The following is a 41755-nucleotide window of genomic DNA, read 5'->3' on the forward strand; positions in this document are numbered from 1 at the left end:
ATCGAAGGCAAGTGTGGTAACTCACCTGCAACGCGGCCAGCGCTTTCCCAAGCGGCGAGGGCAATTTCGTCAACCTTCTCGCCGGTCCAGTCCGGGAAGGCGAGTTGCAAATTTCGCTTTACCGTTTTGTGCTGAGACAGGCGTGGTCCGATTTTCTTCATCAACCAACCGCCGAAGTTCGATGCGCGCTCAGGTCCGAGCAACTTCATCGGCTCCCAATAGATGAAGTCCCACGCAATAGTTTCGAGGCGCCACTGCACCCGCTGCCAAAAGGTTGCGCGATTATCGATGTCCTTTGGACGGATGTATTTGGGAGCGTCCTGGGTCATGACTCTTCCACGTTCAGGATGGGGGCGAGCAAGGCGTCCAGCTGACTGAGGTCTTCGAATTCTGCATGAACCGGGAATTGCAGAATGCCGCCGCGCTCATTCGGATAGATACGCACATGGTCCTTGCTGGTCGTAATCAGCTGTGCGCCATGTGTTTTGGCCAGTTTATGAAGGAAGGCGAGTTCCTTCTTTGAATAATCGTGGTGATCCGGATAGCCGACAGCTTCCCGAATGTCGCCGCCTTCGGCTTTCAGGCTGTCAAAGAATTTCTGTGGACGGCCGATGCCAGCGAAGGCAACGAGTGGGCCAGCCGGTGCCGGTCCTGATGGGACGATGCGGGCGCGCAGGACAGGGAGGCCACTATCGATCACTTGCTGTGGGACGTCGCCTTCGCCCATAAGAATAACGGCATCTGCACGCGCCAGGCCATCTTCCACAGGTTCGCGCAATGGCCCTTTCGGCAGGACATGACCATTTCCGAATGGAGCGGCCGCATCGATGACGATGATGGACAGATCCTTGGCGAGGCTGGGGTTCTGGTGCCCATCATCCATGATGGCGACTTTGGTGCCATAAAAGGCCATCATCTGCACGCCGGCAAAGCGGTCCTTTCCGATCCAGCTTTCGCCCGTCTGCGACAGCAGCAGCGGTTCGTCACCACACATGTCTGCGGTGTGCCAGGTTGGGTATATTTTCTGTGGGCTGATTTCTGACCCGCCATAGCCACGCGACAGGCTGGATGCGTGAATGCCCTTTGACTCGATATGCTTGCGAATGGCCTGGACGATCGGGGTCTTTCCGACGCCGCCGGTTGTGAGGTTTCCAACGCATATGACGGGGATGGACGCCTTGGCCGGAATAGCGCGGGCAAGCTTGCGCCGGATTCCATAAGTGTAAAGTGCGGCGAGGGGCGTCAGCAGGGCGCGTGTGACAGGGGCCGCTTCGCGGGATTTCGGATCAAGCCCCGCAGACCAGAAGTGCGGAGCCTTCATTGCAACAGTCCCGGCTCTGGCAGGAGGGGGACAAGAGCTGCCAGCGTTAGCGCCATTGGCGCGTCAGCCGCATCGTTCAATTCCTGAAGGGCTTCTTGCGAGGGAGGGGGCATGGACTGCAAGGCCTTGCCGATGGCCTTGGCCGTCTTCAGTTTACGGATGAGTTTTCTGGCCTCAAGGTCGTCCATCATGGTGGCGAAGTTGAACACGTCGGGTCCGGTGACTACGGGTAGGCCGAGGCGGACAGGCTCCAATGGATTGTGCCCGCCAACCCCCGGCGTATGTCCACCCCCGAGAAAAACAGAATTGGCAAGCCGGTACCAAAGCCCCATTTCGCCCATTGTGTCAGCTAGCAGGATGCGGGTGCGCGGTGTCGGGACCTCGCCACGGGAGCGGCGCGCAAACGTCAGGCCCCGCTCTTTGAGAAGCAATTCAACCGCGTTGCCCCGGTCCGGATGGCGCGGGGCGATGATGAGGGCGGATGTGTCGTCACCTTTCAGCGCATCAAGGAAGATCGCTTCCTCTCCATCATGCGTAGAGGCTGCAAGTATGCAGCGACGGTCAGCCAGGAAGTTTTCGCGCAAGCGGCGGATCTCGATTTCGCTGGCTGAAGGCGGTGGCAGAGCCGATTTCATGTTGCCGGTAGATTGTACGGGTTCGCCAAGAAGGGTTTCTAGGCGCCGCGCCGTATCAGTATCGGCCGCGAGCACCACATCGAAGCGCCCGACGAGACGTTTGAACGCGCCGCTCAGCTTGTTCCAGCCATCTGCCGAGGAATCTGTCATGCGGCCATTCACAAGCGCACGCTTTGCGCCAGCACGCTCGGCTTCAAGGATCAGGTTCGGCCAGATCTCGCCTTCGCCAAAGATGCAGAGGTCCGGCTGCCAATGGCGGATGAACCGCCGGGCGATGCCGGGCGTGTCCAGTGGCGCCATCAGGTGAATGGCACGCTCTGGCAAGACGGGGCCAAGCAGGCGGGCAGATGTCTGCGTCTGGCTGGTGAAGAGGAGCATCAGATCCGGGCGCAATTCCAGCAGGCGTTGACCGAGTTCGAGCAGAAGCTGGCTTTCGCCGACGCTGGCCCCGTGCAGCCAGACCAGCGAACCGCCGGGCATGCGTCTCGGCAGATTGCGGGCCAGACGCTCATTGATGCGACTATAGTCTTCTTTGCCTGCACGGGCGCGCCGCTTCAGCACGCCCCCTAAAAATGGAGACGCCGCGCGGGTAGCCGTTCGATATAATTGAATGCCGGCTGTCATGGCGTCTGGGAACCCGCTTCTTCTGAGTTTTTGTAACCAGCCAGCATGTCGGCCCTGCGGGTCGCCTCATCAAGACGTTTTTGCAATTCAGCCTGAATCTCGTCTGGCGCGCGTGCGCGGTCAGTGTCCACTGGTGCGCCGAAAACAATGGCGCCTCGGGCGAAGGGGAGGGGAAGGATCAGCCGGTCCCAGGTGGAGAGGCGTTTGGCGGGGCGAATGGAGAGCGCATAGGGGAGAATCGGGACGCCGGCTCGCTGTGCAATCATGATGGCGCCGGGGCTGACCTTTTCTGCCGGGCCGCGCGGGCCATCTGGCGTGATACAGACCGCCTTGCCAGATTTTAGCAACTTCACAGCCTCTGCAATGGCGCGCACACCGCCCTTGTCTTTTCGGGCTTTCTTCTTGTTTCCAGCCGATCCGCGGATCGGGTGGATGCCCAGATGGCTGATGGCGCGGGTCACGGCTTCGCCATCCGGCGACAGCGAAACGAGCATTGCTGCACCATCGATTTGTCCGGGCCAATGCTTCATGCGACGTATCCAGCCGCTTGGGAGCACCATGATGCGGGAATGCCATGCAGCAACCACTATCCCGTTTTGCCTTGCCCAGACCTTCTGCGCGACGGGTTCGCCTTCAACCGTCCATCTGACGGTACGCGCGATCAGCATCATCCACGCCCAGATAAGTGCGCCGAGCAGGCTGGTCATGAACTTGGAGCGGAACAGGGATTTCATCGCACCGACTTATACTGTGCTTCGTCGCGTGGACCACGAATTAGATGCTGCGGATGTGCTGAATGCAGATTGCCTGCAGGTGGGGACGCGGCAATGGTGGGCGATAGTGGGTTCGAACCACTGACCCCTGCCGTGTGAAGGCAGTGCTCTACCACTGAGCTAATCACCCGATTCTGCGAAGCGACTGGCGTAATCCGGGGGTCGATTGAGGTCAATAGCGGATGTCTGCTGGCACTGATTCTCGTTAAAAGCGGAAAAATCGCCATGCAAATTCGCATTCCTAGTATTCAATACAATCGTTTGCGCATGCATCCTTGAGGGGAAAAATCTGCAATTTTTCCTCTTCGGGGGGCACATGTCCCCAGATTCGGGGACAAGTATTTGTCGGTTTCTAGCATTTTTTGAGACGAAACGGACATTTTTGTTCACGCTAACATCAATATGAACAAATATTCAGTATGAACAGATGTTCATCGCAAAACCTTACACTAGTTTCATTCGAAATTAGCCTTGAGAAAAACACAAAAGGTCGTCATGTTCCGGTCACACAAGGACGGCCCGGGTAACGGGCTGCGTGGTAAAACATAAGAAGGACAGGCGGGGGCCAAAGGCCTCAATAACAGTACAGCCTGGAGAGAGAGAAAAATGAAAGACTGGTGTGACGAAGAAGGCGCAAAGCGCCTGCGCGAGAAAATTAGTGCCTATTGGGCAGAGCGTGGCTACGAGGTTGATGTCGATCTGATCGATGCTGGCTTTGTGCCTGCCATGCGCTCCGCTCGCACTGATGTTCGCAGCAACATGGTGAACGGTATGCCGCGTCGCCGTATTGCAAATGAATCGGGCTCTGCCCGTCCAAGCTACCGTCCGCGCGAGCAGCGCGAAGCTACGGCCTAGCTGATCCAATTCTCCAAAACAGAGACGAGATCGGAATAGTGCTCCAGCACTATGTCGGGCCTCAATTGTTCTGGAGTTTCCTGTTCGTAGCCGAATGGCACGAAAATGAAGGGCAGTCCGGCATCCCGGGCTGCCCTTTCGTCTGTCCGGGAATCGCCGACCATGACTGCCTTGCCTGATACGCCGCCTGCCGCGGTGACGGTGCGCAGGATATGGTCTCCATCCGGTTTGCGGCTTGGCACGCTGTCAGATCCCACAATGGCGGCGAAATGCTCCGTCAGGCCTAGTTCGTTCAATAGTTGGTCTGACAGATCCTGCTTCTTGTTGGTGCAGACCGCGAGCGTTGCGCCACGGTCCGCCAAGGTGTTCAGCGCTTCAGCAACCCCTTCGAAGGGATGTGAGTGATCCGCGATATTTCCTGCATAATAGTCGAGGAATTGCGTCAGGAACGCGTCGAGGTCTTCTTCTGAGGGCGCGATGCCGTGCGATTGAAGACCCTTTGTGATCATTGCGCGCGCGCCTTGACCGATCATGGTTTCAATCGAATCCAGCGGTACGGGGGCCAGATCGGCATTGGTCAGAACGTGATTAAGCGCTTCCAACAGGTCTGGCGCGGTATTCACGAGCGTGCCGTCAAGATCGAAGACAATGGTCCATCCGTCGAAGGGTTTTGTCATGACGGTGGTATTTCCTTTTTGGTTTCGCCTTGAATCGGCCTTTGGTCTAGGCGAAAGGACTTGGGAAATCGAGAGGTCAAATCCTGTGGAAACTCCGTCCAGACAACGCGCTGCCGTCATTCTAGCCGCTGGCAAGGGAACGCGGATGAAGTCCGATCTCCCGAAGGTAATGCACAAGGTGGCCGGGCGCCCGATGGTCGATTGGTCGATCGCGCTTGCCCGGCAGGTGGGCTGCGAACGCATCGTGGTGATTGCCCATCCCTCTCAGAAGGTGCTGATTGATCACGTTGGCCCACAGCTTGGCGAGCAGAGCATCGCATTTCAGGATCCGCCAATGGGAACCGGTCACGCCGTGCGGTGTGCCGAGGACGCGCTCGCCGGCTTTGAGGGCGACCTGGTGGTTCTATATGGAGACAGCCCTCTTGTGCCGGCAACGGCCATCGAAAGCCTGTTCGACAGTCTCGCCAACAACGCTGCAATCGGCGTGCTGGGCTTCGATGCCGCGGAGCCGGGTCTGTACGGTCGTCTGATTACGTCTGGCGATGGTGATCTGGAGGCGATCGTTGAAGCGCGTGAGGCGACACCGGAGCAGCTTGATGTGACGCTTTGCAACTCCGGTGTCATGGCAGGCGACGCCGATACCATGTTCCGCCTTCTGCAAAGCGTGACGAACGACAACGCCAAGGGTGAATACTATCTCACGGACCTTGTAGCCCTGGCGCGCGCAGACGGGAAAACCTGCAAGGCTGTGCGTTGCGAGGAGGAAGACCTGATCGGTTGCGATTCAAAGGTCGATCTTGCGCAAGCAGAGGCGATTTTCCAATCGAGACGACGCATTGAGGCAATGACAAGCGGCGTTTCACTGATCGCGCCGGACACGGTTTGGTTCTCTCATGATACGGTTCTTGAGCCAGATGTCATTGTCGAGCCGAACGTCGTCTTCGGGCCAGGTGTCAAGGTACAGTCAGGCGCCACCATCCGGGCATTCAGCCATCTGGAGGGCGCCGAGGTCGGGCCAGGATGTTCTGTTGGGCCATATGCGCGTCTTCGCCCCGGCGCGATCCTGTCGAAAGATGCGTTCGTTGGTAATTTCGTCGAAGTGAAAAACACGACGATGGGCGAGGGCGCGAAGGCCAGTCATTTGTCTTATCTGGGCGATGGCGAAGTCGGAGCGAACGTGAACATCGGCGCGGGCACGATCTTCTGCAATTATGATGGCTATCTGAAATACAAGACGACAATCGGCGACAACGCCTTCATTGGTTCCAACAGCGCGCTGGTCGCGCCGGTGAGCATTGGTCGCGGTGCCATTGTTGGTTCCGGCAGTGTAGTCACCGACGACGTGATGCCAGATGCTCTTGCATTAGGCCGCGCACGGCAGACGCAAAAAGAACACTGGGCAGGTGAGTTTCGCGCGCGAAAAGCGGCGGAAAAAGCAGAGAAGAAGAAGGGCTGAGGCTGATGGCGAACGAAAAGGAAAAGGAGAACGCCGCGCTCGCAGCGATGGAGTTCGTTGAAGACGGCATGACCATCGGGCTGGGCACGGGCTCCACTGCAAAGTTCTTTGTTGAGCTGCTGGCCGAAGAAGTGGCCGATGGCCTTGTTGTGCGGTGTATCGAAACCAGCGAACAGACGCGGCGACTGGCCAGCAGCCTGGGTGTGCCGCTGATCCCGTTCGAACAGGTTGAGCGCATTCATCTGACCGTCGACGGCGCAGATGAGGTCGACGAGCAGGGGCAGTTGATCAAGGGGGGCGGCGCGGCCTTGCTGCGCGAGAAAATCATTGCAAATGCCAGCGATCACATGGTGGTGATCGCGGACCCATCAAAGCAGGTCGAGCGTCTCGGAAAGTTTCCCTTGCCGGTAGAGGTCACACCGTTTGGTTATACGATCACGGCAAAGCTGGTTTATGATGTGCTTGCCGCGTCGGGAATTGATCGTCCNCGCGTCGAGTTGCGCTCACTTTCCAACGGTGANCTGGTGGTAACGGATGGNGGCAATCACATTCTCGATTGCCATTGCGGCCGCATTCCTGACGCCGAAGCGCTCGCTGCGCGCTTGTCCAATGTGCCGGGTGTCGTGGAGCACGGTTTGTTCATCGGGCTGGCTCGCACAGTGATCATCGGCAATGAGAATGGTGCGACGGTGTTTGAATTCTCCTGATGGCGCCTCATATGGGGTGCGAAACCAGTAAAGATTCAAGGACACCTCCATGACTGACGCGACCTATGACTTCGACCTGTTCGTAATTGGTGGAGGATCAGGCGGCGTNCGCGCAGGCAGGCTGGCCGCGTTGAGCGGCGCCAAGGTGGGNCTCGCGGAAGAATATCGCATGGGCGGAACCTGCGTCATCCGCGGCTGTGTGCCAAAGAAGTTCATGGTCTATGCCAGCAAGTACGGCAAAGACATCAAGAAGGCTGAAGGCTATGGCTGGTCGACCGGTGAGGTCTCCTATGATCACACAAAATTNGCCACGGCCATGCACGCTGAGGTCGANCGCCTGTCTGGCATCTATTTCCGCAATCTGAAGAATTCCGGTGTCGAGATCTTCGAGGATCGCGCGGAGTTTGTCGACAAGCACACGCTGCGGCTGAAGAACAGCGGCAAGACCGTAACGGCAAAAAAGATCCTTGTTGCTGTTGGTGGCCGTCCGTGGCGTCCTTCCGAGGATGAGTTGCCGGGTGTTGAGCATACGATCACATCNGACGAGATNTTCCATCTGGATGAACTGCCAAAGCATCTGGTGATCGCAGGTGGCGGTTATATCGCAGTCGAGTTTGCCCACGTCTTTGCCGGTCTTGGTGTGCCAACCTGCCTGGTCTATCGCGGCGAAGAAGTGCTGCGCGGGTTTGATGCCGATGTNCGTACNGAAGTTCACGAGGGCCTCAAAGAGGCGGGCGTCCAGGTGATAACTGGTACCGTGTTCGAGGTGATTGAGAAGCGCGAGGGGGCGGACCTGCCGCTGCACCTGACCCTGAAAAATGGGCATAGCATCGACTGCGACGTGATCATGATGGGAGTTGGTCGCCGTCCGAACACGGAAGGACTTGGCTGTGAGAATGCTGGTGTGGACGTGAACGAAAAAGGCGCGATCCCGGTTGATGAATGGTCAAAGACAAATGTCGACAATATCTGGGCAGTTGGCGACGTTACGGATCGTGTTGCCCTGACGCCCGTAGCCATTCGCGAAGGGCACGCTTTCGCTGAGACGGAGTTCTATGACAAGCCCTGGCACTTCGACCACACGGACATTCCGACGGCTGTGTTCACTCAGCCAGAGGTCGGTACAGTCGGCATGACTGAAGCCGATGCCCGCAAGGAGTTTGGCGAGATCGACATCTACAAGACCAAGTTCAAGCCGATGAAGAATGCGCTGAATGGGGACCAAACGCGAACCCTTATGAAGCTGGTGGTGCGTGCATCCGATGAGAAGGTGCTTGGCGTTCACATCGTGGGCGAGGATGCGGCGGAGATGATCCAGATCGCGGGCATTGCGGTGAAAATGGGGGCAACCAAGCCTGACTTCGACCGGACCTGTGCGCTGCACCCATCCTCGGCAGAGGAGCTTGTCACGATGCGCCAGAAATGGGTACCGGATGTTCAGGAGGTCTAGGCGTCCATGATCGCGCCTGACGCCTAATCTTCAAGTAGGATATAGGCGTCGGACTTCGCATCGAACGCGTGCACCTGATCTGAATCACAGACCAGCATGGAGAGCCCGTTGCGGCGGGCATCCAGTACGCCAAGGCGCTTGCAGGATGTTTCAACCGGGATCGGCTCATCGTCTCCGGCGAGTTTTACCTCGCAGGCAGTCAGCCGCCCCCAGCGGGACCAGAAGCCGCATGTGAGCGTATCTNCGGTGCCGTCATCGTCAAAATCGAACTGAAGCGATTGCATCTCNGATGCGTCATCANTGTCCTCGAACATGCTGGACCGTAGTTCGGAGACGGCGGCGGCCTCGCGTTTGAACGTTTTCAGTACNAGCTCAGGTTTGTCGCCTTTCAGNGTGTATAAGTGGATGTCCTGCTTGAAGTCTTCCGTATTCTGGCTTTCGTTGAGTGAGACGAAGCGCGCCACCCAGCGCCCTTCATGGAGCTCAGCCGTTGGCGGATCCCACGCGTAGATGTCTTCAATCTCGCTCACGAGGAAGTGCCCGCTGCCCATGTCCGCCACAAAGTAGTATTTTGCCGGGCAGCAATTGCCGCCATCATGCACCGAAATCACGGCATCCAACGTGCCGTCAGCGTTAAAGTCTTTGAGTAACTCCACTTNTGGCGCGCCATAACCGAATTCGTGGATGGTGTATTCGAGTCCGTTCACAGTTGCCTTGAGAACTGCATTCTCCTGGAACAAAGAATACTCAGTGTCTTCCNTAAACCAGTAATCGGCCTTTCGAGTTGGTTCGTTGGGTTCGCCGCTGTGCGCAGGGGACGAGGTGCAACCCGCAAAGCAAAGCCCTCGCGGCAGCTTGCCGGGTGCCATGAACGGGCGGCTCGAAGACTTGCGTTTGTCGGAGACTTCGGCGAGCGCCTGATAGAATGCCACGACGGCGTCNTGTCCCGGTCTTCGAATTTCTTCCGCCAACGTATTTGCAAAGAGGCCGTCATCGGGTGTGGTTTCGCCCGCTGCTGTGGCGAAGGCTACAAGCATGCCCGGACGCTGCGATACGCGGGTCATGCCCTTGTCTGCAATGGATTTGGAGAAAGCGAACTTCAATTCATTGCGGCAGGCATCCGACACAACAAAGACAGCCTTCGCCTGCGTGGATTGGAGACTGGAAAGNACATCTTCCAATTCGACGCCTTTGCGGAAAATATGGCTCGCCGCCGTGATGCTNTCTCTGGCAGGGATCAGGTAATTGCGNGCNTCACGATCTTCATAGGCCGCCGCGCCGTGGCCCGAATAGTAGAAGAATGCGATCACTTCGTGCCCAGCGTCAGCTTCTTCGGAGATGCGAGCTTCGAACGCATCGAAGGCGTCTTCCATTCCGTCTTCATCCAGATCAAAGCCGGGCATGGTCTCGAAGCCGACATCGATGAGTGCCGCTTCCATCGTACGGACGTCTTGGTGCGTGTTGGTCAGCGCGCCGACTTCCGGGGGATAATCCTGATTTCCGATCAGGAGCGCGATGCGTTTCTCATCCGCCAGCGCCTGACAAGCGAGTNCCGCACAGAAGAGCAGGGCGAAACAGTATCTGANCATGGACATTGTGCGTGTCCCCTATATCCACCTGCCGAGATATTAGGNGGACACCGCCAAGGTGTCACGCNTCAAGCGTCTTCGAGGAGTAGTTTCAGCTCAAGCGCGACCGCCTTCAGGCTCTCGCGGATGGGTTTTAGTCCGCCGCCACGTCCGGAATGGATGGTCAGCTGTTTCCAGGCCGGTTGGCCTTCCTGAGGCGCCTTGACCTGGAGGTGTCCGGATCGNGGCAGGGCGGCCCGCATCAGGGCCCTCGCAAGATCGAACCCTGCCTTCGCATTGTATGTGCCATTGCGCGCGTCCGCCTCGAAGGAGGATTGCTCAGAGCGGCCTACTGCGTTGAACAATACAGATAAGTCGGGTCGTTTATCCGCCGGAATTTGCTCCTTGATGACCTGATTGAGCAGGCGCACGCCGCGCAGGGANTAGATGTCGGCATGCATGGGCGCCAGAACGCGGTCTGCGGCTTCAAGCGCGCACCGCGTCAGGAAGGTTGCGTTCGGGTTCGTATCGAAGACGATCAAATCATAGTCGCTGCGATAGCGTTCGATCGATTGAAGGAAATGTTCCTTGATCATTTCCAGCGCGGTTGGGTCTGAAGCAAATGCGTATTTCGAAATCTCAAACTGTCCTGAGACGAGATCCAGCCGCCCGCCGGGNCTGCCTTCCCCCATGAGTTCATGCACGATTTTCTCTCGCCGGGTAGGGGCGAACGGATCGGTCGACAGAGTAAGCCAGGAATCTGCGGGACTGGAGGCGTCCCGGGCGTGGAGCCGGGACTTTTCAAACAAGGANATGACCGAACGATCTTCGGCGGCGCTGGAGTCNGCAACGTCCATTTCGAAAAANGTNTGGGTGAGATTATATTGCGGGTCGAGATCAATCAGCAGGATACGGCCGCCTAGCGCGCCCTGCCATGCGCCAAAGACCTGGCTGGTGACAGTGGTTTTGCCCACGCCGCCCTTCAGATTCATCACGGCAACGACAGGGCATTTCTTCTTGTAGGCCTGCTTGGTTTCGGCAACGAGTTGTTTCAACCCGTCCGGCGTCGTTGAAGACAGGCGCAGATGGGGGAGGACTTCGTGCTTGAAAAATCCGTTGAGACGCGCCTTGTCGATCTGGTACGGAATGAGCTTGAGGCCNCGCGCCTTTGCCCGCTCAACATCCTGCTTTACCGCCTTGGACCGCACCGACGACGCGGACACCAGAACGATCATGGCGAAAGCGTCGTCAATGGATTGATTGGCGGTTTCGCGTGANCCGCCATCATTCGGCACNTACCAATCGGGGATGGAGGCAGCGCGCAGNGCTTCGTGCAGCTCGAGCAGCGCGTCGAAGTCTTTCGCGGAGTGGCTGATGAAGACGTGCGACATGATGGGGCGGGTGATCCTATGGTGACGACGAGCCTGCAGAATTACTAAAGGGCCAAATCATGATTCCGCCAGCAATCTGCTGTGAAATTATGGTGAAACTTGAGCGACTGCCTGCCATGTGATTAATGCGGCTCACGATTGGAGTATTTAAGATGACCTGGACCCCCTCAGACTGGCGCCAACTGCCAGCAAAGCATATTCCGGAAGACTATCCGGATTCTGCTGCGCTCGCTGCAGTAGAGGAAAAGCTGAAAAGCTTTCCGCCGCTGGTCTTCGCAGGCGAGGCCCGTCGTCTGAAACAACGCCTTGGTGAAGTCGCTGCCGGTGAGGCCTTCCTGCTGCAAGGCGGCGATTGTGCCGAAAGCTTCAAGGAGTTNCATCCGGACAATATCCGCGACACTTTCCGCGTGATCCTGCAAATGGCGGTNGTCCTGACTTTCGCGGCGTCAAAGCCGGTGGTGAAAGTCGGCCGTATTGCTGGTCAGTTCGGTAAGCCTCGTTCTTCTCCCGTTGAGACGATTGACGGTGTGACGCTGCCTTCCTATCGCGGTGACAATATCAACGGCATGGATTTCACGCCGGAAAGCCGTTTGCCGGACCCGGAGCGCCTTACGCAGGCTTATTCTCAGTCCGCAGCGACGCTGAACCTGCTGCGTGCATTCAGTCAGGGCGGCTATGCGAACCTCGCGAACGTGCACCGCTGGATGCTTGGCTTCGTAGACCGTAGCCCACAAGGCGCGCGCTATGAGCAACTGGCTGATCAGATTTCCAAGTCGCTNGACTTCATGAAGGCCTGTGGCGTNACGCCGGACAGCGTGCCNCAAATGGCGCAGGTNGAGTTCTATACAAGCCATGAAGCGCTTCTGCTGGGCTATGAAGAGGCTCTCACCCGCATCGATTCCACCTCAGGCGAGTGGTATGACACGTCGGCACACATGCTGTGGATTGGTCACCGCACCCGTCAGGTCGACCATGCGCATGTCAATTTCTGCAAAGGCGTTCGCAATCCGATCGGCATCAAATGCGGACCAGGGCTTGAGACGGATGAATTGCTACGCCTGATCGATACGCTCAATCCGAATGACGAGGCAGGCCGGATCACGCTGATCTCCCGTTTCGGATCGGATGGTGTGGCGCAGGGCCTGCCGCCGCTGGCACGCGCTGTGAAGCAGAGTGGCCGAACAGTCGTCTGGTCTTGTGATCCGATGCACGGCAACACGCTGAAGACGGATAGCGGCTTCAAGACCCGTCCAGTTGACCGCATTCTNTCGGAAGTGCGCCAGTTCGTGGACGTGCTGTCGGCCGAAGGCTGCTATCCNGGCGGCGTGCATTTCGAAATGACCGGCCAGAACGTAACCGAATGTATCGGCGGCGCTCAGGCCATTTCGGAAGAGGACCTGTCATCTCGTTACCACACTCACTGCGATCCTCGCCTGAATGGCGAGCAGGCTCTTGAACTGGCCTTCATGATCGCAGAGAAGCTGCAGTCCGTGGGCGCAAGTGGCACCCCGGCGCTGAAAGCGGGATAAAGAGACAGTTCCATGCGTACGCATCGCCTGGGCTGGCCCGCCTGGGCGCGGCCTGCCGACATTACTGACCTGTTGCGGCTNTCGATACCGATTGCGTTTACGCGCATGTCGCAGATGTTGATGGCCGTCACGGACGCCATCGTGCTCGGCCAATACGCGCCGGGGCAGTTGCCCTATATTCTGAACTCCTGGCTGCCGATGGGNGTGTCGNTGGGGCTTGGGCTTGGTGTTTTGCTCGGCGTGCAGGTTCTTACATCAGAGTTGCTTGGAATCGGTCGCGAGAAAGAAAGCGGGCGCATTTTCAGGCGGGGCCTTTGGACCAGCGTCTGGCTTGGCTTCCTGCTGATGGGGCTGGTCTATTTCTCGGCGGATGCGTTGTTCACGTGGCTGTTCGTCGATATCGCGCCCCCAACCGATATCGAGGAGATCGTCGACCCGCATACCGTCGCCGGGTCTGTCGCATCTGTCACGCGCATCCTGTCCTATGGCATGGTCGGGTTCATGATCTCGACGGTTTGCGGGTACTATCTTGAAGCGTTGCGGCGACCGTTGCTCGTGTCCGGCGTCATGTATTTCGGTGTGTTCGTGAATGCGATCATCGACCTGGCATTGGTCGCCGGTTTCTGGGGCTTTGAACCGATGGGGGCAGAAGGCGTTGCGTGGGCAACCACAGGGTCACGCCTGTTCATAACAGTGTTGCTGCTTGTCGCCGTTGTTCTCCTGACGCCGGCTCTGCGAAAGTCCCCCAAGGCTCCGGCGAACGAAGCGCGTCGCCAATTGTCTGTCGGCACGGGCACCGCAATCAGCAATGTTGCCGAATGGGGCGGCTTCAATCTGACCTTCGTTATTGCGACCTGGATCAGTCTCGCTGCCAATTCGGTCTATGGGTACGCCATCCAGATCATGGGGCTTTGCTTCATGTTTTATCTGGGTATTGCGACAGCGACGAGCGTGCGCGTGGCGGAGGCCTATGGACGCCGAAATCTGGATGAGATGCGCGATGCCGGGCGCCTCGGCGTGGCGGCGACGATCTTGATGGGCGTGGGACTGGGAATTATCCTGATCTTGTTCAACGACACACTGGCAGGCTTCCTGGTGAAAGATGATGCGATGATCGGAGGCGTGCATTTGGCAACCGGGATCGCAGCCCTGCTTGTCATGGCGTCGGTAGTGACGGTCTTTGACGGGTTGCAGGCCACGGCGTCCTTTGCCTTGAGGGCGCAGGAGATCGTCTGGTCGCCGAGCCTGATCCACATTGGCTCGTTCTTCCTGGTGATGCTGCCGGCTTGTTACTGGCTTGGCATCGTGGAGGGCCGCGGAGCGCAGGGAATGATGGAAGGCGTGTTCATCGGCGTGTTCACAGCAGGCATCCTTCAAACCATGTTGCTGGAATGGAAAACGGCGCGCCAGCCGAGCCGACGCGCCGTTTGAATTCCTGTTGTTCAGGGCTGGAAGGCCCCGAGGAACCCTAGAGGTCTTTCAGAGCCGAAGCCGGCTTGAAAGCAGCCGATGTCTTTTCCGGGATCTTGATTTCTTCGCCTGTGGCTGGGTTGCGGCCTGTGCGAGCATTCCGGGTTTTCGCCGAGAATGTGCCGAAGCCTGCGATGGCCACTTGCTGACGGTCTTTCACGGCGCCAGCAATTGCGTCGAAAACAGCGTCTACGGCTTTGCCAGCGTCGCTCTGCGACAGACCGGATTCAGCTGCGACAGCCTTTGTAAGTTCGCCCTTGTTCATAGGGGTTCTCCTCTAATGTTAAACGGCGATCCCCCGCCGTTGCAGCGACTTACCCACGATTCGTAAGGCGTGAATATGTCGAAACCCCAATAAAGACGGGCTATGCGCCAAGAATCCAGCCCTCTTCTGCCTGAATTTGCGAAATTTTTCCCTCATCAAGGGAGTTATTTGTGGAAATTCGCCTTCCCAGAACACCTTTTCCATCCAGGTCCGAATAATGGTGGGCAATCTGGCGTACCTGGGCGGCGTCGGGTGTCTCACCTTTTTCAGCCTTAAGGGGAACCAGCGATGGGTAAATTTCGGCGAAAACGATTTTNACGCCCTCCAGCGTTTCCTCAGTCATTTCGCCATCTTCGAACTCGAAAGGCCAGATACGAGACTCNGGCAGTGCCTGACGAAGTGCATGTACGTGCGGAATACCGGTAAGCGACTGGCTGCCGACGCTGCCNGTATAGGCGAGTTGCCAGACNGATTTGGGTTGGCCGAGTTTGGCGTCGCGCAGATGCNTCTCAACGANNCGGTACTCTGGCAAAGGCTGGCCGTCGAAGTCTGGCTTCGTGCCGGACAGCGTGGAAACGACATCCCNCGCCGGCGCNCCCCAGAACGGATAGGGGCCCTTGGAAATGGCGTAGTTCATGCCTGCAGCGATGGCATAGCGCGGATTTGAATTGTCCGGCTTGTCTTTCATTTTCGACGCCAGGTGGGCGTGCATGGCTTGCCAGGGCTTTTGGTCGGACACGTCCAGACCGAGCGCCGACGCTGTGCCTGCAGGGTAACCAAGTGAGAAATCGAAGCCGATCAGGACGCGATCTCCGCGCCCTGTCAGCTTGGCAATGATGCCTTCCAGAAAGGTCCGCGCTTTCAGGCGCGTATCAATGTTGGCAGACTGATACTGGAACTTCAGCCGGGCATCCTTAGCCAGGATTCCGATCCATATGGAGTTTTTCCTCGTCACAGGTTTTGACGCGGCGCTCCAGTCCACCATGATGTAGGCATCAAACAGACGCGACATAACTACCCCAGCTTGACCAGCATCTTGCCGGTATTGGCACCTTCGAACAGACCGAGAAACGCCTCAGGCGCCTTGTCGATCCCTTCCTTTACAGTCTCTTCGAATTTCATCTGGCCGGACGAGATCCACTTCGCCATGTCTTCAAAGAAAGCGGGCTGCATATCTGCGTGGCTCGATACGATGAAGCCTTGAATCTTAAGCTGTTTGCCAACCACTTGGATGATGTTGTGCGGGCCCACGGGCGTGCCGGTATCGTTGTACTGGGCAATCATGCCGCATTCGGCGAAGCGCGCCATTGGCCGTGCGCACTCGATCGCGGCTGTCAGATGATCTCCGCCCACATTATCGAAGTAGACATCGATGCCTTTCGGGGCTGCGTCTTTCAACGCCTTCACGAGGCCCTCATAGCCACCGGCGGCTTTGTAGTCGATCACGTGATCAGCGCCGAGAGATTTCACGAACTCGCATTTTTCCGCACCGCCCGCTGAACCGATGACGGTGCAATTCTTGATCTTGGCGATCTGGACAACAGTTGATCCGACAGCACCGGCTGCACCAGATACGAAGACCGTGTCGCCCTCTTTGAGTTCCGCGATACGAAGGATGCCTGCATAGGCCGTAAGGCCCGGCATGCCGGCTACGCCAAGGAACGCACTTTCCGGAAGGCCGACATCCGGCAGCTTTTGCGCCATCACCATTTCCGGCTTCGCAACCCATGCTGTCCGCCAGCCTGCCATCGAGGAGACCAGATCGCCTTCCTTGTAGTCCGGATGGTTTGAGATGGTGACGCGTCCAACCGCGCCGCCCTGCATGGTCTCGCCAATCTGGAAGGGCGGCACATAGCTTTCGCGATCATACATCCGTCCGCGCATGTAGGGGTCGACGGACATCCACTCATTCTTCACTTGAATTTCACCGGCGCCGGGAGGGGCGACATCAATAGTGGTTTTCTGAAAGTCCGACATTTTTGGCATGCCAACCGGGCGTGCGGCGAGGGACCATTCCGTCGATGTGAGGGCTGTCATGATGTTTCCTTCCTGTGTTTTGTAGAGGCGTAAGTGGACCGGCCCCTCTTGCGTGTGAAGGGGGCGAGGCGAAAGAATCTGTAATTCTCTGTGTCTGCTCCGTCTGAACCGAAGGCTTGCGACTTGGCGGGATGCAGTGTCTTAAGGGACGGGTATGAGGGCCCTTCTGTTATGACCACATTGAAAGTAGGCGTCGCTGGCGCTGGAGTATTCGGNAACTATCACGCGCANAAAGCNGCTGCTTCAGTTCGCACGGAGCTTGTNGGCGTNTTCGATATCGATCTGGAGCGAGCTTCGCGTATTGCCGGTCAGTTTGGGGCCAANGGCTATGACNATTACGAGAAGTTCCTCGANGATTGCGATGCGATCGTGATCGCCGTTCCAGCTGTCTGGCATGAGAAACTAGCGCGCCAGGCGATTGAGGCCCANTGCCATGTACTCGTTGAAAAGCCGNTGGCTTTGACCGGGAAAGCCGCGCGTGATCTCGCTGATGAAGCAGCTGCACGTGGACGCATCCTGCAGGTTGGGCATCAGGAGCGTTTCGTCGCCCGCGCAATGGGCGTGCTGGCAATTGAAGAAACNCCCCTGTTGATCGAGTCGGTGCGGGCGGGGCCGCCAGCGCCNGACAATCGTGCGGGCGACGTTTCGGTAATTTGGGACCTCATGATCCATGATCTGGATCTGGCCGCGATGATGATGGGAAATGAGTTCACTGGCGTAATGGCCAGCGGCAAGCGCGTCCATTCAGAACATATCGATGAAGCGAATGCGCAGTTCACCTATGCCAGCGGCGGTGTTNCGCGTTTGCGTGCGAGTCGCGCCGCCGAGGCTCGTGAGCGTACGATGCATGTNGTCTACCCGTCAGGCGAGATTTCGATCGANTTCTTGACGCGCCAATTGGTGAACACGACGCCATATGATGTTCGCGTCGACATTGCAGCGGATCTGCCAGATCCGCTGGGCGCAGCGGACGAAGGNTTTTACGCAGCCTGCTTGGGCCTCGGNCGNAGCCCGGTTCCGGCGCATGGTACGGTCGGCGCGGTAGCGATGGCAGAAGCGGCCGAACGGGCAGTCCTCGCCAAACTCGGCGAATAGCCAGATTTTCAGCGCTGTTGTTTCGGGTCGTTCTTGGGGGCAGGCGCCAAGCGCATTACCTCCGTCTGAAAGCGTTCGTCATTGCCGCCTGCCAGGAAGGGGAGGGCGTCGGAAATCGCTTTGACGAGTGGATCAAACCAGTCGTGATCTGCTTTTGAAAAATCGGAGAGAACGTAGGGCATGACGCGCGATTTGTCGCCGGGATGCCCGACCCCAATGCGGACGCGTCGGAAATTCTCACCGAAATGGGCGATCATTGACCGGATGCCGTTATTTCCTGAATGACCACCGCCTTGCTTCAGGCGCAGGCGTCCGGGGGCAAGATCGATCTCGTCATGCAGAACCACAATGTCNTCCGCAGACAGCTTGTAGAACTGGGCGACCTTTGAGAGCGCGCGCCCGGTTTCGTTGTAGAAGGTCTGGGGTTTGACGAGCAGNGTTTTTACGCGGTCCGGACCGACAAAGCCCTCTGCGATCTCGCTTNCAAATTTGGAGCGCCAAGGCTGGAACCCGTAGGCGGCATGGATCTCGTCCAAAACGAGAAAACCGGCATTGTGCCGGTTCTTCGCATACTTTTCGCCTGGATTTCCCTGACCGGAAAGAATGAGCACGATGGGGCCTCCCTCTTCCGAATTAGCAGGGTCTGGCTGTGTGCCCAGCCCCAGAAGGCCGGACACACGGGACCAAATCGCCTGGATCAGTCTTCAGACTCTTCGCTGGCTTCTGCGGCTTCACCGTCTGCCTCATCACCTTCTTCGTCGGTGGTTGCTGCGGCTGCTGTGCGGCCAGCAATGGTCGCGATGGTNAAGTCACGGTCGGTGATGGTCGGTTCCGCATCGCCCGGCAGGTTGATGTCGGAGATCTTGACGTTGTCGCCGATTTCGAGCGTGGAAACGTCAGCTTCAAGCGACTCCGGGATGTTGCCGGCAGGTACGAGCAGTTCGACGGTGTGGCGCACAACGTTGAGTGTGCCACCTTTTTTGAGGCCTGGAGAGACTTCCTCGCCCACGAAGTGAACCTGGACTTCCACCTTGATCTTCTGGTCGCGGCTGACGCGGAACAGGTCAACNTGCATCGGCTGGTCGGAAACCGGGTGCATCTGGATGGCTTGCGGGATAACGAGTTGCTTTTCGCCTTTGTGGACGAGCGTTGCGGTCGAGGACAGGAAATGGCCCGTCTCGATGGCTTTCAGCACTTCGTTGCGCTTCAGGGAGATCGCAACCGGATCTTCGCCGCCGCCATAGAGAACGCCTGGGACGAGGCCTTCGCGGCGCGCTGCGCGGGAACCGCCTGTGCCGGTGCGCTCGCGCAATTCGACGTTAAAGGTGATGTTTGATTTGGACATGGGTTTTCCTTTCGCCCTCGACTCCGCCTCTCATTTTCCGTTGATGAGGTAAGAAGCTGACACGCACGGCCTTGCGCCGCCGTTTCTGAAGGCGCGCGGATAGCCCATAAGGCCAGTAATGGCAAGGCTTCAGCGGCATGTGCGGCAAGGAGGCAGGTTTCAACGTTGCCTTTAGCGCGGTTTCCGAAAATCCCTTTATCAATTCACAGCATTCGTGCAGCTTGTTTGTAACAAGGGCTGCGCAGACGGCCAGGGAGGAAAATCCATGTCTCAATTGCCGACAGAGGTCGACAAGAAAAGGTATTGGCGTGCTGTGGTCCGCCTGACCCTCAGCCTGCTCGTGATCTGGTTCGCCGTCTCGTACGGGGCTGGCATCCTGTTTCGCGATCTGCTCGACAATTTCTCGATTGGCGGCGCGCCGCTCGGCTTTTGGTTCGCGCAAAATGGGGCAATCTATGTCTTCGTCGTGCTCATCTTCTATTATTGCCGCGCAATGAACCGCCTCGAAAAGAAGTACGGCGTGGGGGCATAAACGGTGGGGCTGGATTTCTGGACGTACTTCTGGGTGGTCGGCACTTTCGGCACCTATATCGCCATCGCCTTGTGGGCACGGGCGGGATCAACGAATGATTTCTATGTCGCCGGCCATGATGTGCATCCGACCGTGAATGGAATGGCAACGGCGGCAGACTGGATGTCCGCCGCGTCCTTCTTGTCGATGGCGGGACTGATCGCATTCCTGGGGTATGGCGGCTCAGTCTACCTGATGGGGTGGACCGGCGGGTTCGTCCTGCTCGCCCTGTTGCTTGCGCCATTCCTGAGGGAGTTCGGCAAGTTCACCGTGCCGGATTTCGTAGGTGACCGCTATTACTCGACCGCGGCGCGTCTGATCGCTGTGATCTGCGCGCTTTTCGTGTCGTTTACCTATATCGCCGGTCAGATGAAGGGGGTGGGGGTGGCGTTCTCCGGCTTCCTCGGCGTTGAGTTCAACACTGGCATCATGGTGGGGATGGCGATCGTGTTCGTCTATGCCGTGCTCGGNGGNATGAAGGGCATCACCTACACACANGTGGCGCAATANTGTGTGATGATCTTCGCCTATACCGTTCCGGCGATCTTCATCTCTCTCATCATCACCGGAAATCCCGTGCCGCAATTGGGGTTCATTTCGAACGTGCGTGGGGAAGATGTGGCCATGCTGGAGAAGTTGAACACGGTGGTTCAGGACCTTGGGTTTCAGGAATACACGCAAACCAACAAAACGATGATCGACATGTTCGCCATCACAGGCGCGCTGATGTTCGGAACGGCNGGGCTNCCGCATGTCATCATACGCTTCTTCACCGTTTCCAGTCCTCGCGCTGCGCGCGTGTCTGCGGGGTGGGCACTGGTCTTCATTGCCCTGCTTTATACAACGGCGCCAGCGGTGGCTTCTTTCGCGCGACTGAACTTCATCGATACCGTCAACGAGTCGACCTATGTCGCGGACGATGCAGATTATGTCGCCGAAGCTGCGGAGATCGTTGCGGAAGGCGGAAAACCAATTCCCGAATGGTTCAAGGATTGGGAAAGAACCGGTTTGCTCGGTGTTGAGGACAAGAATGGCGACGGCGTCATCCAGTATCGAGCGGGTGACGAGAACGAAGTGACGAAACTGGATCGCGACATCTTCGTGATGGCCAATCCGTCCATCGCCAATCTTCCGGACTGGGTGATTGGCCTGGTTGTGGCGGGTGGTTTGGCGGCAGCGCTGTCTACNGCGGCAGGTCTGTTNATGGTGATTTCGTCATCCATCTCGCATGATCTGTGTCGGCGGACCTTCTTCACCAGCATGTCCGACAAGGATGAGTTGCGGGTCGCCAGGGCATCGGCGGCGGGTGCAGTCATCCTGGCCGGAATCATGGGGATGAACACTGCCAAGCTCGGCTTTGTTGNGCAGGTTGTGGCTTTCGCCTTCGGGCTGGCGGCTGCATCGCTGTTTCCCGTTATCGTGCTGGGAATCTTCTGGAAGCGCATGAACCGGGAAGGGGCAATCGCCTCCATGCTCACCGGGCTCGTCTCCACGTTCAGCTATATCTATTATTTCAAGTTCGTGGACACGGATCCTGTAAATTGGTGGTTCGGCGTGTCGCCTGAAGGGATCGGCTTCCTGTTCATGTTTGTTTCGCTGANCGTGGGCGTCGTCGTCGCTCTGTTTACACCAGCGCCTCCACAGGAGGTTCANGATCTGGTCGAGGACATCCGCGTGCCGGGGACTCGCAGGCCACATGGCGCGGGAGACGCGGCCCAGATGCCGAGCTGACCAAGCTGAAATTTTGGAAAGTCCCCGGGTTTTCCCGAATCTGGATGTTGACGTTGATGCGAGGGGGCGCATCATCGCGGCAATAAGCGTATGCAGGAAACAACAGACCACGAGGCGTTCATGACCGAAACAGCGAAAACCTATCCGGTACCTGCAGAGTTTGCAGCCAAGGCAAACCTGACTCCGGNCAAGTATCGCGAGATGTATGAGGCATCGATCGCGGNCCCGGAAGCATTCTGGGNCGAGCATGGCAAGCGGCTCGACTGGATCAAACCCTATACGGTCGTGAAGGATGTCTCGTGGGAGACGGGCGATTTGCACGTGAAGTGGTATTCGGATGGCGTTCTGAATGTGTCTGCCAATTGCCTGGACCGGCACCTTGAAACTCGCGGGGATAAGGTTGCGCTCATCTGGGAGGGGGATGAGCCCGGCATGACGCACAAGATGACCTACCGCCAGCTTCACACGGCGGTGTGCAAGTTCGCCAATGTGCTCAAGAAGCTGGGCGTGCAGAAGGGCGACCGGGTCACGATCTACATGCCCATGATCCTGGAGGCGACATACGCCATGCTCGCTTGCGCGCGCATCGGGGCGGTCCACTCCGTTGTCTTTGGTGGCTTTAGCCCGGAAGCCTTGGCCGGGCGGATCACGGATTGTGAATCAAAGTTCCTGATCACCGCAGATGAGGGCGTGCGCGGCGGCCGGAAAGTGCCGCTGAAGGTCAACGCGGACAAGGCTGCAGAGATTGCAGGCGGCATGGTCGAGAAGATGTTGGTGGTCAAGCGCACGGGCGCAAANGTCGGCNTGAAAGAAGGCCGCGATCATTGGCTGCACGAGGCCGCGGAAGGCATTTCTTCGGATTGCCCGCCAGAGCCAATGAACGCCGAAGACCCGCTATTCATTCTTTACACGTCGGGGTCCACTGGAAAGCCCAAGGGCGTGTTGCACACGACCGGTGGGTATCTGGTCTGGGCNTCGATGACGCACGAATATGTCTTTGACCTGAAAGAGGACGACGTATTCTGGTGCTCGGCCGATGTCGGTTGGGTGACGGGTCATACCTATATCGTGTACGGACCGCTTGCGAATGGTGCGACCAGCCTCGTCTTCGAAGGCGTGCCGACCTATCCCGACGCGTCACGTTTCTGGCAGGTGTGTGACGAACAGAACGTTACGATCTTTTACACCGCGCCGACTGCTATCCGCGCGCTGATGCGAGAAGGCGAGGAGCCGGTCAACAAGACGTCACGCAAATCCATCCGATTGTTGGGGACCGTCGGCGAGCCGATCAACCCCGAAGCCTGGGAATGGTACTTTCATGTTGTCGGTGAGCAGCGATGCCCCATCGTGGATACGTGGTGGCAGACCGAGACCGGCGGTACGATGATTGTCCCCTTGCCGGGCACAACGGATATGAAGCCGGGAGCCGGCAGCCACCCATTCTTCGGTATCAAGCCTGTTTTGGTCGATGCGGACGGAACCGAGCTGCAGGGGGCGGCTGATGGAAATCTGCTGATCACGGACAGTTGGCCAGGGCAAATGCGCACTGTTTATGGGGATCATCAGCGCTTCATCGATACATACTTTACCGCTTATCCCGGAACCTATTTCACGGGCGATGGCTGTCGNCGGGATGAGGATGGATTNTACTGGATCACCGGACGCGTGGATGATGTGATCAATGTGTCAGGTCACCGGATGGGGACTGCTGAAGTCGAAAGCGCGCTCGTCAGTCATGATGCGGTCGCNGAAGCTGCTGTTGTAGGCTACCCCCATGATGTGAAGGGGCAGGGCATTTATGCCTATGTCACCCTGCGCCAGGGAGTTGATGTCGACGACGCGCTGGTAAAAAACCTGATTCAGCATGTGCGCCAGGAGATTGGCCCGATTGCGAGCCCGGATTTGATTCAGATTGCTCCGGGTCTGCCGAAGACGCGCTCCGGCAAGATCATGCGACGTATCCTGCGCAAGATTGCCGAGAATGAGTATTCGAACCTTGGGGATACATCTACGCTGGCTGAACCCGAAGTGGTCGATGACCTGATCGAGAACCGTCAAAATCGCTAGGGGCTAGATTGCGGGAAGGTCGACCACGAAACGCGCGCCGCCCTCGGCGCGGTTTTCGGCCCAGACTTTCCCGCGATGCGTCGTNACGATCTGCTGCACAATGGAGAGNCCCAGTCCGGAATTGTTGCCGAACGCGGTTCCGGCGGGGCGGTCCGTATAGAAGCGACTGAAAATCTTTTCGAGCTTGTCTTCCGGAATGCCNGGGCCGCTGTCCTCAACCATGATGCGGGCGATGGTTTGTGGNCCATCATTGCTCTGGTCGACGATGACGAACACTTCGCCGCCTTCTGGAGAGAATGANCGCGCATTGTCGATCAGGTTTCGGACGACCTGGCCCAGTGGGCCATCNCGACCGCGCACGAGAAGCCGCGCACCCATCGTATCGTCGCGGAATTCGACATGGACCGACCGATCATCCCGGCNGAGCCCCTCATANGTCTGCACGACGTNGTGNACGAAACCGGCAATATCCATTTGCTCGGTCGGTACGCGCGTCATTTCAGCTTCGAGGCGGGACGCGTTTGAAATGTCTGTAATCAGACGGTCAAGGCGCTTCACGTCTTGTGCAATCACTTGGCGGAGCCGTTCCAGAGCGACAGGATCGTCCTGAACCCGTTCGGCTGTTTCAACAGCGGACCGNATNGAAGTGAGAGGATTCTTCAGTTCGTGCGCCACGTCCGCTGCGAATTGTTCGTTGGCCTGAATGCGTTCCAGNAGCGCTTCGGTCATGNTTTGCATGGACTCGGCGAGATTGCCGATTTCGTCTTTGCGACTATTGAGCGCCGGGATATCGATACTGTCAGATGTTCCGGCCTTGATNCGGTCAGCCGCCACTGAAAGCCGGCGCAAGGGGCGCGCGATTCCGAGCGTCAAAAGAACGGATGTGATAAACGCGACGAGTACGGCTACGCCAATGAACGGGATAAGGGCGGCGCGTTCAGACCGTATGATTTCGTCGATATCATTTGATTCCAGCGTCAGTACTCCGACAACGGCGGACACTCGCTGGATCGGCATTGAGACCGAGATGATGCGCTGACCACGATCCGAAAAACGCTGGCTGGCGGCTTCTTGTCCGCGGACGGCAATCTCGAATTCCTCTTCAAAACTCTGCGCAACCAACGCTTCGGAGCTGCGCCGTGGCATGATCGGGCCGAGCGTGTCACTTGCCCATTCCGAGAGGCTCGCGCCGAGCCGGGCAAAATCGCTTGGTTCCTGCAACGGGGGCAGGGCGTCGATATCTACGCGTTCAGAGAGATAGAAGCTGTCGCCAACCAATTCGCCGTCCGGCGTATAGATGCGGGCGCGAACTCGTTCAGGCAGGTTCAGCCGGACAATAGTCTGCCGGGCAGCTTCGACGTCCAACAGGGGCGCAGGTGTTGTGGCATCGTCGCCCAGAAGACTCGTGAAGATTTGCGCCTGCGCGACAAGATCCTGCTTCTTGGAGACGACAAAACCGGCGCGCATTTCATTCAGAACCATCGCGCCGATGATGAGGATGGCAAGGCCGGCCAGGTTGGACGCGAAGATCAGCCGGGCGATGCGCGAACCGAATACTTTCGATCCATGCCGCGCGATCGCTTTACGACTGACTTTACCGTTCGCCATCCTGGCCTGCCTGACTGCGTGCCTTCGATCAGGCGTCCGCAGCGACTTTCATGCTGACGATCTGGTCGGGATTGCGCGGTGGCTCGCCCTTGGCCAGTTGATCAACGACATCCATGCCTTCGGTTACCTGACCCCAGACAGTATATTGGCGGTCGAGGAACCGGGCGTCGTCAAAGCAGATAAAGAACTGGCTGTTGGCCGAATGGGGCGCAGATGTGCGCGCCATGGAGCATGTTCCCCGGACGTGTGGCTCTGCGTTGAATTCGGCTTTCAGGTCCGGTTTGGACGATCCGCCCATGCCCGTGCCTTGTGGGCAACCGACCTGTGCCATGAAGCCGTCAATAACGCGGTGGAAGATGATGCCGTCATAGAAACCTTCGCGCGCCAGTTCCTTGATGCGCTCGACGTGACCGGGGGCCAGGTCTGGGCGAAGCTCAATCTTCACCGATCCTTTTGAGGTTTCGAGAAGCAGGGTGTTTTCCGGGTCTGCCATGAAGTTATCCTATTGCTTGTGCTAATCTGAAGTCTGGCTATTGAATGATGGAGGGAACGGCAAGTGGTCGACGCATTTTAGAAGTGTCGCCAAGCCTCGGGAGTGTAGACATGTTTGCGCCCATCACATCTTTGATCCTTGTTTCAATCCTGGTCGCGCTGGGAGTGTTGCATCTTCTGTGGGCGCTGGGCAGCAGTTTTCCCTGCGCAAATGAACAGGCGCTGGCGCGCGCTGTTGTTGGGCGTAGAGGCATCACGAAAATGCCGTCTTCGCTGTCTTGTGCGGGCGTTGCGTTTTGTTTGTTTGCGGCGGCAGCGCTGGCGGGTCTGCTCGGCGGACATGTGTTCGCTACGGAATTGCTGTTCTTGCACAAGGCGGCGCTGGCGCTGGCGGGACTGGCGGCTGCGCTCGTGTTTCTGGGGCGAGGAATTATTGGCGTGTTGCCAGCTTTTGAACGGTCAGCGCCAGAATTGCCATTCCTGAGCCTGAACCGCCGCGTATATTCGCCTCTGAGTTTCCTGATCGGATTGGGCTTTCTATTGCTGGTCATCAGCTTGCCGAACTGGAGTTGGCGGTTCGGGGGCGGCTGAAACGGTCTCCAAGTTGATTGATGTAATCTATCGCAGACAATCCGTTGTCATCCGGGGAGGCCATCATTTGCGCAAATGCAAAATGGTTCAGGTCGGCGACGATTTGAGTGTGCGCAATTGCAAGGCGCCGGTGCAGTGTGCCCCCGATCCACTGGCCGAGATCTTTCACGCTGTCTGACTGGTTTGGGCGGGTTGGCCGCGCATCGACATGGATGATGTGCCTGGCGTTACGCGGTGTCGGTGGCGGATTGAGCCGCGATTTGGGAACAGGGTCCACACAGACAAGCAGGTCAACAAATTCGGGGTTGAGAGACCTCAGCACCCGTAACGCCGTGTCGCCGCCCCAGCTATGGCCGATCAATACCAGTCGGCGTCCAGCGGCGACCGCCTGACGTGCGCACTTCAGGCATCGGTGGGGGGCGTAGTGCGGGAAATAATGCGCCTTGCGATGTGCATCNTGCGCAAACANACGTTGCCGGGTTTCAGCAAAGGTCGCGACGAGGCGCGTGCGGGTATCGCCCGCCCCGCCAATATAAATTTCGGTAACGCCGAGTCTATTCAGTNTAGCGGTAGCCGACGCCATAGAGGGTCTCGATCGCATCGAATTCATCGGTCACTTCGCGGAACTTCTTGCGAAGGCGCTTGATGTGGCTGTCGATGGTACGGTCGTCGACNTAGATCTGGTCGTCATAGGCGGCGTCCATCAGTTGGTCGCGGCTTTTCACGTATCCAGGGCGCTGGGCCAAGGCTTGCAGGATCAAGAATTCGGTGACCGTCAGGCGGACAGGATGGCCATCCCATGTGCAGGCATGACGGTTTGGGTCGAGTGTCAGTTTCCCGCGGACGATCGGCTTTTGNTCGCCTTCTTCCGTGCCTGCAACGCCACCGCGCGCGCGGCGCAGCACCGCTTTCACGCGTTCGGCCAGCAGACGATTGGAGCAGGGCTTGCGCACAAAATCGTCAGCGCCGATGTTGAAGCCGATGACCTCGTCGATTTCCTCATCCTTGGAGGTCAGGAANATGACGGGCAATTCCGATGTCTGGCGCAGGCGGCGCAGCAGTTCCATGCCGTCCATACGTGGCATCTTCACATCCAGAATGGCNATATCTGGCGGTGTTTCGGTCAATGCGGGCAGGGCGGCTTCACCATCATGATAGGTGCGGACATTGTAGCCTTCGGCCTCGAAAAAGATCTTCAGAGACGCAACGATGTTTTCGTCGTCATCCACCAGTGCCAAAGTCGTCATCGGTCTATCCTTCTCAGCCACAGCATATCCGCGCGCGGGATCTGGCCGTCTCACATTACGGTGTTCAAACATGGTTCGCGTCACGGCAAAAGCCCTCCTTCATCGCAATTGCAATGAAATCAAGGGATCAAGGCATCCGCGAGCTCACATTACGGCAATTTAAGGGANATTGGTCGCNGGTTCTGGCGCGGNGAATACGTGCTCTTCGCCCCATTCTTTCAGAGCATTCAGGATAGGTCGCAATGTTTCGCCTTTTGTCGTCAGGCTGTATTCGACCTTNGGNGGNACCACNGGATAGACNTCNCGGTGGACGAGACCGGCATCTTCCAGCTCGCGCAGTTGCTTGGTCAGCATGCGCTGGGTGACGTTGCCGACATCGCGCTGCAATTCATTGAAGCGCTTCACGCCGTCCAGCAAATGGAAGAGCGTGACGCCCTTCCACTTTCCGCCGATCACTTCCAGGGCCGCCTCGACCGGGCAGCCAGCGGAACAGTCATATTTTTCGAAGCGGGTCATGTCTTACAGTATACTTTCTGTGCGTATAGGCCAAAATTGTGCGTACTTGCGCATTCAGTTTGTATGAATAAATCGGAGGGCGTCAACTGATTGAACCCATCTGGCGTGCCATACGCCACCATAGAACCCGCCGCGTGGAAGGATCACTCATGCCTCTGAATTCACTTCCCTCAATACCAAATGCAGTCTCCNGAATGGGATGCGCTGTGTTGGTCGTCTCGCTGATGGGGGCATGTGCCACCGCCCAGCAGGTTCAGGGTACACCGTCGCACTCCGAAATCGTTTTGACCTCTGACGTGGAATGGGGCCCTCTCAATCCCGCCCGTGGTGATGCGAGCCCGAGAGCCGGAACGCTCTGGGGAGATCGCGCGGCAGAGGGGGCTTCCGGGTTCCTTGTTCAGTTCAAGCAAGGCTTCTCCTCCCCACCACATATTCACAACGTGACTTACCGCGGTATCGTGATTGAGGGACGAATTCACAATGATGATCCGGGAGCGGCGGATATGTGGCTGCCCGCCGGGTCTTTCTGGACGCAGCCAGCAGGAGAGGCGCACATCACGTCGGCCCAGGGCGCGTTCAACATGGCCTATATTGAAATCGATGAAGGCCCTTATCTGGTCGAACCAACCGAAAACGCATTCGACAATGGCGAGCGCCCTGTAAATCTGGACCGGTCAAACCTGGTCTGGCTGGACGCATCTGATCTCTCCTGGGTCGAGCAGGGTGGCGGCGCTGATGTTGCTTTCCTTTGGGGAGGTGAAACAGATACCAGCGCCCGCGGCACTTTAGTGAAGATACGTGCTGGACAGTCTGTTCGTCTGTCCACTGACCAGGCAGGCATCAAGGTCGTCTCGATTTCTGGAAAATCCGAAGTTCAGATTGGCGATGCGCATGCAAAGCATGAGCTGGTGCCCGGCAGTTTTGTGTCAGGCGCGCCGGACGCTGCGAATGTGTTCGTGTGCAACGCCGAGGCGGACTGTTTATTTTATGTTCGCAGCGAAGGACATTTCAAGATCACCTCTGCTCGGAACTGACCCTTCCCTCCCGAAACTTTCTCCAAATTTTCTCCTTGAAAGGACTATCTCATGGAACATGATATCACCTGCTATGCAAAAAAACGACATACAACGAAGGCGTACGATCCGAACCGTCGCATTCCGGACGAAACGGTCGAGAAGCTGAAAGAATTGCTGCGCTTCAGCCCGTCCAGCACGAACATTCAGCCTTGGCATTTCGTCATCGCCTCCACGCAGGAGGGCAAGGCGCGCGTTGCCAAGGCGACGGAGAAGTATCCTTTCAATCGCCCGTCCATCCTCAACGCCTCGCATGTTGTGGTGTTTGCCAGCCGTCTGGCCGTAGATGAAGACTATCTGCAGCACGTGCTGGAGCAGGAAGACAAAGACGGCCGCTTCGATGCGGACAAGGAAACCCATAAGCCGGCCATGCATGGCGGGCGCTCCCTGTTCGTGAATCTGCACAAGCAGGACTTCAAGGATGTCCAGCACTGGATGGACAAGCAGGTCTATCTCAACCTAGGACAATTCCTGTTGGGCGCTGCAGCGCTGGGTGTGGACGCAACGCCGATGGAGGGGATTGAGATACCGGTTCTGGATGCCGAGTTCGGCCTGCGCGAGAAAGGCTATTCCGCCNTGTTCGTCGTGCCGCTCGGCTATCATGACCCGGAGCAGGACTATAACGCCTCCCTTCCGAAATCTCGTCTTCCGTATTCGGATATCCTGACGGAAGTTTAGTCCAGTAGCCGTCCCGGTCACTTGTCTGCCCCGGGGCGGACCCTGAACCTTCCGGGTCAGTGCGCTTCGGCCCAGTTGCTGGCGGCGCGTGCATCCACGACGAGCGGCACTGACAATTCAAGCGCCGGACCGGCGGCGCCCTGCATCGTGGCTTTCACGGTGTCGATCAGCGCGTCGGCTTCTTTTTCCGGGCATTCGAAGACGAGCTCATCGTGTACCTGCAACAGCATGCGCGCCGACAAGCNTGCCTTGGCCAGCGCCTCCGGCATCCGGATCATGGCGCGTTTGATAATGTCGGCGGCCGAGCCCTGAATCGGTGCGTTGATGGCCTGACGTTCAGCGAAGGAGCGTTGAGGGCCTTTTGACTTGATGCCGGACAGATTGATTTTACGTCCGTAGGCGGTCGTCACAAAACCATTCTCTTTGGCGAATGCCTTGGTTTCGTCCATATAGGCGCGGATGCCGGGGAAGCGTTTGAAGTACGTCTTGATGTATTCGCTGGCTTCGCCCTGTGGAATGCCCAGTTGGCGCGCCAGGCCGAAGCCGGAAATGCCATAGATGATCCCGAAATTGATCGCCTTGGCCTGACGGCGGACCATCGGATCCATGCCTTCAATTGGCACACCAAACATTTCACTGGCCGTCATGGCGTGAATGTCGAGACCATCGCGGAAGGCATTCTTAAGCGCATCGATGTCGGCTATGTGCGCCAGGATACGTAGTTCGATCTGGCTATAGTCGGCGCTGACCAGGACATTTCCCTCATCGGCAATGAAAGCTTCGCGGATCTTGCGGCCTTCTTCGGTGCGGACGGGGATGTTCTGCAGGTTCGGATCCGTAGATGAGAGGCGGCCTGTTTGTGCAACGGCCATGGAAAAACTGGTGTGGACGCGGCCTGTCTTTGGGTTGATCGCCGCTTGCAATGCTTCTGTGTATGTCGATCGCAACTTCGATAATCCGCGCCAATCGACGATGGTGCGGGGCAGGGCGTGACCCTCTGCGGCGAGCCCTTCCAGCACATCGGCGTCGGTTTGCCACGCGCCAGTCTTGGTTTTCTTGCCGCCTTCAAGCGCCATCTCGTCGAACAGGATTTCGCCCAATTGTTTCGGGCTGCCGATATTGAATTCGCGGCCGGCCTGCTCATAGGCATCTGCTTCGAGCGCGGCCATGCGTTGAGAAAAGTCGGAAGACAGGCGAGACAGGTGATCGCGGTCTACCTTGATCCCTTCCTGTTCCATTTTTGCCAGCACCGGTACGAGCGGTCGTTCCAGAGTCTCGTAGACTGTCGTCACTTTCTCGGTCCGTAGCTGCGGCTTGAAGACCTGCCATAGGCGCAATGTGATGTCGGCATCTTCGGCGGCATATTCGGTCGCCTTGTCCAGCGCGATCTGGTCGAACGTTTTCTGGGACTTGCCCGTGCCGGCAATCTCCTTGAACGGAATGGTCTTGTGCTCAAGATAGCGCTCAGACAGAGTATCCATTCCATGATTGTGCTTGCCCGCATTCAGCACGTACGACAGCAACATCGTGTCATCGATCGGTGCGACATTGATCTTGTGCGTGGCGAAAATGGACAAGTCGTATTTGATGTTCTGCCCGATCTTCAGAACACTCGGGTCTTCCAGCATTGGCTTCAAAGCGCGAAGCGCGTCCGCCATCCTGATCTGGCGCGGTGGGTCNGCGCCGAACATGTCACCATCGCCTGCANTGTCAGGGTCGACATGGGCCAGCGGAATGTAGCACGCTTCGTTCGGGGATAGCGCGAGCGATACTCCAACGAGGTTTGCGGCAATGGAGTCGAGACTATCGGTTTCCGTGTCGACGGCGACAAAGCCCTGTTTTGTGGCGCGCGCGACCCATTCTTCCAGTTCAGCAAAATCCCGTATGCAGATGTATTTGCTCCGTTCAATCGGATCTGCCGCAGGCTGAGCGGTTTCAATGGCGCCTTCCAGTTCCATCATTTCGCGCACGCGGCGGGTGATGGTGCGAAATTCCATCTCTTCCAGGAAGCTGATCAAGGTGTCCGGGTCCGGGTCCTGCACAGCCAGGTCTTCCAGCGGCACGTCCAGCGGGACATCATCCTTCAGGGTGACAAGCTGTTTCGAAATGCGGATCAGGTCCGCATTGTCGATCAGGGTCTGGCGGCGCTTCGGTTGCTTGATCTCCTCGGCCCGCTCCAGCAGGGTTTCGAGATCGCCATAAGTGTCCAGCAATTGCGCCGCNGTCTTCACACCAATTCCGGGCGCGCCGGGCACATTGTCGACGCTGTCGCCGGCCAGCGACTGAATGTCGACAACCTTTTCCGGNCCCACNCCGAACTTNTCNAACACGGCATCNCGGCCGAGNGTCTTGTTCTTCATNGTGTCCAGCATGANGACCTGGTCAGATACCAATTGCATCAGATCCTTGTCGGACGAGACGATGGTCACGCGGGCGCCCTTGGCCTCGGCCTGTCTGGCATAAGTGGCGATCAGATCGTCGGCCTCGAATCCTTCTTTCTCAATGGCGTGGGCAGCGAATGCTTCGGCGGCGCGGCGGACCAGGGGGAATTGTGGACGCAATTCTTCCGGTGGCTCTGACCGGTTTGCCTTGTACTGGTCGTACAGATCATTGCGGAAGGTGATNGAGGACTTGTCGAATATGCAGGCGAAATGCGTTGGCCGNTCGTCGCCTTTCAAGTCTTCCAGCAGTTTGAACANCATGTTGCAGAACCCGCTGACCGCCCCGATGGGAAGATCGTCACTCGCCCGCGTCAGCGGTGGCAGAGCGTGAAAGGCGCGAAAGATGTAGGCGCTGGCGTCTACCAGATAGAGGTGACTGTCCTTGTCGACGGGGGCAGTGGCCATGAGTCGGGATTCCTTGTTCTGGCGAATTGTTTAGCCCGCCTTCAGGACGGCGTCACCCATTGAGCGCGCAGGATTGCAGGCGCATGGGCGTGGAATTGCCCAATGGGGCTACGCAGCGTAAACTCTCTCCATAATCCTGGGAGGGAAACATGAACGAGACACCGAAAACGCAATCAGTCGGTACGCCCTGGCACCTTTGGTTGGTGGGAGTGCTGGCCACCATATGGAATGGTTTTGGCGCGTTTGATTTCACCGCAACGGTGACACGCTGGGCGCCTTATATGTCGAACTATACCGAAGAACAGCAAGCTTTTTTCTATTCCTTCCCAGCTTGGCAATACGTCATCTGGGCGCTTGGAGTCTGGGGCGCTCTGATTGGGTCGATACTTCTGCTGATGCGCAGCCGGTACGCGGTTTGGGCATTTGCTGTCTCGCTGGCCGGGGCCACGATATCAATGATCTACAGCCTGTCTTTGAAAGACGTACCCGAAGGCGCGTCAAACCCNGCATTTGCAGCCATAATCATCCTGATAGCCGCCTTGCTATTGTTCTATGCGTGGCGGATGACGCGGCGGGGCGTCTTGCGCTAGCGCGGTTTTGGCCTAGCCTCCATTTCAAAGCATGGGAGGAATGAATGGCCGAATTGAACAAAAGCTGGATTCTGCGACAGCGTCCGGTGGGCGATCTCAAGGAAGGTGATCTCGAATTGGTNGAGGCACCGCTCGAGCCCCTGAAAGACGGGGAGGTGCGCACGCGGTTGATTTACCTGTCGCTGGACCCCACCAACCGCATCTGGATGAGTGATGTTGATGGCTATCTGCCACCTGTGGGTATTGGCGATGCCATGCGAGGCGGTGGCCTTGCGGAAGTGGTGGAAAGCAAGTTTGACGGGCTTAAGCCCGGAGACATTGTGAACACGGGACTTGCCACCTGGTCGCTATATTCGAACTTGCCGGGCGAGGCCCTGAATGCGCTGCCGCGCCTGCCGGGCGTGCCGCTGACGGCTTATATGGGGCCGCTCGGCGCAACGGGCATGACGGCCTATTTTGGCCTNATGGANATTGCCAAACCGAAGGCAGGTGAAACGGTTGTGGTGTCCGCCGCTGCGGGTGCNGTCGGCTCGATGGTCGGTCAGATTGCCAANATCCAGGGCTGCCGGGTCGTGGGGATTGCGGGCAGCGATGAGAAGTGTAGATGGCTGACCGAGACCGCCGGCTTTGATGCAGCGATCAACTATAAATCCGAAAATGTCGGCGCAGCGCTGGACGAGCATTGCCCGGATGGCATCGATATCAATTTCGAGAATGTAGGCGGCAAGATCATGGATCAGGTGATTGCCCGCCTGAACGATTTCTCGCGTATGCCTCTGTGCGGCCTGATCAGCACGTACAACGCGACCGAACCGGTGCCCGGACCGTACAGCTTTTCGAATTTGCTTATGCGGCGCACCTTGTTGAAGGGCTTCATCGTGATCGACTATTTCCCACGCTTCCCCGAGGGCATTCAGCAGATGGCTCAATGGCTGATGGAGGGAAAGATCAAGTTCGAAACGGATATCGTCCACGGGCTGGAGAATGCTCCCGGCAGTCTGTCGCGCCTGTTTGAAGGCAAGAATTTGGGCAAGCTGATAGTGCAGGTCAGCGAGCCACCTGAAGTCTAACCGACCAAGGAGTTCAGGTCGCGTTCAGCTGTGCTGGCTATGTCTGGTGTCGGACAAGCTGGGATCGCGGGACGCGAACTTGTCGGCTCAAAAAGAAGCCCGGTGCTGGCAGGCATCGGGCTTCGCTACAATACGAGCGGTGCAATCCAGTACCCGACAGCGGCGATGATCACGATGCCCGCGAGATTGATGTAAAATCCCTTGCGGATCATTTGCTGTATCGTGACATGCCCAGACCCATAGATGATCGCATTCGGAGCCGTGGCAACGGGCAGCATGAAGGCGCATGAGGCGGCGACTGCGGCTGGCGCGAGCAAGCTTTCNGGCGCGGTCCCAAGCGCGACTGCAAGAGATCCGAGCACGGGCGCGAGCGTCGTCATCGTTGCCACGTTCGACGTCACCTCTGTCAGGAAGATTACNAGGGCAACGACGATCACGATGAAAACGAGCGGCGGCAGNACGTCCAATATNCGCAAATTTTCGCCAATCCACTCCGAGAGACCAGTTCGTGAAATCGCCTTGCCCATTGCGATGCCGCCACCAAACAACAGCAATACGCCCCAGGGAATTTGCTCCGCTTCCTTCCAGTCGAGCAGGCCGCGATCTTCCTCGCCGCCTGCCGGGACCAGGAACATGAGCACACCGCCAAAGATTGCGATCATCATGTCGACTTCCGCGCCGCCAAAATTCGCCAGCAGGTCGATGNCCGCAGATTCGAGGAAGATCTGTATCGGAAGCCTCAGNAACCAGAGNGTCGCCGTTATGCCGAACACAATCGCGACGCGCATTTCCTGCTTCGTCATGCCGCCGAGTTCGCTGAGCTGTGTCCTTACGTGCGACTGGACGGCATCTGCGTTGTCTGAACGTGCCGGCATGCCGCGTGTCACGTTCCACCAGGCGACTGGCAGCAACAGCGCCATGGCGGGTAGTCCGAAGGCCATCCATTGCGCGAACCCGATATGCGCGCCCGCCTCGGTCTGTAGCCAACTGATCGCGATCAGGTTTGTCGGCGTGCCAATTGGTGTCGCCACACCGCCAATGGAAGCAGCGTAGCAAATCCCCAGCATCAGGGCTGTCGTGAAATGTCGCGATATGTTGCCCAGCACCGCGCTGGCTGAAATGGCAATGGGCACCATCATGAGCGTTGATGCCGTGTTCGATATCCACATCGACAATACGGCAGTGGCCAACATGAAGCCGAACACAATCGCCCCCGGAGACGCGCCGACCCGCGCGATCACATTCAGGGCAATCCGCTTGTGGAGCCCCCATCGCTCAATACCCAGAGCGACGATGAAGCCGCCGAGTAGCAGGATAACGATATGGTTCGCGTAGTCGCTGCCTGTCTGGGCTGGAGACCCTGCACCGACCAAAGGCAATACGACGAGTGGAAGCAGGGATGTTGCGGGGATCGGAATAGCCTCGGTTGCCCACCAGACGGCCATCCACACCATGAGGGCGCCTGTGCCCCACGCCGCATCGCTCAAGCCCTCCGGTGCACCGGCCAGCCACATCAGACCGGCGAGGGCTGGACCGAGTAGCAACCCAATTTTCCGTGCCCCCAATTGCACCCTAGTCTCCCTGCATCGCAGTAAACCCGGCGTCGAGGTCGGCAATCAGATCGTCCGGTGATTCCAGGCCGACATGGATGCGTAACAAAGGGCCGGCCTTGTCGTGGATCCAGTGATCCGCAGACCGGTTGAGCTGCGGATCGCAAGGGATGATCAGGCTTTCAAAGCCGCCCCAGGAAAAGCCCATGGAGAAGAGTTCCAGACTGTCAAAGAAGCGCTTGAGCGCATTTGNTCCTGTGGCNTTCAGAACGAATGAGAANAGGCCGTTGGAACCNGAAAAGTCCCGTTTCCAAAGAGCGTGATCCGGATGGTCTTCGAGGGCCGGATGTAGCACTTGCGAAACTTCATTCCGTTGAGACAGCCAATGAGCCAGTTTGAGCCCAGCCGCTTCGTGGGCATCAAGACGGGTTTTCAAACTGCGCAAGCCACGAAGCGCGGTATAGGCGTCGTCCGGGGCAAGGCTGATGCCCCAATCGTCTGCGCAATCGAGAANATCCTGCGCGATACGCTTGTCGCGGCTCATGACGGCGCCGCCGAATACATCTGCATGCCCGACCACATATTTTGTCAGCGCCTGAACGGAAAGGTCGACGCCAAGNTCCAGCGGCNTGTGTAGCAGCCCGGCACCCCACGTATTGTCCAGAATGGTCCGGATNTNGTGCTTTTTTGCAATCTCGACAATCGCNGGCGTGTCGCTGATTTCGAANGTCAGGGAGCCTGGAGATTCCAGATAGATGACGCGCGTATTCGGCTGGATGTATTCAGCAATGTTGGCGCCGCATCTTGGGGGGAAACGAGTCGCGCTTATCCCCATATTCTGCAGCCTGCGTTCGAGATACCGCGCAGTTGGTCCGTAGGCGGAGTCCGTGAACAAGACATGGTCGCCAGCCTTCACCTGACTGCCGATGGCGAGGGCGCATGCCTGCAATCCATTTGATGTCAGCTTTGCGTGACTGGCATTTTCGAGAACGCATAGCGCGGCTTCGAGCTCGCGGTGGACAGACAGGCCCATACGTCCATAGCCGGGCTTTGCGCCNTAGAGATCAGAAGATGTATCGAACAGGACTGTCGAAGCACGCTCAANCGGTGGATTGACGGTCTTNTGGTCCATTCGGCGGCCGCGCGTATGGATCAAGCGGGTCGCGGTGTCTTTTGTCATGCGGCGCCTTTTGCGATTGGGCGAGAGCTGTCAGAGGCCCATTCCGTCCATGACCCGTCATAAACGGCGACGTCCCAATTGCCGAGGCGCGCGAGGGCGAGGGCGGTGACAGCAGCGGATACGCCGGATCCGCACGTCGNGATCGTTGGTGCCATCGGATCTGCGAACAATGTCCGAAGCTCGTNCGCGGATTTCAGCCTGTCGTCGGGTGTTCTCAATTCTCCAGATGGCTGGCAGATGCTGCCCGGAATGTGCCCTGAAGGGAGGCCCTCGCGTGGCTCCGGTGCGTCNCCGGAAAAACGCTCTGGTGATCTTGAGTCAATGATGGTGTGAGACCCGGCCTCTGAGGCTGCGAGAACCTGGTTTGCATCCTTCACCAAGTCGGAGCGCACACGTGCCGTGAAGTGGCGTTCGACAGGTACGGGCGGCAGGTCTTCGAGTTCGCCACCCGCGTCAATCCATGCCTGCAATCCGCCATCGAGGACCTTCACATCCTTTTGGCCCATCACGCGCAACATCCACCAGACGCGTGCCGACGCGAAGAACTTGAACTGGTCGTACACAATGATGCGGTTGCCGTCGCCAATACCGAGTTTGCGGACGCGTGATGAGAACATCACCGGGTCGGGCAGCATGTGCGGCAGGTCAGTGCCCCCAGCCTTGATCGCGTCAATGTCGAAATAGACCGAGCCTGGAATGTGGCCTTCGCTCCAGGCCTGGCGCCCGGTTTTCTCCATGTTGAGGAAAGGTGGAAACCAGGTGGCATCGACCACTCTGACATCAGGGGCNGTGATGTTNTCTTTCAGCCATTCGGCGGTGACGAGCGGATCTTCGTGTTCCATGAATCAGGCCTCCATCCAGTCGGGCACAGGAAGGTCCTTCAATTTCAGGAATTCCGGATTGTAGAGCTTAGACTGGTAGCGATTGCCATAGTCGCAGAGCATGGTGACAATGGTGTGGCCCGGTCCAAGGTCCTTTGCCATCTGAACCGCGCCGGCCACGTTGATCCCGGCGGAACCTCCAAGGCAGAGGCCTTCATTGCGAACCAGATCGAACAGGATATTCAGCGCTTCCTCATCGGTGCAGCGGTAGGCGCGGTCAACTTCAATGCCCTCAAGGTTCGCCGTTATCCGTCCCTGACCGATACCTTCGGTGATGGANGTGCCTTCAGACNTCAGCTCGCCATTCTTGTAGTATTCGTACAATGCGGCGCCGCCGGGGTCTGCGATGCCAATCTGGATGTCCTTGCTTTTTTCCTTGAGGGCCAGAGAGACACCGCCCAGCGTACCTCCGGAGCCAACAGCGCAGATGAACGCATCCAGCTTTCCGTCGGTTTGGGTCCAGATTTCCTGGCCGGTCGTATCGTAGTGGGCCTTCCGGTTNGANACATTGTCGAATTGNTTGGCCCAGATTGCGCCGTTCGGCTCTGACTTGGCGAGGTCTTCCGCGAGGCGGCGGGAGAAGTGCTGGTAATTATTGGGATTTTTGTATGGGACCGCGTCAACTTCGATNAGTTCTGCGCCGAGCAGCCGGATGGCGTCTTTCTTCTCCTGGCTCTGCGTGCGCGGCATGACAATCACGACGCGATAGCCAAGCGCCGCGCCCACAAGCGCGAGCCCGATGCCGGTATTCCCCGCTGTGCCTTCGACGATGGTGCCACCAGGCTTCAGCTCTCCTGACGCCTCTGCATCACGCACGATCCCCAGCGCAGGGCGATCTTTCACGGATTGACCGGGATTCAGGAACTCGCACTTGCCGAGAATTTCACAGCCGGTTTCGTCTGATACCTGGTTGAGACGGAGCAGGGGGGTGTTGCCGATAAGGTCGATCACCGAGCGATGAAACTGCATCAGGAGGGGTCCGATTCTGGTCGTTCTGTTGTGCCATCGAAGCTAGTGCGCAAAGGCCGTTTTCACAACCGCTGGAAATCCTGCAGNTGCAAGGTGATCCGAGGAGCGTCGCAGTGCGTAACGATAGCGACAGACACTTATTATATAAGGACACCTCGCTTGACCCGGAACGACACGTATATCGCCTTCATGATGGACCACGCTGCTGGGAACCATCCGGAGTCCTTTGCGCTGGCAGCGGATCTGCACGTCGCACTCAACCCGGATGGCGCCGAAACGGCGGATATCTGGTCGATGATCGGGGGCGTCCTGCTGGAGTCTTCTGATATCGCCGAAACGGGCGGGACTGTATACGCTCACAAACGGGTACAGTCGCGAAAGTCAGGCTTGTCTGCAGCAGGATTGCTGGCGCAGCCCATGGAGTCTCTCAAATGGCGGCGCGGCCTGTCAGGCGTGCAATACGCATCCGCCGGGGCACCGGGAACCAAATTCATGAAGCTGGACCCGGGACAATCGGCGCCAATGCATGGTCATGGCGATTTGGAAGCAACCGTCGTGCTGTCCGGGCGTTTCTCTGATGGACATGGGACCTATTCACGCGGTGATCTCGTGCTTGGTCAGCCCGGCATGCGGCATAAGCCGTCCGCGGTCGGTGAGGAAGCCTGTGTCTGCTTCGTGGCCCATCGGCCGAACAATTTCTGGAGAATCTTCCAATGAAACGCACACTCGCAGTCCTGTTTGCCTCTACCGCAATGATNGCCTCACCTGCCGCCGCCAAGAATTCGGGGGGTGNGTGGACACCGGAGCCGGGTGATGTCATCGAATTTGATGTGCTCCGCAAAGGCAAACCNTTCGGCTCGCACTCGGTGACGTTTGGNGAGGACTCAAACGGTCGACTGACAGCCAGGACGGATGTGCTGCTGAAAGCTGGGCTGGGNCCTATCACGGTGTTCAAGTACGAATTGGACGCCACCGAGGTCTGGCAGAATGGCCAACTTGTCTCGCTGAACGGCGAGGTCAATGATGACGGCAAGGAAGGCCAGGTAACAGNGACGCGGGCCGGCAATGAACTGAACGTCGATGGAACCCAGTTTGACGGCCGGGTAGCGGCATCGATCATTCCATCCAGTCACTGGAATTTTGCAGCCACGCAGGCTACCGAGCTCTTGTCGACCGAGGATGGTGAAATCCTTGATGTGTCCGTGTCCGAACAAGGCAAGGAAGTGATCGTTGCCGCTGGCGAGGAAGTGGAGGCCNCGCGGTACTTGCTGGACTCCGATATTGACGTGACGCTGTGGTATGATGAGGCGGGGCGCTGGCTGAAGCTTGCGTTCGAGGCGCGCGGTCAGGACATCGAATACGTGCTTACAAAGCCGTACTGACACAGATTACAAATGCCGTCCCTGATACTGGTTCTGGGCGATCAATTGTCGCTNAGCATGTCATCCCTGAAAGATGCGAACCCTGAATCAGACATTGTTCTGATGGCGGAGGTTATGGAGGAGGCGACATATGTCGGGCACCACAAGAAAAAGCTCGCCTTCGTATTTTCTGCGATGCGCCATTTTGCCNNNGANCTCNAGAAGAAAGGCTTCTCGGTTCGTTANGTGCACCTGACGGACAAGAACAATCAGGGGGCTTTGCGAGCGGAAGTTTCACGTGCGATCGAAGACCTGTCTGATGTGGAGAAGCTGATCGTCACCAAGCCGGGTGAATGGCGCCTGCTGGCCGATATGGAAGATTGGCCAGATCTCTTCGACGTTGAAGTGGAGCTGCGTGACGATACGCGCTTCATCGCGACATTGGACGATTTCTCTGATTGGGCTGCGGATAGAAAGCAGCTCCGTATGGAATATTTCTATCGCGAGATGCGCCGTAAAACCGGTCTTCTCATGGATGGCGATGAACCTGCTGGNGGAGAGTGGAATTACGANCAGGANAATCGCAAGCGGTTGCCGAACTCCAAGCAGACACCGCAACGGTGGTTTTGCGAGCCGGATGACATCACGCAGGAGGTGATGAATCTGGTTGAAGATCAGTTTCCGGATAACTTTGGACGCCTCAGACCTTTTAACTATGGGGTCACACAAAAGCAGGCNGAGGCTGCGCGAGATGCGTTCATNTCAGATATTCTTCCGGGGTTTGGGGACTATCAGGACGCGATGGCACAGGAGGAGCCGTGGATGTGGCATTCGATCCTGTCGCTGTATCTCAATGTGGGGCTACTGGACCCGCTGGATCTTTGCAAGCGCGCCGAAGCCGCATGGCGGGAAGGGCGCGCGCCTTTGAACGCTGTAGAAGGGTTTGTTCGTCAGATCCTGGGATGGCGCGAATATGTGCGGGGGCTGTATTGGTACAAGGGGCCGGAATACAAGAACAGCAATTTCCTGAACGCACAGAATGATATGCCGGAGTTCTACTGGACTGGCGAAACCGATATGGCCTGTATGTCCGACGCAATCCAGCAAACCATCGAACATGCGTATGCGCACCATATTCAGCGCCTGATGGTTACGGGGAATTTTGCGCTGCTAACAGGTATCCACCCCGATCAGGTCAACAACTGGTACATGCGCGTTTATGCTGACGCCTATGAATGGGTAGAGCTGCCCAATACGCATGGCATGGCAATATTCGCCGATGGCGGCGTGATCGCCTCCAAGCCCTACGCAGCCAGCGCGAATTATATCAACAAGATGTCGGATTATTGTGGCAACTGCCGATACAATCACAAGGGGCGGGTAGAAGACGACGCTTGCCCGTTCAACGCACTGTACTGGAATTTCCTGATCCGAAACCAGGAGGTGTTGCAGACTAATCCGCGCATGGGTCTTGTCCTCAAGAATGTTGACCGACTGAGTGACGACGACCGGAAGCAGATACAGGCGCGTGCAGCG

37 protein-coding genes, 1 tRNA gene and 1 pseudogene are annotated in these 41755 nt (G+C 57.8%); 17 read left to right on the forward strand and 22 right to left on the reverse strand.

Annotated features, from left to right (window positions below; genetic code table 11):
• From CBB91_RS07670 to CBB91_RS07690, 5 genes and pseudogenes are all read right to left on the reverse strand, one after another.
• Window positions 1-329: pseudogene (locus CBB91_RS07670) on the reverse strand (lipid A biosynthesis acyltransferase); the annotation flags it as partial.
• Complete coding sequence (gene lpxK / locus CBB91_RS07675) at window positions 326-1321, reverse strand: tetraacyldisaccharide 4'-kinase (RefSeq protein ID WP_273013264.1); 996 nt, start codon at window positions 1319-1321, stop codon at window positions 326-328. The gene lpxK and the pseudogene CBB91_RS07670, both read right to left, overlap by 4 nt.
• On the reverse strand, window positions 1318-2517 hold the full coding sequence (locus CBB91_RS07680; RefSeq protein ID WP_273013266.1) for a glycosyltransferase N-terminal domain-containing protein: 1200 nt from the start codon (window positions 2515-2517) through the stop codon (window positions 1318-1320). Before CBB91_RS07680 ends, lpxK begins: the two co-directional genes overlap by 4 nt.
• A 59-nt stretch (window positions 2518-2576) precedes the next feature.
• Complete coding sequence (locus CBB91_RS07685; RefSeq protein ID WP_273013267.1) at window positions 2577-3314, reverse strand: lysophospholipid acyltransferase family protein; 738 nt, start codon at window positions 3312-3314, stop codon at window positions 2577-2579.
• 94 nt (window positions 3315-3408) lie between these two features.
• Window positions 3409-3483: transfer RNA gene (locus tag CBB91_RS07690), tRNA-Val, on the reverse strand.
• A 476-nt stretch (window positions 3484-3959) separates the two neighbouring features.
• Here CBB91_RS07690 and CBB91_RS07695 point away from each other — a divergent pair.
• Window positions 3960-4208 (forward strand): hypothetical protein, encoded by a 249-nt coding sequence (locus CBB91_RS07695; RefSeq protein WP_027836475.1) that lies wholly within the window; start codon window positions 3960-3962, stop codon window positions 4206-4208.
• Here the strand turns inward: CBB91_RS07695 and CBB91_RS07700 are convergent.
• Window positions 4205-4885, reverse strand: coding sequence for an HAD-IA family hydrolase (locus tag CBB91_RS07700; protein WP_035549455.1), 681 nt, complete (start codon window positions 4883-4885; stop codon window positions 4205-4207). The genes CBB91_RS07695 and CBB91_RS07700 overlap by 4 nt on opposite strands.
• Before the next feature lie 85 nt (window positions 4886-4970).
• On the opposite strand from CBB91_RS07700, the gene glmU reads away from it, so the two are divergent.
• The 3 genes from glmU to gor all read left to right on the forward strand — a co-directional run bounded on the left by glmU (window position 4971) and on the right by gor (window position 8498).
• Window positions 4971-6341: a bifunctional UDP-N-acetylglucosamine diphosphorylase/glucosamine-1-phosphate N-acetyltransferase GlmU gene (gene glmU / locus CBB91_RS07705; RefSeq protein ID WP_273013269.1), complete on the forward strand. Its 1371-nt coding sequence runs from the start codon at window positions 4971-4973 to the stop codon at window positions 6339-6341.
• 5 nt (window positions 6342-6346) lie between these two features.
• On the forward strand, window positions 6347-7048 hold the full coding sequence (gene rpiA / locus CBB91_RS07710) for a ribose-5-phosphate isomerase RpiA (protein ID WP_273013271.1): 702 nt from the start codon (window positions 6347-6349) through the stop codon (window positions 7046-7048).
• Between the two features lie 49 nt (window positions 7049-7097).
• Window positions 7098-8498: a glutathione-disulfide reductase gene (gene gor / locus CBB91_RS07715; protein WP_273013272.1), complete on the forward strand. Its 1401-nt coding sequence runs from the start codon at window positions 7098-7100 to the stop codon at window positions 8496-8498.
• 23 nt (window positions 8499-8521) lie between these two features.
• Here the strand turns inward: gor and CBB91_RS07720 are convergent, their stop codons facing one another.
• On the reverse strand, window positions 8522-10093 hold the full coding sequence (locus tag CBB91_RS07720) for a caspase family protein (protein ID WP_273013273.1): 1572 nt from the start codon (window positions 10091-10093) through the stop codon (window positions 8522-8524).
• Window positions 10094-10155: 62 nt separating this feature from the next.
• Window positions 10156-11457: an AAA family ATPase gene (locus tag CBB91_RS07725; protein WP_273013275.1), complete on the reverse strand. Its 1302-nt coding sequence runs from the start codon at window positions 11455-11457 to the stop codon at window positions 10156-10158.
• Window positions 11458-11609: 152 nt separating this feature from the next.
• Between CBB91_RS07725 and CBB91_RS07730 the strand changes: the two genes are divergently transcribed.
• Both CBB91_RS07730 and CBB91_RS07735 read left to right on the forward strand, forming a co-directional pair.
• Window positions 11610-12986 carry a 3-deoxy-7-phosphoheptulonate synthase class II gene (locus CBB91_RS07730; protein WP_273013277.1) on the forward strand — a complete coding sequence of 459 codons (1377 nt, stop codon included), beginning with the start codon at window positions 11610-11612 and terminating at the stop codon, window positions 12984-12986.
• 12 nt (window positions 12987-12998) lie between these two features.
• Window positions 12999-14417: an MATE family efflux transporter gene (locus CBB91_RS07735; protein WP_273013278.1), complete on the forward strand. Its 1419-nt coding sequence runs from the start codon at window positions 12999-13001 to the stop codon at window positions 14415-14417.
• Between the two features lie 37 nt (window positions 14418-14454).
• Here the strand turns inward: CBB91_RS07735 and CBB91_RS07740 are convergent, their stop codons facing one another.
• The 3 genes from CBB91_RS07740 to CBB91_RS07750 form a co-directional block, all read right to left on the reverse strand.
• Entirely contained in the window at window positions 14455-14721 is a 267-nt protein-coding gene (locus tag CBB91_RS07740) for an HU family DNA-binding protein (RefSeq protein ID WP_027836466.1), read from the reverse strand.
• Window positions 14722-14821: 100 nt separating this feature from the next.
• Window positions 14822-15733 carry a hypothetical protein gene (locus CBB91_RS07745; RefSeq protein ID WP_273013280.1) on the reverse strand — a complete coding sequence of 304 codons (912 nt, stop codon included), beginning with the start codon at window positions 15731-15733 and terminating at the stop codon, window positions 14822-14824.
• Between the two features lie 2 nt (window positions 15734-15735).
• On the reverse strand, window positions 15736-16758 hold the full coding sequence (locus CBB91_RS07750) for an NADP-dependent oxidoreductase (protein WP_273013282.1): 1023 nt from the start codon (window positions 16756-16758) through the stop codon (window positions 15736-15738).
• A 171-nt stretch (window positions 16759-16929) separates the two neighbouring features.
• Between CBB91_RS07750 and CBB91_RS07755 the strand changes: the two genes are divergently transcribed.
• Window positions 16930-17853, forward strand: a complete 924-nt coding sequence (locus CBB91_RS07755; RefSeq protein WP_273013284.1) for a Gfo/Idh/MocA family oxidoreductase — start codon at window positions 16930-16932, stop codon at window positions 17851-17853.
• 8 nt (window positions 17854-17861) lie between these two features.
• Here CBB91_RS07755 and pth read toward each other — a convergent pair whose 3' ends face one another.
• Both pth and CBB91_RS07765 read right to left on the reverse strand, forming a co-directional pair.
• The gene (gene pth / locus CBB91_RS07760) at window positions 17862-18464 is read right to left on the reverse strand and encodes an aminoacyl-tRNA hydrolase (protein ID WP_273013286.1); all 603 of its coding nucleotides are present in this window, start codon (window positions 18462-18464) and stop codon (window positions 17862-17864) included.
• An 86-nt stretch (window positions 18465-18550) separates the two neighbouring features.
• The gene (locus tag CBB91_RS07765; protein WP_273013288.1) at window positions 18551-19198 is read right to left on the reverse strand and encodes a 50S ribosomal protein L25/general stress protein Ctc; all 648 of its coding nucleotides are present in this window, start codon (window positions 19196-19198) and stop codon (window positions 18551-18553) included.
• Window positions 19199-19463: 265 nt separating this feature from the next.
• Here CBB91_RS07765 and CBB91_RS07770 point away from each other — a divergent pair, with 265 nt between their 5' ends.
• From CBB91_RS07770 to acs, 3 genes are all read left to right on the forward strand, one after another.
• Window positions 19464-19730 carry a DUF4212 domain-containing protein gene (locus CBB91_RS07770; RefSeq protein ID WP_273013290.1) on the forward strand — a complete coding sequence of 89 codons (267 nt, stop codon included), beginning with the start codon at window positions 19464-19466 and terminating at the stop codon, window positions 19728-19730.
• A gap of 3 nt (window positions 19731-19733) precedes the next feature.
• The gene (locus CBB91_RS07775) at window positions 19734-21500 is read left to right on the forward strand and encodes a sodium:solute symporter family protein (RefSeq protein ID WP_273013292.1); all 1767 of its coding nucleotides are present in this window, start codon (window positions 19734-19736) and stop codon (window positions 21498-21500) included.
• Between the two features lie 120 nt (window positions 21501-21620).
• Window positions 21621-23567 (forward strand): acetate--CoA ligase, encoded by a 1947-nt coding sequence (acs, locus tag CBB91_RS07780; RefSeq protein ID WP_273013294.1) that lies wholly within the window; start codon window positions 21621-21623, stop codon window positions 23565-23567.
• 3 nt (window positions 23568-23570) lie between these two features.
• On the opposite strand, the gene CBB91_RS07785 is transcribed toward acs, so the two are convergent.
• On the reverse strand, window positions 23571-25175 hold the full coding sequence (locus CBB91_RS07785; RefSeq protein WP_273013296.1) for a stimulus-sensing domain-containing protein: 1605 nt from the start codon (window positions 25173-25175) through the stop codon (window positions 23571-23573).
• A gap of 28 nt (window positions 25176-25203) precedes the next feature.
• Window positions 25204-25668 carry a peptidylprolyl isomerase gene (locus CBB91_RS07790; RefSeq protein ID WP_035549491.1) on the reverse strand — a complete coding sequence of 155 codons (465 nt, stop codon included), beginning with the start codon at window positions 25666-25668 and terminating at the stop codon, window positions 25204-25206.
• A gap of 110 nt (window positions 25669-25778) precedes the next feature.
• On the opposite strand from CBB91_RS07790, the gene CBB91_RS07795 reads away from it, so the two are divergent.
• A complete protein-coding gene (locus CBB91_RS07795; protein ID WP_273013299.1) occupies window positions 25779-26258 on the forward strand; it encodes a DUF3995 domain-containing protein in 480 nt (159 codons plus the stop codon).
• A 554-nt stretch (window positions 26259-26812) separates the two neighbouring features.
• Here the strand turns inward: CBB91_RS07795 and CBB91_RS07800 are convergent.
• On the reverse strand, window positions 26813-27505 hold the full coding sequence (locus CBB91_RS07800) for a response regulator transcription factor (RefSeq protein ID WP_273013300.1): 693 nt from the start codon (window positions 27503-27505) through the stop codon (window positions 26813-26815).
• Between the two features lie 159 nt (window positions 27506-27664).
• Entirely contained in the window at window positions 27665-28021 is a 357-nt protein-coding gene (locus CBB91_RS07805) for a helix-turn-helix domain-containing protein (protein WP_273013302.1), read from the reverse strand.
• 194 nt (window positions 28022-28215) lie between these two features.
• Here CBB91_RS07805 and CBB91_RS07810 point away from each other — a divergent pair, with 194 nt between their 5' ends.
• Together CBB91_RS07810 and nfsB are read left to right on the forward strand one after the other, a co-directional pair.
• Window positions 28216-29055, forward strand: a complete 840-nt coding sequence (locus CBB91_RS07810) for a DUF4437 domain-containing protein (protein WP_273013304.1) — start codon at window positions 28216-28218, stop codon at window positions 29053-29055.
• Window positions 29056-29106: 51 nt separating this feature from the next.
• Window positions 29107-29772, forward strand: a complete 666-nt coding sequence (nfsB, locus tag CBB91_RS07815; RefSeq protein WP_273013306.1) for an oxygen-insensitive NAD(P)H nitroreductase — start codon at window positions 29107-29109, stop codon at window positions 29770-29772.
• Between the two features lie 56 nt (window positions 29773-29828).
• On the opposite strand, the gene polA is transcribed toward nfsB, so the two are convergent.
• The gene (gene polA / locus CBB91_RS07820; RefSeq protein WP_273013308.1) at window positions 29829-32618 is read right to left on the reverse strand and encodes a DNA polymerase I; all 2790 of its coding nucleotides are present in this window, start codon (window positions 32616-32618) and stop codon (window positions 29829-29831) included.
• A gap of 634 nt (window positions 32619-33252) precedes the next feature.
• Between polA and CBB91_RS07825 the strand changes: the two genes are divergently transcribed.
• Window positions 33253-34278 (forward strand): NADP-dependent oxidoreductase, encoded by a 1026-nt coding sequence (locus CBB91_RS07825; protein WP_273013310.1) that lies wholly within the window; start codon window positions 33253-33255, stop codon window positions 34276-34278.
• Between the two features lie 125 nt (window positions 34279-34403).
• On the opposite strand, the gene CBB91_RS07830 is transcribed toward CBB91_RS07825, so the two are convergent.
• The 4 genes from CBB91_RS07830 to CBB91_RS07845 form a co-directional block, all read right to left on the reverse strand.
• Window positions 34404-35822: a DASS family sodium-coupled anion symporter gene (locus CBB91_RS07830; protein ID WP_273013312.1), complete on the reverse strand. Its 1419-nt coding sequence runs from the start codon at window positions 35820-35822 to the stop codon at window positions 34404-34406.
• 28 nt (window positions 35823-35850) lie between these two features.
• Window positions 35851-37008, reverse strand: a complete 1158-nt coding sequence (gene metC / locus CBB91_RS07835; protein ID WP_273013314.1) for a cystathionine beta-lyase — start codon at window positions 37006-37008, stop codon at window positions 35851-35853.
• Window positions 37005-37850, reverse strand: a complete 846-nt coding sequence (locus tag CBB91_RS07840; protein ID WP_273013316.1) for a sulfurtransferase — start codon at window positions 37848-37850, stop codon at window positions 37005-37007. Before CBB91_RS07840 ends, metC begins: the two co-directional genes overlap by 4 nt.
• Window positions 37851-37853: 3 nt before the next feature.
• A complete protein-coding gene (locus CBB91_RS07845; protein ID WP_273013318.1) occupies window positions 37854-38858 on the reverse strand; it encodes a cysteine synthase A in 1005 nt (334 codons plus the stop codon).
• A gap of 159 nt (window positions 38859-39017) precedes the next feature.
• Here CBB91_RS07845 and CBB91_RS07850 point away from each other — a divergent pair, with 159 nt between their 5' ends.
• The 3 genes from CBB91_RS07850 to CBB91_RS07860 all read left to right on the forward strand — a co-directional run.
• On the forward strand, window positions 39018-39575 hold the full coding sequence (locus CBB91_RS07850; protein ID WP_273013319.1) for a cupin domain-containing protein: 558 nt from the start codon (window positions 39018-39020) through the stop codon (window positions 39573-39575).
• A complete protein-coding gene (locus tag CBB91_RS07855; RefSeq protein ID WP_273013321.1) occupies window positions 39572-40240 on the forward strand; it encodes a DUF6134 family protein in 669 nt (222 codons plus the stop codon). The genes CBB91_RS07850 and CBB91_RS07855 overlap by 4 nt, the downstream gene beginning before the upstream one ends.
• 12 nt (window positions 40241-40252) lie before the next feature.
• Window positions 40253-41755 (forward strand): cryptochrome/photolyase family protein (locus CBB91_RS07860; RefSeq protein WP_273013323.1); only part of this gene is annotated, 1503 nt, incomplete at its 3' end.

The sequence above is a fragment of the Hyphomonas sp. TMED31 genome (genome assembly GCF_002172815.1).
Lineage (GTDB): Bacteria > Pseudomonadota > Alphaproteobacteria > Caulobacterales > Hyphomonadaceae > Hyphomonas > Hyphomonas atlantica.

Bases quoted from the DNA above. Each gene is read 5' to 3' on its own strand.
- CBB91_RS07810 (WP_273013304.1), top strand. From the start codon at position 28,216: ATGGGATGCGCTGTGTTGGTCGTCTCGCTGATGGGGGCATGTGCCACC.
- CBB91_RS07750 (WP_273013282.1), bottom strand. From the start codon at position 16,758: ATGACAGCCCTCACATCGACGGAATGGTCCCTCGCCGCACGCCCGGTT.
- CBB91_RS07685 (WP_273013267.1), bottom strand. From the start codon at position 3,314: ATGAAATCCCTGTTCCGCTCCAAGTTCATGACCAGCCTGCTCGGCGCA.
- CBB91_RS07700 (WP_035549455.1), bottom strand. From the start codon at position 4,885: ATGACAAAACCCTTCGACGGATGGACCATTGTCTTCGATCTTGACGGC.
- CBB91_RS07770 (WP_273013290.1), top strand. From the start codon at position 19,464: ATGTCTCAATTGCCGACAGAGGTCGACAAGAAAAGGTATTGGCGTGCT.
- CBB91_RS07740 (WP_027836466.1), bottom strand. From the start codon at position 14,721: ATGAACAAGGGCGAACTTACAAAGGCTGTCGCAGCTGAATCCGGTCTG.
- lpxK (WP_273013264.1), bottom strand. From the start codon at position 1,321: ATGAAGGCTCCGCACTTCTGGTCTGCGGGGCTTGATCCGAAATCCCGC.
- CBB91_RS07790 (WP_035549491.1), bottom strand. From the start codon at position 25,668: ATGGCAGACCCGGAAAACACCCTGCTTCTCGAAACCTCAAAAGGATCG.
- CBB91_RS07695 (WP_027836475.1), top strand. From the start codon at position 3,960: ATGAAAGACTGGTGTGACGAAGAAGGCGCAAAGCGCCTGCGCGAGAAA.
- CBB91_RS07795 (WP_273013299.1), top strand. From the start codon at position 25,779: ATGTTTGCGCCCATCACATCTTTGATCCTTGTTTCAATCCTGGTCGCG.